Below are 53,949 nucleotides of genomic sequence, written 5' to 3'. Positions count from 1 at the left end.
CGGCGATCCCAGCACCGCGCCGCCCTGCGCGCCCAGTGCTTTCGACAGCGTGGCGGTGACCGCGACGTGCGGCGCGCCTGCGAGACCGGCCGCGTGTACCGCGCCCCGTCCGTTCCCGGCGACGCCGATGCCGTGTGCTTCGTCGACTACCAGGAAAGCGTTGTACTGAGCGCACAATGCTGCCGTGCTGACCAGATCCGTCGCGTCGCCGAGCACCGAGTAGATCGACTCGACCGCCACGATCGCCCGTTCCTGCGACCGGTCGCGCAGCAGCCGGGCGAGGGTGTGCAGATCGCCGTGCGGGCAGATCGCGACGGGGGAGCGGGACAGCCGTGCGCCGTCGATCAGCGACGCGTGGATGTGCGCGTCGGTGATCAGCAACGTGTCCGGCGAACCGAGTGCGGTGATGACGCCGATGTTTGCCGTGTAGCCACTGGAAAACCCGAGCGCGGCCGGTTGTCCAGTGAGGACAGTCAGCTCGCGTTCCAGCTCCGTGTGGCACGGCGTAGTGCCGGTGACGACGCGCGAAGCACCCGCGCCGGCACCGTACTTTTCGACGGCCTGGACGGCGGCCGCGCGCAGGCGCGGATCGGTGCTGAGGCTCAGGTAGTCGTTCGAGGCGAGGTCCAATGTGGACGCTCGCGGATGCCGGCGGTCGTCGGCCCGCCGGACGAGACCGGCGACGTGCCGGTCCCGGTCGGCGGCGGTGAGCCAGTCGTGCATCGACACCATGGCGGTCACGCGTTGGGCGCGGCGGCGGTGCCCGCGCCGCGTTCCCGCAGGGACGGGGCGGAGTGCCCGGCCTGCTGCTGCTCGCCCGCGCCGAGGACCTCGAACCCGGCGTCGGCGATCATCTCCAGGTCGGCCTTCGCGGCCTGGCCTTCACTGGTCAGATAGTCGCCGAGGAACAGCGAGTTCACCACGTGCAGCGCGATCGGCTGCAGCGACCGCAGGTGCATTTCGCGGCCGCCGGCCATCCGGACTTCCTTTGCCGGGCAGGCGAAGCGCGCCAGCGCGAGGATGCGCAGCGCGCGCAGCGGGCTCAGCTCCCAGGTGCCGGCGAGCGGCGTGCCCTCGAACGGCATCAGGAAGTTGACCGGGATCGAATCGCTGTCGATGTCCCGCAGCGCGAAGATCGCGTCGATCAGCTCGTCGTCGGTCTCGCCCATGCCGACGATCAGGCCGGAGCACGCGGAAAGCCCGGCGGACTTGGCCTTTTCGACGGTGTCCACGCGGTCGTCGTACCCGTGCGTCGTGCAGATCTCGGAGTACCGGGACTCGCTGGTGTTGAGATTGTGGTTGTACGCGTCGACGCCTGCCTCGCGCAGCTTCTCGGCCTGCCCGTCCTTGAGCAGCCCGAGGCATGCGCACACCTCCACGTCGGCGTGTGCGGACTTCACCGCCTCGACGGCCTTGGCGACGCGGTCGACGTCGCGGTCGCTCGGCCCGCGCCCGCTGGCGACCAGGCACACCCGCGACGCGCCGCCCTGGACGCCCGCGCCGGCCTGGCGCGCCGTTTCCTCGGCGGACAGCCAGGAGTACTTGAGGATCTGCGCGGACGACCCGAGCCGCTGCGAGCAGTACCCGCAGTCCTCGGGGCACAGGCCCGATTTCAGGTTGACGAGGTAGTTGACCTTGACCCGGTTGCCGAAGTGCGCGCGGCGCAGCCGCCCGGCCGCCGCGACCAGGCCGAGCACGTCCTCGTCCGGCGCTTCCAGCACCGCGCGGGCGTCGGTGCGGTCGAGTACGCCGCCGGCCAGCTGCCGGTCGGCCAGGTCGTCGAAGGTTTTGAACACCTATCAAATCCTAGGCGGCCGATCGGTCGGAAGCAAGCGGCAGGCAGAATGAGAGGGGTGAAGGTGACGCGAGACCAGATCGTCGACCGGGCGTACGAGCTGCTGCGGGAAGCGGGGCTGAGCAGTTTGTCGATGCGGCGGGTGGCCCTCGACCTGGGGGTCCAGCCGGGCGCGCTGTACTACCACGTCGCCAACAAACAGGAGCTGCTCGCGGTCGTCGCCGCGCGGATCCTGAAAGGACTGCCGGGGGTGGCGAAGGATCCGCGCGAGGCGGCCGGGGACTTCCGCTCGGCGCTGCTGCAGGTCCGCGACGGCGCCGAGGTGGTGTCGTTCGTGCAGGCGTACCGGCCGGATCTGCTGGTGCCCACGCACGCCTTGCGCCAGCTGTTCACCGGGAAATTCGACGACCGGCGCGCGGAGTGGGCGGCGCGGACGGTCGTCCACTATGTACTCGGCTTCGTCGCGGAGGAGCAGAACCACGCCGAACTGGTGCGCGCTGGGATCGTCGAGGAAGACCCGGCGCACAGCGGGGATTCGGACGAGGCGTTCGGCTTCGGCATCGACGCGATCCTCAGTGGACTGTCCAGCTGAGACGGCGTGAACCATGGAACGCCATCAGGTCGCCATCTATCTAGCCGCGCTCGCTGCCGGGGCACTCGTCGGCTGGCTTGCTCCGGCAGCCGGTCCCGCACTGGAGCCAGCGATCAACCCCGTACTGGCCGCTCTGCTCTACGTCACCTTCCTGCAGGTCCCAGCCGCCGAGCTGGGGCGATCCCTCCGCGACGCCCGGTTTATCAGTGCCGCACTGGTGGTGAACTTCGTCGTGGTGCCGTTGGTCGTCGCGGCGATGTTCGCGTTTTTCCCGGCCGGGCAGGCATTGCGGCTGGGCATGCTGCTCGTGCTGCTGGCCCCGTGCGTGGACTACGTGATCGTCTTCAGCGGCCTGGCCGGCGGCAGCAGTCAGCGCCTGCTCGCGGCGACGCCGTTGCTGTTGCTCGCGCAGATGATCCTGCTGCCTGGCTTCTTGTTTCTCTTTCTCGGTCCGGATCTGGCCGACGTCGTCCGGATCGGGCCGTTCCTGGAAGCGTTTCTCGTGCTGATCGCGGTGCCGCTGGCGCTGGCGTGGCTCACCCAAGCCTGGGCGGCCCGGCACGCGACCGGCCGCCGGTTCGCCGACGGGGCCGGGACGGCGATGGTGCCGCTGATGGCCGCGACGCTCGCGACTGTGGTCGCGTCGCAAACCCTGAAGCTCCACAGTGGACTCGGACCGGTCGCGTCGGTCGCGCCGTTTTATGTGGTTTTCCTCGTGGTGATGGCGTTCGCCGGGCTCGGCGTCGCGCGACTGTTCCGAGTGGACACTCCGGCCGCGCGCGCGATCGTTTTCACCGGAGCGACCCGGAACTCGCTGGTGGTGCTTCCGCTGGCGCTCGCGCTGCCGGACGAGTTCGCGGTCGCGCCGGTCGTGGTGGTGACGCAGACGTTGGTCGAGGTGGTGGGCATGGTCTGCTACGTCCGGCTCGTGCCCCGGCTGGTGCGGGGGTAGTCAGCGTCCGGTCGAGCCGTCGATCAGCTCCCGGAGGATGTCGGCGTGGCCCGCGTGCCGTCCGGTTTCCTCGATCATGTGCGTCAGCGCCCAGCGGACGCTCGTCCCCTCGCGGCCCGGCACGGGCGCGGCGAGGTCCGGGCAGCCGTCGAGGATTTCGTTGGCCTGCTTGACTGCTTCCCGGTAGCGGGCGACGACGTCGGCGACGCTGTCCTCGGTGCGGAAGGTCGACGGCCAGCTGGTGACCTTCTCGCCGAGGAACAACGACCGCTCCACGAAAGCCAGATGATTGAGCAGTCCGACCAGATTCGTGCCGGACGGCACGGCGGCGGCGTGTGCCTCGGGGTCCGGCGCGCCGTCGACCTTGGCGGCGACCGAGGTGCGGAGATAGTCGAGAAATCCGCGCAGGACTTCGGTTTCGCTGCTTCCGGTGCGGGGCGGCGGGGTGTCGCGGCGGCGGGCCACAGTGGTCTCCTCGGGGGTTCAGGCGGTGCGGCGGATCAGCAGGACGTGGTCGACGACCTCGGCGGTCTGGCCGTCCGGCCCGGTCGCGACGCGGGTGGGGGAGGCGGCGCGCTCGACGGTCCACCCGGCCGGGTCGAGAGCGAGGTCCGCGGCGATCTCCGCCGGGCCGGGGAAGTGCGCGTCCGGGTCCTGGTTCCACGACCACGGCGCGCTCGAACCGTGGTCCACGACCAGCAGCCGGCCGCCCGGGCGCAGCGCGTGCGCGGCGGCGCGCAGGACGCCGGCCCGGTCCAGTTCGAAGGGGGACTGCAGGTAGTGCGCGGTCACGAGATCGAATTCGCCGGCCGGGAAGCTGACCCGGAGGTCGTGCCGCACCGCGGTGATCCGCACCCCGGCGAGACGCTGGACGGCGACGGCCGAGATGTCGGTGGCGGTCACGTGCCAGCCGCGTCCGGCGAGCCAGCGCGCGTCGCCGCCGTTGCCGCAGCCCAGGTCGAGCGCGTCGCCGGGCGGCAGGTCGGAGACGATCTCCACGAGCCGGGCGTTCGGCCGCGGGGCCGTCGCGGGCCGGGCGGCGTGCACTTCGTCCCAGAACTGGGTCGCGTCGGTGATCATCGGGGGCTCCTCGGGTCGTGGTGCGTCCAGGGTCGCCGGAGCCGGGCCCGGAGCGCACGCGATCTTGCCGGAACGGCAAGTCCCACCTGCTGGGAAGCGCCGGGCAAGATCGGTTCGCCGGTACCGTCGGGTCCGAACGGCCGAAAAGCGAGGAGCGGCAATGAAAATCGGCAGCATCGACATCGTCGGCGTCCTCGACGGCACCGCCCGGCTGCCGCTGGCCGGCACCGTGGTCCACGCGCGCGGCGCGCGCTGGGAGTGCCATCACCAGCCGGTCGGCGCGGACGGCCGGATCGGCATGGCTGTCGGATCTTTCCTGCTCCGGCCGGGCGGCCGGACGGTGCTGGTCGACGCCGGGACCGGGCCGGGCTTCGAGCATGACGGCTTCGCCACCGGCGGGCTGCTCGACAATCTGCGCCGCGCCGGGGTCGAGCCCGAGGAGGTCACCGATGTGGTCTTCACCCATCTGCACGTGGACCACGTCGGCTGGTCGACCGTGCGCGGCGAAGCGGTCTTCCCGAAAGCGACGTTCCGCATGCACGCCGCCGATTGGGCGTACTTCACCACCGGCGAGACCGCGGATCCGGCGGTGCGCGAGATATTCGAGCCGATCACCGGCCGGATCGAGACGTTCGACGCGGAGACCGAACTCGTGCCTGGCCTGATCGCCCGTCCCGCGCCCGGCCACACCCCCGGTTCCACGGTGTTCGTGGTCAGCGACGCGGGCGAACGCGCCCTGCTGCTCGGCGACGTCCTGCACACGGTCGGCGAGCTGACCGACCCCGAGTGGGAGGGCATGTTCGATGTGGACCGGTCCGCCGCGACCGCGGTCCGGCAGCGGTTCGCGGCCGAACTCGAAGCCTCCGGCGACGTTTTCGCGCCCGCGCACTTCCCGGACCTCGCCTTCGGGCGGCTGATCTCCGCCGGCGGGATCCGGCGGTTCGCCTGGGCCTGACCGCGTCACCCGGAGCCGCGCCGCGGCGGGGTTTCGCGCGACCAGGTGCACGGCTGCCGGGTCCCGCCCAGCAGGACCAGCACGTCCGGGCTCACTCCCGCGCGCACCCGGGACGCGAGTTCGGGCGCGGTCTGCCCGAGTGCCGAGTAGACCGCGCGGACCAGGCATCTCGCCGCGCGCGGGGAACGCCTGGTGCGCACCGAGACCTCCAGCAGAAGGGCCTCCGGATCGCACGTGCGGCCCCGGCTCGGCGCGACGATGCCCAGCCGGGTTTGCTCGGCAAGGGGGAGGCATCGCAGCAGGCTGTCGACCACGCCGTCGATCGCGAGCCGGTTCCGTTCCGTGCGGGGTGGGGGAGGCCCGGGCAGAATTTCCTTCCGCACCAGCATGGACCATCAACTCCTGCGCGCAGAGTAGCCGATCCGCCGCGCGGCGTGGCCGCGCGGTTCCGTGCGGTGGAAAACCATTCCGTTCCGTCCACTGTGGACGGAACGGGCGGCTCAGCCCGGTGACCCGGACAGAACGGCGAGCCGGTCGAGCGCCGTGCGGACGCGCTCCGGCCCGTCGTGCCCGTCCGGGAACGACAGGTGCAGTGTGGCGTGGCTGGTGCCAGCGTCGGCGGGCTCGACCTGGAGCCAGCCGCGGCCGTGCCATTCGAGCCGCAGCCGGTCGCGGTGCGCGGCCGGTTCCGCGGCGCCGGGATCGGGCAGCCAATCGTTGCGGTGCGCGACATCGCCCGCGACGGCGTACACGTGCTCCGCCGTCGCGGGCATCCTTCGTCCGGCTTCGAACTCGGTCATGGCCCTGGCTACCCGCTGCGGGGAGGGCCAAACCCCGGCGAGTCCACAGTGGACTCAGCGGCGGAGGACGGCTTCGAGGTCAGCGGGCGTGCCGAGGGTCCGGATCTCCGGCGGTGCGAGACAGCCGACCCGGTGGTCGTCGTCGCGGACCGCCGCCGCGAATTCGGCGACCCGGGACGCGGGCGGCGCGACGGACGGCCCGCCGAGGTAGCGGATGACGATCAGGTCCTCGCCGGAGTGGGTTTCGACGGCGGCGGCCCAGCCGTGGATCTCGTCCCACAGCAGGGCGACGTCGCGGCCGGGGTAGGCGGGGAGGTGGCCGTCGAGGGCGACGTAGGCGGACACCGGGGTGTCGTGGTCGACGGTGCAGGACTCGAGACCGATGCCCAGTGCGCCGGTGACGTCGGCGAGGTAGCTCCACAGCCGGGCGAGGGCGGGATGCGACGGGCCGGTCTGGGCGGTGTGCAGCGGAAGGGACACGGGGACAATACCTTTCTCGCGCGGCCTTTCTCGCGCGAAGGACGGCGCGGAACAGGTCCGCGCGAAGCGCCGCGCCCGGTGACGCGGCGGGGATGCTCCGGCCAGCGGCCGGACGGCTCGCACCGGATTCCCGGCGACCGCGGCCGGAAAACCCGCGAATCGGCTCGGGTCGTCCGGGAGCACCTCCGCCCGCTCGACAGGGGCGTGCCTTTCTTTTAGCATGTCATCGAAACGATGACAACTGTCAAGTCGTCGAGAGGATGACGCATGACAGAGGCGGATTCCGCCCTGCTGATCGAGGGCGTCCGCGAGGCGGTGCTGGCCGCCCGGACCGGAGACGCGCCCGCGGACCGGTCGCTGGCCGCGCTGTCGGCGTTGCGGGCGCTGCGCGACCAGCTCGGAGCTTGGGAGCCGGAGCTGATCACGGCCGCGCGCACGGCGGGCGCGAGCTGGGCGGTGCTCGCCCCGGCGCTGGGCGTGGCGAGCAGACAGGCGGCGGAGCGCCGGTACCTGCGGCTGCAGCCGTCGGCGACCGGGGAGACCACCGGCGAGGCCCGCGTCGACGCCGAACGGGACCGCCGCGCCGGAGACCGCGCGGTCGCGGACTGGGCCCGGCGCAACGCTTCGGTGCTGCGCCGGCTGGCGGCCGAGGCCAGCTCCGCGGCCGGCCTCGACGAGGCAGGACGCGAAAGCGCCGACCGGCTCGGCGTGGCGCTGGGAGAAGACGACGTCACGAGGCTGCTGCCGCCGATGGCGGAGGTGCGCGCGCATCTCGAACTGCGGCATTCGGTGCTGGCGGACCGGCTCGGCGAGGTCGGCGAGCAGACGGACCGGCTGCGGCAGGACGCGGCTGGACAGCGCCGTGCGCGGCCTCGGTGAGGTGCGGCTCGGCTGGGGAGTGTCGCGATGGGCGAGGCGAGGCGGCTGGTGCCGGGGAGCGGGGCGTGCCGGTTGGGTGCGGTGGGACTCGGCTGAGGAGGGCCGCAGCCGGTGACCCGGGCGGGATCGTGCGGGGCGGTGGCCGACCAGAGAGCCCCGGGCCCCTCGGGCGTCCCCGCGCTGCCGGTTCCCCCGCCGGTCCGAGATCATTCCGGCGGCGGCATTCGCACGAGGCCGCCGCAGTGAGGCATGCTATTCGCGGTTGAGCAGCCAGCCGCGTCCTTTTCCTGCCCGGTCGCCGACCGCCGGGCTTCCTGAGGAGGGAAAGAGCGATGAACGAGCTGACCGACCCGGTGCTGGATCCGCCGGGTTCGCTGTCGATCGACCGGGCCGACCGCTCGCCCGCGGCGGTGCTGGCCCTGCGCGGGGACCTGGACCTCGGGACCGCCCCGAAATTGACGGCCGCGGTCGCCGAAACGGTGTCCGGGAAACCCCCGGTGCTGGTGCTGGACCTGACCGAGGTGGATTTCCTCGCCTCCGCCGGGCTGACCGTGCTGCTGGCCGCGTGCCGCGAGGCACCGGACGGGACCGAGGTGCGGATCGTGGCGTCCGGCCGCGCGACCTTGCGGCCCATCCAGCTGACCGGGCTGGAGCAGAGCCTGCCGCTGTACCGCACGCTCGACGAGGCGCTGGCGGCCGGATGACCTGAGCGGTCAGCGCGTTCCGGTCCCCGCGGTGCGGTGGAGCACGACGAGTGCGACGTCGTCCTGCGGGGGCCGGGACCCCACCATGGCGGCCATGATCCGGGCGCACGCCCGTTCCGGGTCCTCGGGCCGGACCAGTTCGGCGAGCTGGTCCATCCCGGTGTCGACGAGCCGGTCCCGCCGTTCGACGAGGCCGTCGGTGTAGAAGGCGGCGACCGCGCCCGGCGGAAGTTCCACGGTGGTGGTGCGCCGCCGCGCGGTGGCGCCGACGGTGAGGCCGACCGGCGGATCGGGCGGCGCGGGAACGAGTTCGGCCGGTTTGCCCGGCGAGGCCACGACCGGCGGGAGATGCCCGGCGAGCGACAGCGCCATGCTTTCGTGGCCGGGTCTCAGCACGCCGTACGCGACCGTCGCCATCACGCCGTGCTCGAAGTGGTTCGCTTTGCGGTCCAGCTTCGCGAGGACGTCGGCGGGATCGTCGCAGTCGAGGGCGTACGCCCGCAGTGCGCTGCGAAGCCGTCCCATGATGACCGCTGCTTCGAGACCGTGCCCGGACACGTCGCCCATCACGATGCCGGTCTGCCCGCCGGGGAGGCGGAAGACGTCGTACCAGTCGCCGCCGAGCCCGGCCTCCGCGCCCGGCACGTACCGGGCGGCGAGACGGAGGCCTTCGATGACGGGCAGGACGCCGGGCAGCAGGCTGCGCTGCAGGGCGATGGTCGCGGCCTGGTTCTGGCGCATGGTTTCCGCCTGCAGCACGGCGGCCAGCCGGTCGGCGAGCAGCCGCAGGGTTTCGACGTCGGTGGTGGTGAACCGGTGCTTCCGCACGGCCCCGACGTGCAGCACGCCGACCAGTTCGGTGCCGGCCAGCATCGGGACGCCGAGCATGGTGTGCAGGCCGCGTTCGGCCAGCAGTTCGTTGAGCGCGGTGGCCTTGTCCGCGCGATCGATGACCACCGGCTCCCGGCGCGCCGCGACGGTCCCGGCGAACCCCGCGCCGACCGGCATCTGGACCCCTTGGTAGACCTCCTCTTCGAGTCCCGCGGCGGCGATCGCGACGAGGCGCTGCCCCCGGGATTCGTGCCGCAGCACGGTGGCCGTGTCGACGTCGAGGACGGTGCACGCCCTGGCGAGGATCTTCGCGAGATCCTCGCCGAGGTCGGCGTTGCTCGCGCCGGTGCCGAGGACTTCGGCGAGGCGGGTGCGCGATTCGGGCTCCGGCGCGTGAGGCGGCATGCAGCGACAGTAACCGAACCGGCGCCGCCGTCCAGAGATGCGAGGCACCAGGTGTGAAGTCGGCTCTGTCCGGGTACGCCCGATGGGGGCAACGGCGAAGTCGGGAACGGGAAAGGGACTTCACCATCGTGATGGCAAGCGGCTGCGGCGAGGGGACCGCGTCTCGCGGCACGGATCATTCCCCTCGGCCCGGCCGGACCGGAAGGGGCCGTCGGTGACCGGCCCGGACCCCGAGGCGGGAGACCTGCCCTGGACACTGGACCTGCACGGCACGGGCGTCTCGGCGCTGCCTCGCGTGCGCGCGTGGGCGGGCCGGTCGCTGGGGCACTTGTCGCCCGATCACCTCGCGGACGTCCTGATGGTGATCGAGGAACTCGCCTCGAACGCGTACGAGCACACGCCGGGCCCGGACTGCGCGCGGCTGACCGTGCTCGCCAGCCCGTGCGTGGTGGTGATCGAAGTGGACGACCCGGTGCCTGGCCGGCCGAAGGTCCGCCCGCCGGACTTCGAACGGGCGCGCGGCCGGGGGATGCTGCTGGTCGACCGGCTCGCCGACGACTGGGGCGTGCACGAGCATTCCGCCGGGAAGACGGTCTGGGCCCGGCTCGGGTGCGGGGTGCCCGCGCGGGAGGCCTGCGATTCGCCCCGCTGACCGCCGGGTGCCGTCCTTGCCCCGGCTCAGCTGTGGAACCGCGTGGTCTCGGCGAGCGGGGCCCGTCCGACCGAGAACCGGTTGACCGGCGCCGCGCGATCGGCGTAGCCGAACGAGATCCCGAACAGCAGCTTCCCCCGGTCGAGGCCGAGCGTTTCCCGGACGGTGTCCGCGTAGAAGCTCAACAATCCTTGCGGGCAGCTGGAAACTCCGTGCGCTTCCATGGCCAGCAGCAGGGTCTGGCCGTACATCCCGACGTCCGCCGCGAGCCGGGCTTCGGCGGTGTCCGGGGCGAACAGCAGCGCGACGTGCGGGGCGCCGTAGAAGCGGAGGCTTTCGGCGTCGTAGGCGGCGCGTGCTTCGCGGTCGTCGAAGCCGATCCGCAGCGCGCCGTACAACGCGCCGCCCGCCGCTGCCCGGCGTTCTTGGTGCACAGCTTCGTAAATGGCTTCGCTGTAGGGGAAATCGACTGACCGGCGGCCTTCCTCGTGCGCGGCGACCAGTGCGTCGGCGAGCTGGTCCCGCTTGGCTCCGCTGACGACCTCGACCTGCCACGGCTGCGCGTTGGAGTTGGACGGCGCCGCGGCGGCGAGGCCGAAGATCTCGCGGAGCGTGCGGTCCGGCACCGGGCCGGGCCGGAACGACCGGGTCGCGCGCCGCCCGCGGATCAGGGTCGCGGCGGCATCGGCGAGGTCAGGCATCGGAAGCACTCCTTAGGTAAACGAAATCGTGTACCTAGGCACGGTAGCAGGACCCGGCGGCTTAAGTAAACGTTTCTGTACACTTGGCCGCATGGTCGAGGAGAAGGCCCGGCGGGCCGGTCGCGGCGGGCGCGAGCGGGTGCTGGCCGCCGCCGCGGACCTGTTCGCCCGGCACGGCATCACCGGCACGACGATGGAGCAGGTCGCGGCCGCCGCCCCGGTGTCGAAGCGGACGCTGTACCTGCATTTCCCGGTCAAGGACGAGCTGGTCGTCGCCTACCTGCGGAGCCTCGTCCGCTCCGGCGACACCCTGCACGACGTGCTGACCCGCGCGGATCTTCCGGCGCGGCAACGGATTCTGGCGATGTTCGACCTGCCGGAGTCCGAGCCGGTGCGCGGCTGCCTGTTCGTGGACGCGGCGGCGGAGTACCCCGATCCGGACAGCGCGGTGCACTCCTACGCGCGGGAGCAAAAACTGCTGATGCTCCGGCTGGTCACCGATCTGGTCGCCGAGCTGGGCGTCGCCGATCCGTCAGCGCTCGCGGAACAGCTGGTGACGCTGGCCGACGGAGCCGCGAGCCGGGCGATGGTCCTCGGCGACCCCGGCTACGGGCGGCATGCTCGGGCGGCGGCGGAGGTGTTGCTGGAGAGGGCGGTCGTGAGTGGCAATCCCGGTTAGAACCGGGATTGCCACTCACGACGACACAGTGGCCGGGACGAGGTCGAGCCCGGCCAGCATCCTTGCCGCGTCGACGAAATCGCGGACCGGCTGGGCGTCGAGGTCGTTGCGCCAGGCGATCGCGACGGTGGACGGCGGCAGGCCGTCGACCGGGACGAAGGACAGGCCGGGCCGGTCGTAGAACCGTTGCGTCGAGGCCTGGGTGAAGGCGATGCCGCGCCGGGACAGGATCGCCTCGAAGCATTCGTCGACGCTGCTCACCTCCGCGCCGAGGCGCACCGGATGCGGGCCGCGGCAGTCGGCGGCGAGCCAGAAATCGCGCCAGTACCCGGGCGCGCGCCTGCCGACGAACCGCTCGTCGACGACGTCCGCCACGGTCAGCTTTTCCCGGCAGGCCAACGGTGATTCGCTGGACGTCACGAGCATCCGCGGCTCCGCGAACAACGGCTCGACCGACAGCCAGCTCTGCATGAGCACCGGCAGCCGGACGAACGCGACGTCCACGCTGCCGTTGCTCAGCCCGACGTACGGGTCGGTGAAGTCGTGCGAGCGCATCTCGACCTGCACGCGCGGGTAGCGGCTCTGGAACGCGGCCAGGATTTTCGGCGTGAGTTCGGCGGCGGCGTTGGCCTGGAAGCCGACGATCAGCGAGCCCCGGACCCCGTTGGCGGCTTCGCGGGTGGCGGCGGCGAGCCGGTCGGCGCTGACGAGCAGCCGGCGCGCCTCGTCCAGCAGCACCTCGCCGGCCGGGGTCAGCTCGACGTGCCTGCTCGTGCGCTCCAGCAGCCGAGCGCCGAGGGAGTGCTCGAGCTTGCGGATCTGCACGCTGAGCGAGGGCTGCGTGATGTGCAGCCGGGCCGCCGCGCGTCCGAAGTGGAGCTCCTCGGCGACCGCGACGAAATAGCGAAGCACGCGCAGTTCCGGGGGTTCGGCCACGTCCGCATGGTAGGCGGCGGGCGGGCCGGAAACCAATTGTTCCGGCCTATCGAAAGCGCCTCCGGCAAGTATTGGACCTGCGGCGATGGCACGCGCTGTGATCGGAAGGGCAACCCGTTCACGCTCAGAGAGGAGCCCGACGATGACCGCGGCCACCCGCTCCCCGTCGGCACAAGCCTGGGCCGAAGCGTTCGCTTCGGCCAGCAACGCCGACCCCGAAATCCAGGCCCACGGCAAGTACTTCAGCTGCTCGTACCTCATCGACGCCGTCGAGCACGCGTTCGTCGTGAAGGTCGAATCCGGCCGGGTCACCGGCGTCGCGGTGGACCCCGGGCCGCTGGACGAGCCGTACCAGTTCGCCATCCGGGCGAGCGCGGACACGTGGCGGAAGTTCGGCGAACCGGTGCCCGCCCCGATGTACCACGGCATCTGGGCCGCGAGCTTCCAGCGCGACATGCGGCTGGAGGGCGACGTGCTCGTCCTCATGCAGAACCTCCGCTGCGTGACCCGCCAGATCGAGCTGCTGCGCACCGTCGGCGCCCCCGTCTGAGAAAGGACCTCCCCGATGAGCACGATTTCGCCCGTGACCGGGCACTACGTCACGCTTGAGGTGGACGGCCTCGAATACAAGGTCTTCTACCTGGAGAACGGCACCGGCCAGCCGCTGGTGTGCCAGCACACGGCGGGCTGCCACAACCACCAGTGGCGCGGGCTGCTGGAGGACGACGAGATCACCGCGGACTACCGCGTGATCGCCTACGACCTGCCCCGGCACGGCAAATCCGACCCGCCGGAGAACACCGAATGGTGGAAGGAGGAATACCGGCTCACCGCCGACCACTACGCGAATTTCGTGATCGCCCTCTGCGACGCGCTCGACCTGCGCGACCCGATCTTCATGGGCTCGTCGTTCGGCGGAAACATCGCGCTCCAGCTGGCGCTGCGCCGCCCGGACCGGTTCGCGGGCGTGCTCGCGGTCGAGGGCGCGGACTACTCGCCGGGCTTCTACCTCGACTGGTGGCAGCATCCGCACGCGAACGCGGCGCAGGTGTGCGCGAGCGGGGTGTGGGACCTGATGGCCCCGCAGTCGCCGGACGCCGACCGGTGGAAGACGTGGTTCTACTACTCGCAGGGCTCGGAGTCGTTCAAGGGAGACCTGCACTTCTACTCGGTCGACCACGACCTGCGCGACCGGCTCGGCGACATCGACGGCGACCAGTGCCCGGTGGTCATGCTGACCGGCGAGTACGACTACCTGACGACGCCCGCGGACAGCGCGCGCACCGCGGCGGCGATCAAGAACGGGACGTTCATCGAGATGCCGGCCATCGGGCACTTCCCGATGAGCGAAAACCACGCGGTGTTCCGGAAGTACCTGCTGGAGGGGCTGGCCGCGCTGCGGGCGGCGAAGGCCTGACGCGGCCGGGAAGAGCGGGCAAGGGCGGAGCCTGGGGTTGCGACCGCCCTTGCCCGAACCGGCCGGGAGGGTCTGGCCCGGCCGGTTCGTCCCCCTTTGGCGTCGCGTCACCTCCAGGCGGACTCGACGCACCGAGGAGGACGCTGCCCGGACGGTATGAAAGGGACCTGGAACGCCGCTGGAATCCGCAGGTCAGGCCGGTTTCGAGAGCGGGATTTCGCGGACGAGGCACGCGGCCGCCAGCGCGAGCGCGGCGACGGCGAGCGTTCCGGCGGCGACCGCGTGCAGCCCGTCGGCCACCGCGGCCGGAGCCGGTCCGCCGCGGGCCAGCGCGCCGACGTACAGCGAGCCGAACAGGGCCGCGCCCATGCCGCTGCCGAGCGTCCGGGTCAGCGAGCCCATGCCGAGCGCCGCGCCGAGGTCCCGGGGCTCGACGCTGAGCCGGATGATCAGGATCGTGTTCTGGATCAGGCAGCCGAGCCCGGCCCCGAGCGGAAGCCCGACCAGCGACGCGAGCAGCGGATCGGTGTCCGGCCCGAGGAAGCAGACCCCGGCCATGCCGGCGACGACGCACGCGCTGCCGGCGATCGGCAGGATCCGGTAACGGCCGGTGCGGCGGATATAGGCCGAGCTGAGGTGCATCACCGCGACCATCCCGGCGGTCATCGGGATCAGCAGCAACCCGCTCAGCGACGGCGGAACGCCCCGCGCGTTCTGGAAGTACAGCGGGAGGAAAGTGACCGTCGCGACCATGGTGACGTTGAAGGCGAAGCCGAGCACCTGGGCGAGCGCGAAGTTGCGGGTGCGGAACATCCGGAACGGGACAAGCGGTTCGGGACAACGGCGTTCCACGAAGACGAACGCGGTCAGCGCGGCGGCCGCCACCGCGCACAGCCCGAGGATCACCGGCGAGCCCCACGGGTAACGGGTGCCCGCCCAGCTGGTGACGAGGGTGAGGCTGACGACCGCGGCGACCAGCAAAACTGTTCCGGCGTAATCGATCCGCGCCTTCCCGGTCCTCGGCGGGACCCGGACCCCGACGATCGTCCCGGCGAGACACAGCAGCCCGAACGGGACGTTGACGTAGAAGATCCAGCGCCAGCCGAGCGCGTCGGTGAGGAACCCGCCGGCCAGCGGGCCGCCGACGAGCGAGAGGCCCAGCAGCAGCCCGGTCCAGCTGGAGATCCGGGTGGATTCCTTGGGCGGCACCAGAACCTGGACCATCGCCATCGCCCCGACGAGCAGCCCGCCTGCCCCGATCCCTTGCAGCGCGCGGAAACCGATCAGCGCGCCCATCGTCGGGGCGAGGCCGCACAGCGTCGAACCGGCCAGGAAGACCGCCACCGACAGCAGGAACATCGCCTTGCGGTCGAACTGGTCGCTGAGCTTGCCCCAGACCTGGGTGGACGCCGCGATCGCCAGCGCGTAGGCGGTGACGATCCAGGTCATCGCGCCCGGCCCGCCGAGATCCGCGGCGATGCTGGGCAGCGCGGTGGCGACGATGTAGCTGTCCAGCATGCCCAGCGCCATGCCGGACAGCGCGCCGGCGATGCCGATCTTGACGCGCCGGGTGAACGGGCTGGCCTCTTCCTGCGCTGCGGTTTTCGGCGTGACGGTTTCCGGCATGACTGGACGTCCTTCCCCCGGGATGTGCTCCCAAGGTAGCCATAAAGTGCCCACTAGGCAAGATTGCCTGGTGGGCACTGTCCGTGAAGGACTCCTTCCGGGAATCTGATTCCCATGCCAGTGATTTGCCCGATTGGTGCCCGCGTGGCCAGATCCGGAGGTCCGTGAGGGGAACCCTGAGGGAATCAGAGTCCGTCAGGGTTCCCCTCACGGACGACTCAACCCGCACCAGCTGGCCGCCAAGAGCGGCACCGGCCCTGGCCAGCCTCTGCGACGGCAAGACGAGCCTCGACGGCACCCGCAGCGCCCGCCTTAAGTCCCCGGCATGGGAATCTGATTCCCTTAAGGAGTCCTTCACGGGCCTCAGGCGAGCTTCAGCAGCAGTTCGCTCAGTTCGGCCGGCATCGTGACCATGCAGTCGTGCCCGGTCGGCAGCTCCCACACCTGCGAGGGCGTCCCGTTGGGCTGGAGCGCGGGAACCGGGCGGCGGGTGATGCCCTTCGGGGTCGTGCCGACGCAATGGATGTGCGTCCGAGGGATCGCGCGCGCCGCCGGATTGTCGAGCCGCACCGGCTGTTGCAGGCAGCGCACCGGCTGGTCGGAGAGCATGCCGCGCAGCCACTCGACATCGGCCGGATCGGTGACGCCGAACAGTCCGAACGGCGCGGGCTGCTCCGGCATCGGCGGCACGCGCCAGCCGTCGCCCTGCTGTGCGGCGAGGTCGATGAGGGTCTGGGTGATCGGCTGGACGTCGAGCGCGGTTTCGCCGTCCTCGGGCACCATCGCGTCGAGATACACCAGTTCTGCGACCCGGTCCGGCACCTCGTTGGCGGCTGCGGAGATGACCAGCCCGGCATAGCTGTGCCCGACCAGGACCACGTCCTCCTCGCCGCGCAGCAGGTCGACGATGTCCTGGACATGGGTGTCGAGCCCGATGTCCGGGCTGAGCAGGTGCTTCTTGTCGCCGTAGCCGGTCAGCGAGGGCGCGAGCACCCGGTGCCCGGCCGATTCGAGCAGCGGGACCACCCGGTCCCAGGCCCGGCCGCTGTGCCAAGCGCCGTGGACCAGCAGAAATGTCGTCATCGCAAGGATTCCTCGGACAGAGATAGCGGTTACCGGAAGTAACCCGGTACTGTTCGAGAACCATCGTGATCGTCCGCGCGGCGACGGGCAATAAGGCACTAATTAGTGTCCCGGTTCTCCGGAGGTAACCATGGCCGACCAGGTGTGCCGGACCCGCGTGGTCCTGGAGATCGTGGGGGACAAGTGGGCGCTGCTGATCGTCCGCATGCTGCGTCACGGCCCGCGGCGGTTCACCGAACTCAAACGGGAGATCGAGGGGATCAGCCAGCGGATGCTCACCGTCACGCTGCGGGATCTGGAACGCGACGGGATTCTCACGCGGACTGTCCACAATGTCATGCCGCCGCACGTTTCCTACGAGCTGACGCCGATGGGCCGGACGCTGCGCGAAGCGACCGCGCCGCTCCTGGAATGGAGCGTCGAACATCTGGAGCGGATCGAGCAGTCCCGCGCGGATTACGACGCGCGCTGAACGGAATGGGCGAGTTCGCTGAACCTGCGCAGCAGCGGATCGCTTGACCGGCGCGTCGGCCACAGCAGGCGCAGCGCCACCCGGGGCGCGTTGCGCAGCGGGAGGTGCGCGACCCGGGCGTGGGTGTGCGCCTCCGCGGCCGACGTGGTGGTCGAGCCGACGGCCCGGCCGGACGCGATGATGGTGAGCCATTCGTCGTAGCTGCCGCACTGGATGACTTGCGCGGGACGGTTTTCCGGCGGCCAGTCGTGCGGGCTGGTCGCGCCGCTGACGGTGTTCACGACCACCGGATGCGCGGCCAGTTCCGCCCAGTCCAGCTCGGCGCGCGCCGCTAGTTCCGAACTCGCGGCGACGGCGGCCAGCCGGTCTTCCTCGAAGAGCACCGTCCCGCTGATTCCGGACGCGTCGATGTCCCCGCGCACCAACGCCGCATCGACGTCGCCGGAATGCAAGGCGGCCACGATGTCGTCGCGGCGCAGGAGCGTGGCGGTCGCGCCGGTCGCGGTTTCGAAGGCGGACAACAGATCGCTCGCCCACGGATCCGGCAGCGCCCACTGGAAACCGATCCGCAGCCCGGCATTCCCGCCCGCCGCGGCCAACGCGGTGTCGAGATCGCGCAGCACGACGCGCAGCCGCCCGAGCAGTTCGCCGCCCGCCTCCGTCGGTTCGACGCCGTGCGGCGTGCGCTCCAGCAGGCGGGTCCCGACCGTCTCTTCGAGCTGCTGGATCGTGCGCGTGAGCGCCGGCTGGGTGATCAGCAGCTCGCGGCTCGCGGCCGTGAACGTGCCGCACGTCGCGACCGTCACGAACGCGCGCAGATGCCGCAGTTCGACCTCCATGCCCGGCAGCCTACCCAGCTATGCCCGCCGCGCATGGCGTCGCCGTGACGAGCATTTCCCCGCCAGGGTCCGGATTTCTACCGTGGAAGCATGGAGACAACGGCTTTTCCCGGCTGGATCGTGCGCGACGCCGCGACGTTCGAGCAACTCGACCTCGCGCTGCTCGACGACCTCGACACGACGGTCCGCGTGCGCTACTCCAGCATCAACTACAAGGACGCGCTCGCGCTGCACGGCCGCCCCGGCGTCGTCCGGCGGCATCCGCTCGTCGCCGGGATCGACCTGACCGGCGAGGTGCTCGCGTCCCGGCACCCGCGGTGGCAGCCGGGGGACGTCGTCACGCTGAACGGCGCCGGGCTCGGCGAAGACCTGCACGGCGGCCTGGCCGGCCTCGCCGCCGTCAACGGAGACGACCTCGTCCGCGTCCCCGCGCAACTCGGCCCGCTCCGCGCGGCGGCGATCGGCACCGCCGGGCTCACCGCGGCGCTGAGCCTGCTCGCGCTGGAACGCCAGGGTCTCGCCCCGGAAACCGGCCCGGTCCTGGTCACCGGCGCGGGCGGCGGTGTCGGCTCGATCGCGGTGGCCCTGCTGGCGGCGGCTCGCTACGAGGTGCTCGCCGCCACCGGCCGCCCGGCCGAACTGTCCGAACACCTCACCGCGCTGGGCGCCGCGCGCGTCCTGGACCGCACTGAGCTGACGTCCTCCGGCAAACCGCTCGGCAAACAACGCTGGGCAGGCGTGGTCGACGCGGTCGGCGGTCCCGTCCTCGCTGGCGCGCTGGCGGGGCTGCAGCACTCCGGCGTCGCGACGACCTGCGGACTCGCTGGCGGTGCCGAGTTCCCGGGCAACGTCCTGCCGTTCATCCTGCGCGGCGTCTCCCTGCTCGGGATCGACTCGGTCCGCACACCGCCACTCCGCCGCGAAGCCGCCTGGCAGCGCCTGACTCAGTTGCTCGATCCCGCGCTTCTGGACTCCCTGACGCGCGTCGTCCCGCTGGCGGAGGCCAAGGACGCCGCCGCTTCGCTCCTCGCCGGCACCGGTACCGGCCGCATCGTGGTCGACGTCGCGTCGGCCTGAAAGGAAATAACATGCCCGCCTTCGACGAACTGATGCCCCTGCGCGACGTTCCTCGCCCCGCCGCCGACGAAGTTACGATCACCGGCTCGGACCCGCTTTTCGCGTCGCCGTTCCGGATCGGCGAAACCCTCGCGGATGCCCTCGCCGCCCGCGCTGTCGCCGCGAACGACCTGTGGGAACTGCGCACCGGGCGGCGGCAGAAGATCGCCGTCGACGTCCGCGCCGCCGCGGCCACCGCCCTCGGCGGCGAAGACATGACGCTCATCCGCTCCGCGGACGGCGAATACCGCCCCGCGCCGCTGTCGCCTGCCGTCGAGCACATGGTCGCTCTCACCCAGCCATGGCCGACCGCTGACGGACGCTGGTTCCTGCCGCACTTCAACCTGCCGCACCTGGAACGCCGGGTCTTGGACGTCCTCGACTGCTCGCCGACCCCATCCTCAGTCGCGGCCGCCGTCGCGAAATGGAAGGCCGAAGACCTGGAAGACGCCATCGCCGCCGCCGGCGCATGCGGGGGAGTCGTGCGGACGCCGGAAGAATGGCTCGCGCACCCGCACGGCGCCTACCTGGCCTCGCGCCCGGTCGTCGAGATCACCAAAATCGCCGACAGCGCCCCGTCCCCGCTGCCGGACGGCGCCACTTCGCCGCTCTCGGACGTCCGGGTCCTGGACCTGACCCGCATCCTGGCCGGCCCCACCGCCGCGCTGAGCCTCGCCGAACACGGCGCGAACGTGCTGATGGTGACCGCGCCGCAGCTGCCGCAAGTCGCGCCGTTCGTCCGGGATACCAGTCATGGCAAGCGAAGCACCTACCTCGACTACTCCACAGTGGACGATGCCGCCCGGCTGCGTTCACTGGCCAGCACGGCCGATGTGTTCGTCGAGGGCTACCGCCCCGGCCGGATGTCGGCGCACGGCTTCGGCCCGGAAGACCTTGCCGCACTTCGCCCCGGAATCGTCTACGTGAGCGTGAACTGCTTCGGCTCCGGCGGCCCGTTCGGCATGCGCGCCGGGTGGGACCAGGTGGCGCAGGCCGTCACCGGTGCTTGTGTGATTCAGGGTGGGAACCGTCCACAGCTGACGCCGGTGTACCTGTGCGATTTTCTCACCGGCTTCCTTGGCGGCTACGGCGCGATGCTGGCCCTGGCCCGGCGCGCTCGGGAAGGCGGTTCGTACCACGTGCAGGTCTCGCTGTGCCAGTCGTCGATGCTGTTGCAGCGGCAGGGTTTGTTAACGGATCACACCGATGCGCCCGGGCGTCTCACGCCGGAGGAATTCTCGCGTTACGCGGTGACGGACGACGGGACGATCTATGGGGACTTGAAGAGCCTCGGCCCGGTGATCCGGATGAGCGAGACGCCGCCGGGGTGGTCGGGGACTACGCCTCGGCTGGGGAGTTCGCGGCCGGAGTGGTGATGGGCGGCCCGGCCCGTTTTGCGTACGCTGACAGGGGATGGGATCACTGGGCGGATGGAGCTGGGGGACCGATGGCCGACGCTGAGTACGAAAGTGAAATGGACCAGGGCAGAACCGCCTTGGCCGCGAGGGATTTCCGCGCTGCCTACCGGCATTTCGGGCGTGCGCACAACCTTGGCCACGACGTGTTGGCCGAGCACCTCGCCGCCCATCGCGGGCTGCTCGCCACCGCGTGGAAGCAGCGTCGGCTCGACCGGGCGGTCGCGCAGCTCTTCCTGATGGGCGGGGCGGCCTTGTTCGACCGGGATCAGCGGAAACCCGTGCGCTGAGCGCGGTCCCTGCCTGCGCCGGACTTTGTCCGAGGACGTACTATTGTCGGTGCGCAGGGATGCGGGGACAGGCTGCGGCGGGCTGGACGGCCTGCCGGGGCGCGGGCGCGTAGTTAAGGTCGAGGGATGTCGACAGCAGTGGGCGGGTCAGCGAAAGGCGGCTCGAGGGCGGGACGCCGGGTCAGTCTGGAGGCGCCCGCGGATCTGGCTGCTGCGCCCGGGTATGGGGCTCGGCGGTTGTATCAGGCGTACCTGGCGGCGTGGAATCGGCATGTCGATTCGGTGCTGACCGGGCCGCAGTTCGCGGTGCTGTCGGCGGTGCGGGCTTATCCGGGGTTCGATCAGACTGCGCTGGCGAAGGCGGTCGCGCTGGATACCTCGACGATGGCTGATGTGTGCCGCCGGCTGGAGAACCGGGGGCTGATCGTGCGAGGGCCTGCGCCGCATGATGCTCGGGCGAAGGTGCTGACGTTGACTGAGGACGGGTTGGCCGCGTTTCGTGAGGTGACTCGGCGGACTCGGAAGTTGGACCAGGCCTTGCTGGAGGGCTGTCCGGAGGAGCGGCGGGCTGAGGTGGCGGGGATGTTGAACGAGCTGGGGGCGTTGTGGGAGGCGGTTGCTGAGCGTCGGGAGATTTGACGCTCACTTTTGGGGTTTTCTGGGTTGCGTGGGGCACCCCGAAGCCGGAGTGTGCTGACGGGCGGAGGGTGTTTGTCAAGGCGGGAAAGATGCCTTGACAAACACCCTCCGCCCGCAGGGAGGCTTCGTATCGGGGTGCGGGGGAGGGGCTGGGTGCCTCGCTCGGTGGGTGCATTCGCGACGGTCGCGGTTTTCGGTGGCGGGGTGGGGCTAGCGCCCCAATGTCGCATTGGGTGCGTCTGACGCACCCAATGCGGCGTTGGTTGCGTGGGATGCACCGAACGCCACATTGGGGCGCTTCGGGCGGCCCAGGCCCGTGAAGGGCTCCTTGAGGGAATCTGAGTCCGTGAAGGGGCCCCTCACGGACTGCCCGGGCTTGCCGAGGGACGTGAGGGGAACCCTGGGGGACTCTGATTCCCTCAGGGTTCCCCTCACGGACCTCCGGACACGGTCATGCGGGCATAGAACGGGCAAATCGCCGGTTCTGGCGTCCTTTGTGGATGGTCCAGCCGGCGTGCGGCCACGCGGCTCAAGTCCCCGGCATTGGACTCTGGGTCCGTGAAGGTTCCCCTGACAGCGTGCGGTTATGCGGCTTGGCTGGTCGGGGTGGTGGTTCAGCTGGGTGGCACGGCAGGGCGGTTGATCGGTTCGGCGATTCGACAGCCGTTGTGGTGGTTTGACCGGCCATGTCGCTGGTCTGGCCACGGCCGCCCGTTGAGTCGCCACTGTGGTCAACGGTGTCCATCAAGTCGCTGGCCTGGCTGAGGTGGTTCGTCGAGTTGCCGCTCTGGCCAACGTTGTCCATCGAGTTGCCGGCCTCATCCGGCCACTCGTCGATCCACCCGCCTCGTTCGGTGACCGTGTCGGCGCCCAGCGCACCCAAAACCTCCCGCCGCCACGAAATTCTCCGCCGACTATTGCGTGTTCGGATAATCCGTGTTCGGATTAACTTCGTCCGGGCGAAGGTCGGAGAGGCGTGGAGCGGCAGGAGGTCGGCGAAGTGGCGGCGAGTCAGTCTTTTGAGGTAGTGGTCGCCGGGGGCGGGTTGGGCGGGCTGTGTGCTGCGCTGTCGTTGCGGCAGCGCGGGTTGCGGGTCACCGTGGTCGAGGCGGCGCCGCAGCTGGGGGAGATCGGGGCGGGGATTCAGACTGCGCCGAACGCCAGCCGGATCCTGCTCGGGCTGGGATTGCGAGCTGAACTGCAGAGGGTTCGGTGCGAGCCGCAGGATCAGGTTCGGCGGCGGTGGGCTGACGGCAGCATTATCGCGCAGTTGCCGCTCGGGCAGCGGGTGGTCGAGCAGTATGGGGCACCGTACTGGCATTATCACCGGGCGGATTTGCATTCGGTGCTTTTGCGGGCGTGTGTTGATCCGGATGGGGCCGGGCCGGTGGTGAAGGTGGCTACTGCGGCCAAGGTGGTCGATCTTGATCGGGGGAATCCGGAGCGGCCTGCCGTCGTCACTGAGGACGGGCGGCGGTTCGAGGGGGACGTTGTCGTTGGGGCGGACGGGATCCGGTCGGCTGTCCGGGATCTTGCCGGGTTTGACGATACGCTCGCGTTTTCCGGGGAGATGGCTTACCGGGCGTTGATTCCGGGGGATTCGATCGCGGCGGATCCGGCGACCCGGTTCCTGGTCGATCGGTATCATTCTACGATTTGGTACGGGCCGGACAAGCATCTCGTGCATTACCTGATCCGCGGCGGCGAGTATCTGAACGTGGTGGCGATTGTGCCGTGCACGGAGGAAGTCGAGAAGAACTGGAGTGCGCCGGCCAGTGCGGAGCAGCTCGCGGCGGAGTATGCCGATTGGGACGACCGCGTGCCGATGATGTTGTCCAAGGCCAAGGACGACGTGTCGGTCTGGGCGATGTACCGGCGCAGGCGCGATCCGGTGTGGGTCGACGGGCGGGTGGCGTTGCTCGGGGACGCTTGTCACGCGATGCTTCCGTATCAGGCGCAAGGGGCGTCGCAGGCGATGGAGGACGGGGCGGTGCTCGCGGAGGAGCTGGGGCAGGCGACTCGTGAGGGGATCGACAGCGCGTTGACCCGGTATGTGCACCGGCGCGCGAAGCATGCGGGGATGGTTCAGGATGCGTCCCTGCAGAACATGAGTTTTTATCACCTTCCGGACGGTCCGGCGCAGCGCGAACGTGACGAAAAGCTGCGAAGCTTCGACGGGGAGTCCGACGTGTCCTACGACTGGCTCTGGAACGGCACTCCGCTGGACGACCCGGACAACGAATCGATTCACTACCAGTTCGCCCGATAGCACTGAACGGCACACGCAGACTTCGCAAAGGAGCAAAGCTATGCGTACCGGAGACCAGGTGGTCCAAGACTTGCCGTGGCGCTGGCGCGTCCAGGGCAAGATCTTCCTCATCGGCGGGCTCGGCTACATGTTCGACGCCTGGGACGTGGCGCTCAACGGATTCCTCACCCCGCTGGTGGGCACGGAATTCGGGCTGTCGGCCACGCAGCGGGGGTTCGTCGCCACGGCCAATCTGATCGGCATGGCGGTGGGGGCGGTCGCCTGGGGGACGGTCGCCGACCGGATCGGGCGCAAGCGGGCGTTCAGTATTACGTTGCTGTTGTTCGCGTTCTTCTCGGTGTTCGCGGCGTTGTCGCCGAATATCGAGGTGTTTTTGCTGCTGCGGTTCCTTGCCGGAGTCGGGCTTGGCGGGTGTATTCCCGTTGATTACGCCATTGTCAGCGAGTTTTCGCCGCGCAAGCAGCGTGGTCGCGTACTGTCCGCAATGGACGGTTGGTGGCCGGTCGGCACCACGCTCGCCGGTGCGTCGGCGACCTTGCTGGTTCCGGTTTCCGGGAACTGGCGGTGGATGCTGGTGTTGATGATTTTGCCCGCGGTGCTGTTGTTCTGGGCGCGGCGCGGGGTTCCGGAATCTCCGTTGTATTTGGTGCGCAAGGGGCGTGAGGCGGAGGCTCGGCTGGTCATCGACGATCTTGTCGAGCGTACTGGCGCGCCGAAGGAAACGTATCGGATTCCGCCTGCGGTCCAGGAAGACAAGCGCGGCGGCGGGTTGTTCGCGGCGGTCGACCAGTTGCGCCGGGTGTGGGCGTACAACCCGAAGGTCACCGCCGTTGCCTGGGCGCTGTTCATTACCGTGATGCTGGTTTACTACGCCGCGTTGAGCTGGATGCCGTCGATTCTCAAGGCGCAGGGCTTCGGGGAGATCGCCGCGTTCGCGTCGACCACCTTGATGAACGCGCTCGGTATCGTCGGGGTCGTGGTGGCGGTGCTGCTGGTGGACCGGATCGGCCGCAAGCGGGTGATCGCGGCGGCCGGGCCGCTGGCCGCGGTCACGCTGGTGATTTTCTCGCTGGTGCTCGGCTCGGCCGGGGCCGCGGTGGTCGCGATCGGTGCGTTCGGGTTGTTCTCGCTGATTGTCATTCCGGTGATGTACGCCTTTGTTTCCGAGCTGTACCCGACGGAGTTGCGGGCGTCGGGCTTCGGCTGGGCGTCGTCGTCCAGCCGGGCGGTGACCGGGTTCGCGCCGTTGCTGTTCGGCAGCGTGCTGTGGCCGGTGCTCGGGCTGCCGCTGACGTTCACGTTGCTCGGCCTGCTCGTCGTCGGGGCCGTGGTGTTCATGGTTTTCTGCGCGCCGGAAACCCGGGGCCGGGAGCTGGACCGGATCGACGACGGCGCCGCGCCCGCGCCGCAACCGTCCGAAATGGACGCAGTCTGAGTGAAGAAGGAGTCTCATGAAGCCCGCCGCGTTCGCCTATCACCGGGCGCACGACGTCGCCGACGCCGTCGGCCTGCTCTCCGACCTCGCCGGGCAAGGGCGGGAGCCGAAAGCGATCGCGGGCGGGCAGAGCCTGATGCCGATGATGAGCTTCCGCCTGGCCCGCCCGAGCGACCTGGTCGACCTCGGGCGGCTGCGGGAGCTGCCGGGGATGACGGAGATCGGGCACGCCGGCCCGGCGCTGCGGATCGGCGCGATGACGACGCACCGCCGGGTCGAGCTGGCCGCGCGCGAGCTCGGCCCGGGCTTCGCCGTGCTGGCGGAGGCGATGCGGTACGTCGGGCACCTGCCGATCCGGTCGCGCGGCACGGTCGGGGGCAGTCTTGTGCACGGTGACGCCACCGCGGAGTGGTGCATGCTCGCGCTGCTGCTGGACGCGGTGATCGTCGCCGAAGGGCCGAACGGCCGCCGCGAAATCCCGGCGGGCGAGATGTTCTACGGCTTCTACGCCACGGCGGTGGAGACGGACGAGATCGTCACCGAGGTCCGGTTCACCCGGGCCGCGCCGAAGGCCGCGCTGACCGAGTTTTCCCGGCGTGCCGGGGATTTCGCGACAGTCGCGGCTGCGGTGACGCTCGAACCGCGCGCGGACGGCTCGCTGGACGGAGGCCGGGTGGTGCTCGGCGGGGTCGCGCCCGCTCCGCTGCGGGTGCCGGAGGCGGAGGCGGTGCTGGCCGGCGGGACGCCGGGGCCGGAGCTGTTCGCCGCGTGCGGCCGGGCGGCGGCGGAGGCGATCGATCCGCGCGGCGACGCGCAGGGCAGCGCGGACTACCGGCGGGCGCTGACGCGGACGTTGGTGGCGCGAAGCCTGGGCCAGGCTTGGGAAAGGGGAGGCCGGTGATGGCGGGGTTGGCTGCGGTGTCCTGGTTGGACGGTGGCGGCGGGCGGCTGATGGCGAATTCGGCTGAGGTGTTCTGGTTGGACAGTCGCGGTGTGCCGGAGAACGGGCCGCTGGAGGCAAGTTCGCACGAGGTGTCGCGGTTGGACGGTCGCGATGCGTCCCGAGTGGACGGTCGCGGCGCGGGGGAAAGGGGCGGCCGCTGATGGCCAGTACATCCGAGGAGCCCCGGTTCGACGGCCGGGGCGGGAAGTGGGTCGGCGCGTCCGTGCGCCGCCGCGAGGATCCGCGGCTGGTCACCGGGCGGGGACGGTTCGTCGACGACATCCACCTGCACGGCATGCTGCACGCCGGGTTCGTCCGCGCGACCGTCGCGCACGGCAGGATCACCGAACTCGACCTCAGCGCTGTCCGCGAGGTGGACGGCGTCGTGGCCGCGTACTCGGCGGAAGACCTTCAGCTCGGCGACATGGTCGCGCTGCTGGACCGTCCGCCCGAGGAGTTCACGCCGACCACGATGCCGATCCTCGCGCGCGGCAAGGTCCGGTTCGTCGGCGAGCCGGTCGCGCTGGTGATCGCGAAGGATCCGTACGCGGTCGAGGACGGCATCGAGGCCGCGCAGGTGAGTTACGAAGTCCTTGACGCGGTCGTGTCGGAGGAAACCGCGCTCGCCGAGGACGCGCCGCTGGTGCACGAGGACGCGCCGAGCAACGTGCTGCTCGACGTGACGTCGTTCGACACCCCGGGCGTGGACGAGGCGTTCGCGGACGGGTGCGTGATCGAACTCGTCACCCACAGCGGGCGGCAGAACGCGTTGCCGCTGGAGACGCGCGGCGCGGTGGCCTCCTGGGACGACCGCGACGACCAGCTTCTCGTGCAGACGTGCAGCCAGGTGCCGCACCAGGTCCGTACCGTGCTGGCGCGCTCGTTGCGGATCCCGGAGCGTTCGGTGCGCGTGGTGGTGCCGGACATGGGCGGCGGGTTCGGGCAGAAGTGCGTGGTCGGGCGCGAGGAGATCGCGGTCGCGGCGGCGGCGAAGCGGTTGCGGCGTCCGGTGAAGTGGATCGAGGACCGCAGTGAAGCGCTCACATCCGGGTTCCTCGCGCGTGAGCAGCGTTATCGCACGCGTGCCGCCTTCACCGAGGACGGCACACTGACCGCGCTGGAGTCGGACATCGTTTGCGACATGGGCGCGTACTCGTGTTATCCGTTCACAGTCGGCATCGAACCGCTGATGGCGGCCGCCGAGATGCCGTCGGTGTACCGGGTGCCGGCCTACCGCGTCCGGGCGAGGGCGATCACCAGCAACAAAGCGCCGACCGCGCCTTACCGCGGGGTGAGCCGTCCGCAGTACGTGATGGTGATGGAACGGATCATGGACCTGGCCGCGCGCCGGCTCGGGCTCGACCCGGTGGAGATCCGCCGCCGCAACGTGATCACCGAGTTCCCGTACACCGGCGTCAACAAGGTCACCTACGATCCGGGCAGCTATCTCGAATCGCTGGAGCTCGGTGAGAAAATTTTACGCGACGAGGGCTGGTACGCCCGGCGCGAGAAAAATCCGCACATCGGCATCGGCTACAGCTGTTTCTCCGAGCGCACCGGCTACGGCTCCGAGGCGTTCGCGAAGCGGAAGATGGCCGTCGTCCCCGGGTTCGACGTGAGCGAGATCCGGATGGACCTCACCGGGTCGGTCGTGGTCACCAGCGGCACGATCAACCACGGGCAGTCGCACGAAACGACGTTCGCGCAGATCGTCGCGGACCGGCTCGGCGTCGACCTCGCCAAGGTCAAGCTGCGCCAGGGCGACACCGAGCGGATCTCCTACGGCTGGGGCACGTTCGCGTCGCGGTCGGTGACCATCGGCGGGTCGGCGGTCGCGACCGCGGCGACCCGGCTCGGCGAGCAGCTTTGTGTGATCGCCGCACACCTGCTGGACACCCGCGTTGAGAACGTTGAACTCGACGGCGACGGCGGCGTGCTCCAGCTGGACGACCCAGAACGGCGGCTGTCGTTCGAGGAGATCGCCGATGTCGCGTACCTGCGCAGCCACCTGCTGCCGAAGGAAGCCGAACCGACGCTCACCGCCACCGCGGCGTTCGACGTCCCCGGCGACGGCACGTTCTCGAACGCCACGCACGCGGTCGTGGTGGAAGCCGATCCAGGTACCGGGCAGGTGAAAATCCTTCGCTACGCCTGCGTCGAGGACTGTGGCGTGGTGATCAATCCCAAGGTGGTCGACGGACAGGCGCGCGGCGGCATCGCACAGGGCATCGCCGGCGCGCTGTTCGAGGAGGTCACCTACGCCGAGAACGGCGAACCGTCGGCGGCGAGCTTCATCGACTACCTCGTCCCGACCGCCGCGGAGATCCCCGACATCACCGTCGACCACCTCGAAACCCCTTGCGCCTTCACCGAAAGCGGCGCGAAAGGCGCGGGGGAAGGCGGCACGATCGGCGCGCCCGCGGCGGTGCTGAACGCGGTCAACGACCTCCTCTGGCACACCGGGGTCCAGCTGGAGCAGACCCCGATCCACCCCGAGGCCGTCCTCGCCGCGCTGACCGCGGCCGACCGGGAGAAAGCGGGTACCGGCGCATGACCGACAAACAGCTGATCGTCCTGACCGTCAACGGCGAGGAGCACGAACTGCTCGTCGAACCCCGGTGGACCCTGCTCGACGTGCTCCGGCACGACGTCGGGCTCACCGGCACGCACGCCGGCTGCGAGCACGGCGTGTGCGGGGCGTGCACGATTCTCGTCGACGGCGAACCGGTGCGCGCCTGCCTGATGTACGCCGTGCAGGCGGAGGGCTGCGCGATCCGGACCGTCGAGGACCTCGGCACCCCGGAGGAGCCGAACGACCTGCAGCAGGCGTTTTCCGAGCACCACGGCCTGCAGTGCGGCTTCTGCACGCCCGGATTCCTGATGCTCGCCGAAGGATTCCTGGCCCAGGAACCGGCGCCGACGCGGGAGGAGATCCGGGAAACCGTGTCGTCGAACCTGTGCCGCTGCACCGGATATCAGACCATTGTGGACGCGATCGAGGCGACCGCCGCCCAGCGGTGCGCCGGCGCAGGCAGGAAAGAGGACGCCGTCCGATGATTCTCGAGAACACCCTTGACCTCCCCGGCGACCCGGACACGGTGTTCGCGCTGCTCAACGACGTCGAGCGGGTCGCGGGCTGCCTGCCCGGCGCGGTGCTGGAGGGCCGGGACGGCGAGTCCTACCTCGGCAAGGTCAAGTTCAAGGTCGGCCCAGTGAGCGCCGCGTACGCGGGCAAGGTCCGGTTCACCGAGATCGCCGAGGGCGAGCGGCGGCTGCGGCTGTCGGCCCGGGGCGCGGACAGCCACGGCAACGGCGACGCCGAAGCGGACGTCACGCTGACCCTGGCGCCCGGTCCCAAGGGGTCGCAGCTGAACCTGCACACCGATCTCGTGGTGCGGGGCAAGATCGCGCAGTTCGGCAAGGGCGCGATCAGCACCGTGTCGAACCGGATCCTGCAGCAGTTCGCGCGGAATCTCGGTGCGCTGCTGGAAAACGGCGGCGCTCCGATCACGAGTGCACCGGCCACGACCACGGCCGCTCCGGCGACAGCCGATTCGCTGGACGGCCTGGCGATGCTGCTCCCGCCGGGGACGAAGCGGTATCTCCCGCTCGTCGCGGCGGGCGCGCTCGGGCTGTTCCAGGGCTGGCTGCTCGGCCGGGTCCGGTCGCAGCACAAACTGATCAAGGAGCTGCTGCGTGAACGCGCCGGATAACGGATTGCACGGCACCGAGACCGACCGGACCTACGCCCGCGCGGGTTTCGGCGCGGCGGTGCCGAGGGGAACCGCGCCGGTGCTGGTCGTGGTCGACCTGACCCGCGGCTTCACCGAACCGGATTTCCCTTCCGGCGCGGACCTTTCCGCCGAAGTCCGAGCCGCGGACACGCTGGTCCGGGCCGCGCACGAGAGTGGTGTCCCGGTCGTCTACACCGCGATCAGCTACACCGCCGCCGAGGCGGACGGCGACGCGATTGCGTGGCTGCGCAAGGCTCCCGGCATGCGCAGCCTGCGCGACGGAAGCGCCGAGGTCGCCCTCGACCCGCGACTGGAGCGGCGCGACGAGGACCACCTGATCGTCAAGAAGGGCGCGTCCGCTTTTCACGGAACGAGCCTCGCCGCGCTGCTCACTGGCCTGGGCGCGGACACTGTGCTCGTGTGCGGCGCGACGACCTCCGGCTGCGTGCGGGCCACGGCGGTCGACGCGGTCCAGTCCGGTTTCAACACGCTCGTCGTGCGGGACGCCTGCGGGGATCGCGCGCAGGGGCCGCACGATGCGGCTCTCTTTGACCTGCAAGCCAAATACGCCGATGTGGTCGGCCTGGGCGAGGGCGTCGAGCTGCTCGCCAAAGCCCGTTAGGAGTTCCCGTATGTCCTCAGTTTCCGACCGGGTGCTGACCCAGCCCGCGCTCGCCGAATTGGCCGATGTCCCGGCGGCCAGCGTCTGGGTGCGGTCCGGTTCCGTCCGGCTGCACGTGCTCGACTACGGCCCGGCCGACGGCGTCCCGCTCGTGGTGCTGCCCGGGATCACCAGCCCGGCGATCACCATGGACTTCGTCGCCCGCGAGCTGACCGACCTGGTCCGCCCGCTGGTGCTGGACATCCGCGGCCGCGGCCTGTCCGACGACGCTCCCGACACCGGGCCGCTGCACGGCTACGACCTCGATGCCTACGCCTCGGACGTCGAAGCGGTCGTCGATCAGCTCCAGCTGGCCAAACCGGTGTTGCTCGGCCACTCGATGGGCGCCCGGGTCGCCGCCAAAGCCGCGCACGTCGGCCGGGGCACGATCCTGGTCGACCCGCCGATGAGCAACGCGGACCGGCCGTATCCGACCACATTGGACACTTTCGCCGCCCAGCTGGACCAGGCGCAGCGGGGCACCGACGCGGATGAGGTCGCGGCGTCCTGGCCCCGGTGGCCGCGCCGGGAGCAGGAGCTGCGCGCCGGATGGCTGGCGTCGTGCTCGCGGACCGCGATCGCCGCGACGCACGCCGGGTTCGAGTCCGAGGAATTCCTTCCGCTGTGGGAGAAGCTGGCCGGACCCGCCGCGCTGCTGTTCGGTTCGGACAGTCCGGTCGTGACGTCGGCGGACGTCGCGGCGCTGGCGGCGGCGAACCCGGTGCCTCCGCTGATCGGTGTCGAGAACGCCGGGCACATGATCTTCTGGGACGAACCCGAGGCCGCGCTTCAGGCGCTGCGCTCGGTGCTGAAAGACCTGCTCGCCGCTCGCACGTAATCCGCCGTCCGTGAGGGGAACCTTCACGGACTCTGATTCCCTCAGGGTTCCCTTCACGGACTTCCCACCACATTTCGCGTACTCGGATAATCCGTATTCGGACAATAAAGGAGGTCGCCATGGACCAGAACCTGTTCAACGACATCTGCTTGCGCCAGCTGACTTTTTCGGGCGTGCACGAGGGGGAGACGGTCGTCGTGCTGACGCGCGGGGCCGAGCGCGCGGAGTACGCCGACGCCTTCCTCTGGGCCGCCCAGCAGCTCGGCGCGGCGACCTATCACCTGCGGCTGCCGCCGCCGGCGAGCGCGTCCGGCGCGTGGGTGGTCGGGGATTCCGGGCTTGACCAGCTGCCGCTCGCGGTGGAGGCGCTGAAGGCCGCCGACATGGTCGTGGACTGCACGTTCCTGCTGTTCAGCGAGGAGCAGTTCGCGATCCAGGCCGCGGGCACCCGGATCCTGACCGCCGTCGAACCGCCCGAGCTGCTGGCGCGGCTGATGCCGACGAAGGAACTGCGCGAACGCGTCGAGATCGGCGCGGAGTTGCTGGCCAAGGCCAAGACCATGCGGATCACCAGTCCACACGGGACGGACGTCACCTACCAGCTCGGTGTGTACCCGACGCTCAGCGAATACGGCTACACCGACCAGCCCGGCCGCTGGGACCACTGGCCCGCGGCGTTCGTGTTCACCGGCGGTTCCGACGACGGCGTGGACGGCAAGATCGTGCTCGCGCCCGGCGACGTGCTGCTGCCGTTCAACACCTACGTGCAGACGCCGGTCGAGCTGACCATCGAAAAGGGCTTCATCCAGGACATCCGCGGCGGCGACGGCTCGTCTGGTCTCGACGCGGACCTGCTGCGCAGCTACATCGAATCGTTCCACGACCCGCGCGGCTACGGCATGTCGCATGTCGGCTGGGGCCTCGACGAGCGGGCGCACTGGCACGGCCTGACGCAGTTCCCCGGCGGCATGGGGATGGAACTGCGGAGCTTCTACGGCAACGTGATGTTCTCCATCGGCCCGAACAACGAACTCGGCGGCCCGAACGACACGGCCTGCCACTTCGACATCCCGATGCGCGGCAACAGCCTGTACCTCGACGACGAGCTGATCGTCGACGCGGGCGAGCTGACCGTGAAGGAAATGCGCCCGGCGGCGAAGCGATGAAAAATCATCACATCGGGATGATCGTCCCGAGTTCGAATCTCACGATGGAGACCGAGCTGCCGCGGATGCTGCGCGCCCGCGAGGAGCTTTACCCGGAGGACCGGTTCGTCTTCCACTCCGCCCGCGCGCGGATGCAGCACGTGACGCCGGAACAGCTGCGCGCGATGAACGCACAGGCGGAACGCGCGGCGACCGAACTGGCCGACGCCCGGCCTGGCGTGGTGGCGACGGCGTGCCTGGTCGCGATCATGGCGCAGGGGCCGGGATATCACTGCACCGCCGAGGAATCGATCACGTCGGCGTTGCGCGCGGAAGGTTCGGACGCGCCGGTGGTCTCGTCGGCGGGCGCGCTGTTGTCGGGCATCGCCGCGCTGGAGGCGAAGCGGGTCGCGATTGTGACTCCTTATCTCAAGCCGCTGACGCAGGCTGTGATCGATTATCTCGAAGACGCGGGCGTCGAGGTGGTCGATTCGCTGTCGCTGGAGGTGCTCGACAACTTGGCGGTGGCACGGCTGGATCCGGCGGATCTGCTTGCGCACTATCGGAAACTGGACCTGTCGCGGGCGGACGCGCTGGTGCTGTCGGCGTGCGTGCAGATGCCGTCGCTGCCGTCGATCCAGCCGGTCCAGGACGCGGTGGGGATCCCGGTGCTCTCGGCGGCCACGGCTACGACGTTCCGGATTCTCAGCGAGCTGGGGTTGCGGGCGGAGGTGCCTGGCGCGGGGCATTTGCTGAGCGGGAAGGTTTCCGGTTAGCCGCCCGCTGGGGCAGACTCCGGTCTGCCCCAGCGGGTTTTCAGGCGTGGCACTGGTAAAGCGTCTGTGCGCCGCCCATCGGCCCGGGCTCCGCGGCGGCGGTTTTTCCGCCGTAGGCGGCCGGATCGACCACGGTGCAGTGCTGCTTGATCCACTCCTGCCGCTTTTCTTCGGCGCCGCCGCCCATCCCGCGCGTGCCGGTGGTGCCGAGGACGAATTTGAGCTTGCCTTCGGCGGTCCACTGCTGGAGCTGGCCGACCGACGGCGAATCGTCGCTGCCGAGGAAACCGCCCATGCCGATGACGGTTTCGTCGGAGCCGATGACGAAGCTCGACGCGGTCATGGCCGGTCCGGCGACGGCGAGGGTGATCGCGGTTCCTCCGCTGTGCTGCTTCGCGTAGGCGAGAATGCGCTGCTGTTCGGCGGAGAGCTTGCCGTTCATGAGGTCGGCCATGCCGCGGCCGGGTTTGTGCGTGCCGCCGGGGAATCGCATCCCGCCGAATTCGCTGGGTCCGGCCGAAGGCATGCCGCCCATGCTCTCGCCGGTGGCCGCGGTCGCGGTGGACCACACCGTCGGCACGAGCAGCAGGGTGACGATCGTGAGCACCAGCGACGCCCGGGTGAAGACCGCCTGGCGCACGAGTTTCCCTGCCACGAGTGCGACGACCGCGACCACGCCGACCGCCAGCACCGCCCACCGGGTCCAGCCGTGCCACGACGGATCACGGTTCGCCAGGACGAATGCCCAGCCTGCGGTGAGTGCGACGCCTGCCGGGAGCAGCAGCCAGGCGGAGCCGTGCCGGTACTCGCGCCAGAAGCCGACGAGCCCGGCCGCGCAGATCGCCGCGATGGCCGGGGCCAGCATGGTCGTGTAGTAGGGATGCCAGATTCCCTGTGCGTAGCTGAACACCACGCCGGTCACCAGCAGCCAGCTGCCCCAGGCGAACCAGCCTGCCCGCCGCGCCAGGTCGCCCGGGTGCTTCCGCCGGATGCCGCGCACTGCGACGGCTACCAGGACCAGCAGGGCGAGCGGCAGCAGCCAGGAGATTTGCCCGCCGACCTGGCTGCTGAACATCCGGCCGAGCCCGGTTTCGCCGCCGAACATTCCGCCGCCGCCGGGTGGCAGCTCGAAGCCGCCCGGTCCGCCGGAGGGCGGTGCCGTGCCGGCGGGCAGGTCAAGGCCGCCGGGCAGGGCACCGCCTGGTCGATGGCCGGGGCCGAAGTTGCCTTCGCCGCCGAAGATCCGGCCGAATCCGTTGTAGCCGAAGATCAGGTTGAGCGCGGTGCCGTCGGTGCTGCCGCCCATGTACGGTTTCGAGCCCGGCCACAGGTCGTGCAGCGCCGTCCACCAGAACGACGACCCGAGCAGCACGACGGCCGCGCCGAGCAGGTCCAGCAGCCGCCGCTTGACCGGTGCGGACGTGCCGACGAAGTAAGCGAGCGCGAAGCCGGGGAGCACGATCCACGCCTGCATCATCTTCGTGACGAACCCGCAGCCGACGAAGAACGCGCACCACAGCAGCCACCGCGTGCGACTCGTGTCCGACTGGACCGAGCGCGTGAACGCGTATGCCGCGGCGATGAGCAGCAGCACGAGCAGCGTGTCCGGGTTGTTGTCCCGGTTGATGGCCACGGTGATCGGCGTCAAGGCAAGGAACAGCGCGGCCAGCAGCGCGGCGTTTTCCCCGGCCCACAGGCGCACTGTGCGATGCAGCAGGAAAACCGCCGCGACGCCTTCGAGCACCTGCGGCAGCAGCAGCGACCAGCCGTGGAAGCCGAAGATCAGCACCGAAACCGCTTGCGGCCACAGGGACATCGGCGGTTTGTCCACTGTGAACACGCCGTACGGGTCGAACGAACCGAAAAGGAAGTTCGAGAAGCTGCCGGTCATGGACTTCACCGCGGCGGAGTAGTAGCTGTTGCCCAGTTGCCCGCCGCCGATCCGCCACGCGTAGAGCGCGCCGGCGGCCGCGCAGATCGCGGCGAGCGCCCACGGCTGCCAGCGCGCGCGGGCCGCCGGGGCGGCGGTTTCTGCCGGTGCCGCGGAGGGGGCGGCCACTGTCATTCTTCGTCCTTTCCGTTGTCCTGGCGGAAGACCCAGGTGCGCAACAGCACGAACCGGCCCGCGGTGCCGAGCACCGAGGCGGCGAGCAGCACGGTCAGCTCCAGCGTCCGGCTCGGTTCGGCGGCGAGCGCGTGCAGCAGGAGCAGCGCGGCCGAGGTGAAGGCGTAATAGAGGCCGAATACGACGAATCCTTGCAGATGTGCTTTGCGTCGCGGGGTGCCCGCGCCGGAGAAGGTGAAGCGGCGGTTGGCTTCGGTGTTGAACAGCGTGGTGAGCACGAGTGCGGCCAGGTTGGCCGCGAGCACCGGCCACCACAGCCGGAAAAGCCCGTACAGCGCGAGATTCGCGACGGTGGAGAGCACGCCGATCACCGCGAACGACAGGATCTCCCAGAACCGGCCGCCGCCGGGCGGGCTCAGCACGGCGTCCGGATGCGCGGCCCGCGGTGCGGGACGGCGGGGCAGGTCCGGCACCTTCGCCGTGCCCACCGCCTTCGCCCGGGCGACCCGGATCAGCCCGCGGAGGTCGTCGAGCGCGGTCTTGACGACGTCGACGCGGCTGTCGGCGTCTTCGACCCAGTCGACCGGCACCTCGTGCACGCGCAGCCCGTTGTGCTCGGCCAGCAGCAGGAGTTCGGTGTCGAAGAACCACGCGTCGTCGCGGACGTGGTCGAGCAGCGGCCGGAGCACGTCGGTGCGCGCGGCCTTGAACCCGCATTGCGCGTCGGAGAACCGCGCGCCGTGGCTCAGCCGGATCATCTTGTTGTAGCACCGCGAAACGAACTCGCGCTTCGGCCCGCGCACGGTGCGCGCCCCGGGGGCCAGCCGGGACCCGATGGCCAGGTCCGAATGCCCGTTGACCAGGGGAGCGACCAGCGGAAGCAGGGCGTCGAGCCCGGTGGAGAGGTCGACGTCCATGTAGACCACGACGTCGGCGGTGCTCGCGCGCCAGGTCTCGCGCAGCGCCAGGCCGCGGCCTTTCCGGTCGAGGCGGCGTACTCGCAGCGCCTTGTCTTCGCGGGCGAGCGCCTCGGCGACCTCCGGCGTGCGGTCCGTGCTCGCGTTGTCCGCGATCACGATGGTCCACTCGAACGGGAACTCGCGGCGCAGGAACTCGCGCAGCACCTGAACGCAGCCGGGCAGGGCGCGTTCCTCGTTGTAGACCGGGATGACGATGTCCACGGTCGCGGTCGCCGCCCCCGGTCCGGGGGACGTGGTCAAGCCTCTGGTCGCGCCGACCGACATGCTTCCTCCGTTCGGGGATGGTTTCCGGCCGTGCACGACGCTGTGTGACCGCCTCGCGTCTCACCGTCGCGCGCCGGTCGTGAGAAAGACCTGGAAATTTCCTGAGAGGATCGTGAGAAGCCGATCTTTCCCCAGTCGTGGGACGGGGCCAGGAAGTTCGGCGGGAGCCGGGTTCGCGGTCCGTGAAGGACTCCTTGAGGGAATCAAAGTCCAATGCCAGGGACTTATTAATAGGGCGGCGCTATGTGTGCCGTTGAGGCTCGTCTGCCCAGTTCGAAGGGCTGGTGGCGGGCCGGCAGACGGCGGGAGTGGGGCTGGGGCGTCTGTGAGGGCCACCCTCACAGACTCTGATTCCCTCAAGGTTCCCCTCACGGACCTGCGGAAACGGTGATGTGGACATCAATCGGGCATTCCGGCTGGGGTTGCGTCCTTTGTGGATGGCCAGCCGGATGAGGTCGCACAGCTTGGGTTCCTGGCTGTCCCCCGTCGTGGGACGAACAGCGTTTGCACAGATTCGCCGCGTAGCCTCGGCTCGATCAACAGCGCGGAGGAAGGACCGGGCGGATGCGGCTGCTGGTGGTGGACGACGACCCCGACGTGCGGGAAAGCCTCCAGCGCGGCCTCGCTTTCGAGGGCTACGACGTCGCGGTGGCCGGCAGCGGCGCGGCGGCGGTGGCCGCGATCGCCGGGGCGGCCAGACCCGATCTGGTGATCTTGGACGTGATGATGCCCGGCGTGGACGGCCTGGAGACGTGCCGGCGGATCCGGGCGTCGGGGGAGCGGCTGCCGGTGCTCATGCTGACCGCGCGGGACGCGCTGGGCGACCGGGTCACCGGTCTCGACTCCGGAGCCGACGACTACCTCGTGAAGCCGTTCGCGCTGGAGGAACTGCTGGCCAGGGTGCGTGCGCTGCTGAAACAGAACCGCCGCAGGCCGGGTTCGGCGGTGCACCGGTTCGCGGATCTGGAACTCGACCTGGAAACGCGCGAGGTGACCCGCGCCGGGCGGAGCCTCGACCTCACGCCGACCGAGTTCGACCTGCTCGCGGCGTTCCTGCGGGCGCCGGAGAAAGTGCTGACCAAGAACCGGCTGCGGCAGGCGGTGTGGGGGCGGGAACCGAGCCGCACCAACAATCTCGACGTCTACGTCGGGTACTTGCGGCGCAAGACCGAGGCGGGCGGGGCGAGCCGCCTGCTGCACACCGTGCGCGGCGTCGGGTTCGTGCTGCGGGCGCCGTGAGGCGGCGCCGGGAGCCCCGGATGCTGCTGCGCAGCCGGGTCGCGCTGATCACCGCGGCGATCGTCGCGGTGGCGATCGCGGTGATCAGCACGGTCACGTATCTGTCCACTGAGCACAGTCTCCGCGCGCAGCTGGACGAAACCCTGCTCGGCGGCTGGCCGCCGCCGGGCGCCCGCCCGCCGGACCAGCCGAAGCCGGGTCCGGCGGACCTGTGCCGCCCCGGACCGCCCGGTCGTCCGCTGCAGCGGTTCGTGGAAGGCATCCAGCTGCTGAAAGCGGACGGGACGGTCTGCTCGCCGCCCGGCGTGGACTCGGTCGTCCTCGAACCGGCGGACCGCACCGCGCGCGTGGTGACCCTGCGGGACGGCTACACACAGTCCGGCAAACCGGTCCGGGTCCTGCTCGGGCCGCTCGGCGACGGGAACGTGCTGGCGATTTCGCGCAGCCTCGCCGAGGTCGACAGCACGCTGGCCGGGCTCCGCACCATCCTGATCGCGGTGTCCGTGCTCGGCGCGCTGCTCGCCGCCGCGGCCGGGCTGCTGCTGACCCGGCGGACGCTGCGGCCGATGGCGCGGCTGACCGGTGCCGCCGAGGAGATCGCCCGCACGCACGACCTCGACCTCCCGGTCACCGTGTCCGGCCGCGACGAGGTGGGCCGCCTCGGCCGCGCGTTCGCCGCGATGACGGGCGCGCTGGCCGATTCGCGACGGCGGCAGCGCGCGCTGGTCACCGACGCGGCGCACGAACTGCGGACGCCGCTGACCAGCCTGCGCACCAACATCGATCTGCTGGCCCGCAGCGAACGCACCGGCCGCGCGCTGGCCGACCGCGGCCGCCTGCTCGACCGGCTGCAGGTGCAGGCGGGCGAACTCGGCGACCTCGTCACCGAGCTGGTCGTGCTCGCCCGCGACGAGCACGAGTTCGACCACGCCGAGGTCGCCATGGGCACGGTCGTCCGCCACGCGGTCCGCCGGGCGGCGAGCCGGGCGCGGAACCACACGTTCGCCGTGGACAGCGCCGAATGGACGGTCTCCGGCGACGAAGGCGCGCTGGAACGGATGGTGCTGAATCTGCTGGACAACGCGCTCAAGTTCTCGCCCGCCGGTTCGGTCGTGACGGTGCGTTCGGCACCGGGGCTGGTGTCGGTGGCCGATGAGGGACCGGGGATCGCCCCGGCGGACCGGGCTCCGGCATTCGACCGGTTCTGGCGGTCGCCGGAGGCCCGGTCGCTGCCCGGATCGGGGCTGGGATTGGCGATCGTGGCGGACGTTGCTGCCGCGCACGGCGGGTATGCGTGTTTTGAGGATCCGCCGTCGGGGCGGGGTGCACTGGCGGTGGTTCGGCTTCCGACGGAGGGGTCGTGGGCGGATGGGGTTATTCCGGGGGTTTCGGCGAAATGCCGGAACGAGCGTTGAGGAACTCGACTTGCTTCGTCAGCGCGTCGTCGGGGCCGCGGAGGACGGTCAGGACGTGCAGGGATTCAAGCGCCTCATAGTGCCTCGAAGGCAGGTTTCTGCTGCTGCCTTCGAGGCGCAGTCCGGTGAGCCGTACCGCGATCCGCTGAATCTTGTCCGGGCTGGGACTGTCTCCCATCCATTGGCTCAACAGCCGGTCCAGAGAAGATTTCGCTTCTTCTGTCCGGTTCATCGAAAGGAGGACGCTGACTATGTTGAACGTGTTCACCATAGTGTGCGCGTGGTCGCTCCCGATTATTCTTATCCGGTCCTCCCGAAGGTTCTGAAGGTAGCGGAGAGTGCTCTCGGACGGCAGTATTGTCCGGCGGAGAACACCTCCGCGCAGGTCTCGTATCTGCAAAACGCGAGGGCTGTTCTCGCCGTATGCCCGGGTGTATCGGTCTTGGATGTCGTCGAGCATCCCCAGCGCGTCACGCGGATTCTCTTCGGCGACGAAGAACGCCAAGTAATGGCGGGCGAGCAGGGTTGACATATCTTCCTCCCCGAAGACTTCCTGGTGCAGGGGAAGTGTCTTCCGGAGGAGTTCGATAGCGGTGGCGGGATCTCCGCAGACGCCGATGGCGTAGGCGTGCAACCGGCTGGCGTTGATCGTGTCCGCATGCCGCTCGCCGACGATCCGAAGCAAATCCGCGAGCAGTTCGGGAAAGATCTCGAGCGCTTCCGCGGTGTGCGGCGAGTCGGTGATGCTTTCCGCGAGTTTGAGCCGGGCGCTGAGAGTCTCGGGGTCCAGCGGGCCGAGCCGGTCGATTTTGTCTTGGACGATCTTCTCAAGCTTCTTGTTGGTTTTCATCTGATCGCCGTAGGCGGTGTAGAACTCCGCCGCTATGTCGGCTCCCTGGATTCCGCTTTCGGCTGCTTTGCGGAAAGCTTCCGCAGCAATGCTGTGCTGAAACGTTCGTGCTGCCGCTTCGCCGATGCGGAAAGCCTGCTGGGGATCAGCTCTCGTGAGGAGAATGCGCCACGTGGCCACCGGCGCGAGATCGAAGTCCGGCAAGTCCACCAGATAGTCGAACGCGATGTAGTGACCGGGCTGTTCAGCGGGAAGGAGCAGGCTGCTCGCGCCGTGGCTGGTCCGGGTCGCCCAGGCGAGAGCTTCCTCGGGCGACTCGGGGCGCAGCAGTTCGCCGCCGCGATCGTTCAAGCGGCTTCGGCTGAGTTCGACCAGGACGTCGAGCGGCACGGGTTCGTCGACACCCGCTCGTCGGCAATCGACCGCTGCCGTCACCAGGGCGGCTCCGCGTGGGTGGGCGCCCGGTGCCCAGCCCGTGTGCCAGTTGCGCACGAGTTCGGGTCCTGCGGCGAGCATCTCTGCCAGGCCGAATTTCCCGACGTACGGCAACGCCGAACGGATGCGCGGGTCGTTGTCGTAGGCACGGGCACGCGCGAGTTCTTCGGCCGTCCAACGGCGGGAGAGTTCCACGACGTCGGCGAGCCGGAGGATGTCGCGGGCGTCTCGCCATGCGTCGAGGTCGTGATCGGGTACCGAGCCTTCCTCACGAGCGCTGTAGCGGTCGAATTCCGGGCTGCGCATCGTCGCCGCGATGACCGCGTCCTCCCGTCGGCGGCTCAAGATTTTGTCGAGAAGATTCGGCGTCAGCCCGCCGGCGCCCATGAACCGCTCGAGATCGTCCAGCCACAACACGCAGCGGGGCGTGTCGGCGACGGCTTCGACCACGTCGGCCAGGGCCTCTCGGTTCGCGGGGGCGAGCAGCGTGTGGTCCGGGCAGGTGGCCCGGACGGCCTCGTAGACCATGCGGGTCTTTCCCGCGGTCGATTCGCCGACGACGAGCACGAAACCTCCCCGCCGGATCTTGGCGCTGAGTTCGTCGTGCAGGTCGCGCCGGATGTAGGGCGGGGTGCGGTCGAGCACACGCGCGCCGGCCAGGTCGTGGACGAGTGTCTCCGCGGGGTGGACCCTGAGCGCGATCGGGTCGTCGAGTTCCCGGATCTTGCGCGGTCGCCGGTCGGAACCGGTCGCGATCAACGTGCTCGGCCGGGCGGCACGACGGGCCGCCTGTCGTTCGAGGACCGCCTTTCCGCGGCTGCTCGTCGCCGTGAACACGGCGACCGCGACCGTCGAGCCGATCGAGGCCGCTGCGGCGCCGGGAATCCACAAGACGCCGATGCCCCCGGCAACCAGGCCGGACGCGGCCGAAGAAGCCAGCAGCCACCAGCCGCGCGCCGTGCGGAAGCAGGTGCGGCGGAGCCTCACGCCCGGCCGTCCGGTTGCGAACCGCCGCTCTCACAGGTTCGGCAGGATGGGGCCACCGGTCCTCCTCCGCACGCGCTCTGGCCGCCGAAGCTCTGGGGCCCTTCGTCCTGAGCTGCTCATTCTGCAGCCAACGGTGAGCGGAATCGATGAAGGAGCCAAAGATGAATATTCGGCTGCTCCGGCCGTCGTGACTGACTAACGGCGGCTGGTCACCAATTCACGGACTCGCGGCGCGACCTCCCGCGCGAACAACCGCACGGCGTCAGCGGAATCCACCGACAGAAGAAACGCGCTCACCCCGTGCGTGAGCGTCAGCCCGGCAAGCTGTACCGCCCATTCGCCGGTGCCGCCGGACGGAATCCCCGGCAGGTTGTACAGCCGCCGGATTTCGCCGGGGGAGCGGCCTGCCTTCCGGGCGGCCTCGTCGATGAGCGCGTTCGCGGCGGGCAGCCGGTCCGGTGGGATGCGGGTCATGCTCGGGAGCCAGCCGTCCGCGGTCCGGCCGATCAGGCGCAGCATTCGCGGGCCGAGGGCGCCTAGCCAGATTTCCATGCGGTGCGCGGGAAACGGGCCTGGCGGGGTGCCGGTGAGCCGGTGGTGGGCGCCGTGGACCGGTGGGCCGGGTGTCCACAGTGCACGGACGACGTCGATCGCTTCGGTGAGTGCGGCGAAGGCCTCGCCCGGGGTGTAGCGCGGGCCGCCTTGTGCGGCGATGTCGTCCCAGTACGCGCCGGCGCCGAGGGCGAGTTCCGTGCGGCCGCCGCTGAGCAGGTCGAGGCTCGCGACTGAGCGGGCGAGCACTGCGGGCGGGCGCAGCGGCAGGTTGGCGACGTTGGGGAACACGCGCACCCGCTCGGTGCGTGCCGCGACGACGCTCAGGACGGTCCACGCGTCGAGCAGATCCGGGCGGTACGGGTGGTCCGGCACGCTGAGCAGGTCGAGCCCGGCGGTGTCGGCGGCTTCGGCGAGCCTGGTCACCGTGTCGGGGCTGGCGGTTTCGGGCAGGAGGATGACGCCGAACTGGAGGTCGTGGCCGTAGTCGGGCATGGGTCACCGGCCCGTGCCGGAGAATCGTATCATGACGACATGATTACATGACGTAATGATATGCGTCCAGCAGGTAGGATCGCGGCATGGACGAACTGCGCCCGCCGACCCTGCTCGCGCTGCCCTCGTATCTGGCGGGGCACGTCGCGCGGATCGGGCACCGGGAGCTGGTGAGCGCGCTTGAGGAGCACGGTCTGCGGCTGCCGCATTTCGCCGTGCTGGCCGGGCTTTCCGACTTCGGACCGCTCGCGCAGCACGCGCTCGCGGATCGGCTCGGGCTCAATCGCAGCCATCTTGTGGGCTACCTCGACGAACTGGTGCGCCAGGATCTCGTGGGGCGCGAACGGGATCCGGACGACCGGCGCCGGCAGCGGGTCGCGCTCACCGAGACCGGGAAGGCGTTGGCGCGGAAGCTGAAGGACGAGGCCAAGCGGTCGCAGGACGTGTTTCTTGCCGAACTGTCCGAAAAGGAACGTGAGACGTTGGTTTCGTTGCTGCGGCGGGTGGTTGTCGCGGATGACCGGGCGCGGGGCGGCTGGCCGGACTAGTTCGGCCAGTGATTCGGCGGAGAGTCGGTGATTGCCGTGCGGCACAACGGGTAACCGGGGGTTTCCCGACACCCGAGGAGGCGGCATGGCCACCCGTACCCGAACTGACCTCATCACCGTGATCACCGACGACCACCGCGACGTGGAGCGGGTGTTCGCCGAACTCGAGCGCGAACCGGGCGCTGGCAACCGGAAAGACGTGGTCGACCACGTGATCGCCGAGCTGGTCCGGCATTCGGTCGCGGAGGAACAGCTCATGTACCCCGCCGCGCGCCGCTATCTCGAGGACGGCGACCAGATCGCCGATCACGAGATCGAGGAGCACGGCGAAGCCGAGAAGATCATGAAGCAGCTGGAGCGCAAAAAGCCTGGTGAGCCGGAGTTCGAGGAGCTGCTCGGCAAGCTCATCGCGGACGTCCGGCACCACATCAAGGACGAGGAGAACGACCTGCTGCCGCGGCTGCGCGAGGCGTGTTCGGCCGAGGAGCTGGACCAGCTGGGCGAGCGGGTGCTGGCGGCGAAGAAGATCGCGCCGACCAGGCCGCATCCGGCCGCGCCCAGCAAGCCGCCGGCGAATCTGATCCTCGCGCCGGGGGCGGCGTTCGTCGACAGGATCCGCGACGCGCTGACCGGGCGGAAGAGCTGAACGAGATCCCGGCGAAAGTGCGGCACGGTCGCGGATCCGCCATCGGGCGGAGGCTGATCCGCGACGCGGTATGTCCGGCGGAGCGGGTCCGGCCGAGAAGGCAAGGGCGGCCGGTCAGTGCCGGTCCAGCTGCCGAAGCAGGCGGCGGACCGGCAGCGCCATCGCGCCCAGCCCGAGCGTCGCCGTCACCCCGTCCTGCGACGACACCAGTCGGTTCTCGACCTGGCAGACCAGCGATCGGCAGCGCTCCAGTTCCGGCTCCCGCCCGGGGACAGCGGTCTCGCGCACCGCTGCCGCGAGTTCTAGCAGCAGGTCGGCGAGCGCGTCGCGGGCCTGCGGCCACGGGTAGACGAACGGCTCCCGCCCTTCCGAAGTGATGCGGACTGCCTCGACGAGCTGCTCGACCGGTGGCCACAGCGCACCCAGTGTCTTAAGCGGACGGTCGTGCTGAACCCCGGCGTGGCGGCTTCGCTTGCGCAGGTTGAGAAACCGGCCTTCACGGGTGAGCCCGGACGCGTCCTCGGCGGCGCGGGCGAGACTGCGGACGTCGCTGATCTGGCCGAGCCACCGGTCGAGGTCGTCCGGCAGTTCGTCGGCACGCACCAGTTCGGCGGTGTCTTCCAGCAGTCCGGCGAGGGCGTCGGCGAGCCGGTCGGCCGCGGCGGCGACGCGTTCTCCGTACAGCGGCGGGAAAATCAGCACGTTTACCGCCAAGCCGATCGCGGCGCCGAGGACGGTTTCCAGCAGCCGGTCGCCGAGGAGTTCCGAACTCCGGGCGGTGCCGTAGGTGACCAGCAGCATCCCGGTCACGCCTACCCACACGCCGGAACCGCCGAACCGGCGCCACGAACCCAGCAGCAACCCGACGAAGACGACCAGAGCCAGTGTCGTCGTCTGTTCCGGCACCAGCTGCGCCACTCCGGCGGCGAGCAGCACTCCGGCGGTTACCGAACCGACCTGTTGCGCCCAGCCGAGCAGGCTCCGGTAGACGGTGGCTTCGACGAGGAAGATCGCCGCGTACGGGGCCAGAAACGGTTGCGACAGGCCAAGTACGCTGGTGGCCAGCAGCCAGGCCGCCACCGCCGCGACGGTCGCCTTCGCCGCCTGCAGCGCGGTCCGCCGCTCGCTGCCGGGCACGCGGAACGCGCGAGCCGCCCAGCCGAGCGGGGTGCGGTCGAGTCTGGGCGTCACGCGCGGACTGGCGCGCCCAGGCGGACGAGCGTGGTCATCGCACCTCCTGAGGGTGGGTCGCGTTCTGGATACCCCGTGCTCGCCTTAAGCCCGCTCTTCCCGGCTCCCGCCGAGCGCGACGACCAAGGCGACGAGCGCGGTCAGGCCGTGCAGCCAGTTGTCCGCCCAGTTGAGGTTCACCGGGTCCTGCGGAACGGTGCTGAACGCCGTCGCGAGTATCCCGTACGCGGTCAGCCCGGTGAATGCCACGAAGAGCACCCAGCAGTAGCCGACCGCGCCGGAAAGCTTGCGCGCGGCGAGCAGGCCGAGCAGTCCGATCGCGGTGTGCACGATGTTCAGCACCGTGCTGGAGCTGAACAGCCAGATGACGCGCGAGGTGTCGTGTCCGGCGTGCGCGGTCTGCGGCAGGAAGAACCCCGCGACGCCGAGGACCAGGTAAATCAGCCCGAGCACAGCGACCGCCGGACGGGCCCAGGAACGAACAGCGACCGTCGGCATGGGGGACTCCTTTCGCGCGCTACTCCTCGCGCAGCGATTTCGCGACGGAACCGCCGGCTTCGTCCGCCTGCTCGCCGGGTTCCGGATCCGCCCGGTGCTGCGGGAGATCCTCGTCCGGCGCCACCGCGCGAGCCGCTTCCGCGCGGGCGAGTGTTTCATCGTCCGGCGGGTTCGATGCGGGCTGGACGTCCGGTCGCTCCTCGGCCAGCCGGTTCCGGAGCGGCTCGCCTTCGCGTGCTTCGGCAGGCGTCATGGCCCGTTGGGTCGCGGGGCTCCAGCGTTCGGCGGGTTCGACGCCGCCTTCCAACGGGTCGACCCGCAGTTCGTCCTCGTCGAGGGCTTCGGACGGGTCGAGCGTCTCGGGTTCAGCCGGATCGCGGTCGGCCATGCATGCTCCCTTCTCCGTGCTTTGTTCGCCGGGTACCCGTCGGGAACGGGGCAAAACGGCGTCAGACGGCCGAGAGCTCGCGGATCGCGGCCTGGGCTTTCTGGATTTCCTGCCCGACCAGGAGCGCGGTGAAGCGGGCGACCGAAATGCTGTGTGCCGCCGAGGCGACGGCGTCGCAGGCTTCCTGCGCGTCGGCGGAAAGATGCCGCACGCGTCCGGCGAGCAAGGCTTCCTCGAGCTGCCCGCACAGGTCGGGGAGCAGTTCGGAGAGGTCGTCGGCGAGGAGGCTCAGCGAGCCGAATGTCCGGTACAGGTCCGCGGGGGATTCGTAGCCGCCGGCACCGGCTTCGCGACGGAGCTGACGCAGCGCGTGCTGCGCCTGCTCGGCCGGTGCGGGCGACGTCGCTGGATGGTCCATGTCCCGCTGATACCCGGTGGTGGTGCGGCTAACCCGGTTGCGTCCGGCCGACGCGGGTAACCGGACGGGATGAACGAGATCGTCGAACTGATCCGCAGACGGGCTTGCCTCGCCGAATCCCGTGACGCCGAACGCGTCGCGCACGCGGTGCTTCAGACGCTGTCCGAACGGATATCGCCGGAAGCGGCGGCCAGCCTGGCCGTGCAGCTGCCGCCGGAGCTGGCCGAAGCCGTGCGCCCGGGCGGCGCCGCCGACGGGTTCGAGCTGACGGAGTTCGTGGGGCGGATCGCGGACCGGGAGCACCTGACCGATCCGGAAGCGGTGCACCGGACCGGCGTGGTGCTGGACGTCCTCGGCCGGGAGACGGTGCACGTGGCGGACGAGGTGTGGGACGCGCTGCCGAAACCGTTGCGGCACCTCGTGGAGGCGGATCGGGTCCGGGTCGCCTGAGGTTTTCCGGACGTCGGGCATCCTGCGGTCGTGGGCGAACGCAGGGTGCCCGGCCTTCGGTGCGGGACCCAAAGCCAGGGGCTTAAGGCAGCGTTATGGGTGCAGCTGAGGCGCCGAAGCGGCTGACGGACTGGGCTGGCCTGCGCGGGCGGCGGGAACTGGGCGTGTGGTCCGTGAAGGACTCCTTGCGGGAATCAGATTCCCTCAAGGAGTCCTTCACGGACTTGAAGAAACGGGCATGATGGCGTTAGTCGGGCATATCGCTGACGTGGGTGTCCTTTATGGATGGTCGGCAGAGGTCTTGGGTGCGGGGCTGGTCAGGCGTCGCGCATCCGCGGCCGGTGCGGCTGGGCGTGGCCGCCCGGTTCGCTGGGGATGTCGCGATCGACGTGGTCGGCGTGGTGCAGCGCCTGGGCCAGCAGCCCGCGCACGTGCTCGTCCGCGGCGGAGTAGTACACGAACGTCCCCTCGCGGCGGCCCTTCACCAGCCCCGCGAGCCGGAGCTTGGCCAGATGCTGGCTGACCGCGGTCGGCGCGGCCCCGGCCAGCTCGGCGAGGCACGCGACGGACGATTCCCCCTGCAGGAGCGCCCACAGCACCTTGATCCGCGTCGGGTCGGAGAGCAGGCGGAAGCTCTCCGCGGCGAGGTGGACCTGCTCGTCGGCGGGCATGTCGAAGTCCGGCAGGGAGGAGTGCATGGCCTCGATGGTACCGTCCTCGATTACCTGCGCATCTGCGCAGGTATGCTGACAGTCGAGCGGCCTCGTCCGGTCGCTCGCGAGGCATTTCGAGCTTCCCGGGAGTTCTTGATGGCAGAGCCGCGCCGCGACCGACGGCAGCCGGAGACCGGTCATGGTCACGGGGGAGGACAGGCTTCCGGCCACGGGCATGGTCACGGACACGCGCACGGCCACGGCCACGGACATGGGCACGGCGCGGGCTGGCGGCACCGGATCAAGCACCTGCTCACCCCGCACAGCCACGACAGCGCCGACCGTCTCGACACCGCCCTGGAAACCAGCCAGCGCGGCATCCGGGCGCTGATCTGGTCGTTCGCCGCCCTCTTCGGCACCGCCGTGATCCAGCTGGCCTTGATGGCCGTCACCGGATCGGTGGCCCTCCTCGGCGACACCATCCACAACTTCGCCGACGCGCTCACCGCCCTGCCGCTAGGCATCGCCTTCGCACTGGGCCGACGCGCCGCGACCCGCCGCTACACCTACGGCCTCGGCCGCGCCGAAGACCTGGCCGGAGTCGTGGTGGTGCTGATCATCGCCGGATCAGCCGCACTGGCCGCGTACGAGGCGATCGACCGGCTCCTGCACCCGCACCCAGTACAGCAACTGTGGGTGCTGGCCGCGGCGGGCGTGGTCGGCTTCGCCGGAAACGAACTCGTCGCCCGGTACCGCATCACGGTCGGCCGGGAAATCGGCTCAGCCGCCTTGGTCGCCGACGGCCTGCACGCCCGCACCGACGGCTTCACCTCGCTGGCGGTAGTGCTGGGCGCGATCGGCGTCGCCCTGGGTTTCCCGGCGGCCGACCCGGTGATCGGGCTGCTGATCACGGTCGCGATCCTGTTCGTATTGCGCGACGCGGCGAAGGAAGTCTTCCGGCGGCTGATGGACGCCGTCGACCCGGCGACCGTAGAACTGGCCGAGCGAACAGCCGCGGCGGTGCCCGGGGTGGAGGGCGTGCGGGAGGTGCGGATGCGCTGGATCGGGCACAGCCTGCGCGCCGAGCTTGCCGTGCAGGTGGACAACGCGCTTACCGTCGAGCAAGGGCACGAGTTGGCGCATAGCTTGGAGCACCAGCTGATCGAGACGGTGCCGCGGTTGACGGCGGCGGCGGTGCACGTCGAACCGGCGGTGGGGGCGGAGGCCGTTCATCTGGGTTGATTCGCGGAGATCGGTGCGTGAAGGGTCAGCTCGAACGGCGTGAACCCGAGTCCGCGATAGAAGCTGACCGCGGATTCGTTGGCCGAATAAGCCGTGACGCTGACCTGGTTCGCGCCGGATTCCCTGGCCCAGGCGAAGAATTCTTCCGCCAAGGCCGTTCCGACGCCGCTCCTGCGGTGCGCGGCGTCGACGCGCATGCTCTCCAGCACGCCGACCACCACTCCCGGGCGGAGCGGGTCGGCTCGGCGGATCCGGCCGGTCAGGTGTCCGATCGCGGTGGTCGAGTCCGGGGTAGGGAACGCCAGCAGGCACAGGGAGTCGTTACCGAGCACCAGATCCGCGTAGTAGCCGGGCCCTTCGCGGCGTGGCCAGGTGATGTCCAGGCACGGACCGCGCTGGCCGCCGTCTTCGGCGAACAGGGACGTTGCCGAGGCGACGAGCTGCGGTACATCTTCAGAAGTGGCGCGGACGACGATCATCCCTAAAACGGTAGCCGCCGCGATTTATCCTGAAAATATCGAATTTCCCGCCCTACGCCGACCAGACCCGTTCCCCGCCGACCCAGGTCTCCCGCACCGGGACCTTGTCCAGCGCGTCCGGATCCACCTCGAACGGATCCTCCGCCAGCACCGCGAAATCGGCGAGGAATCCCGGTGCCAGCTGCCCCTTCGTCGCCTCCTCGCCAGAGGCATAAGCCGACCCCGTGGTGTAAACCCCGAGCGCCGCTTCCACGCTGATCCGCTGCGAAGGCCCGAACAGCTCCCCGTCCGGTGCCCGGCGCGAAACGCAGCTGCGCAGCGCGAACAGCGGCGCATACGGCCCGCACGGATGGTCGGAAGAACCGGCCACGGCTACTCCGGCGTCGAGCATCGACCGGTGGGCGAACATGCGCTCTACCCGCTCCAGGCCGTAGTACTGGGTCAGCTTGTCCCCATGCGCGGCGGCGTAGTTCGCGAACGGGACGGCGACCATGCCGTGGTCGCGCATTCGCTTCAGGATTTCGTCATCGATGATGGAACAGTGTTCGATGCGGTGGCGCGGGTCGGAGCGTGGGTTGGCAGTTTGGGCTTGGTCGACAGCGTCCAGGACGCGGCGGATCGCGCGGTCGCCGTTGGCGTGTACGCAGACTCGCCAGCCGGCGTCGTGCACATGTCGCACGGTGTCGGCGAGTTCGGCGGCGCTGACTCGCTCCAGGCCATAGCTGTCGGTGCCTTCGATGGGTTGTTCGACCAGGCACGTGCCGCCGTTGACGGCACCGTCGGCGAAGGTTTTGACGCCGCCTAAGCGCAGCCGGGTTTCTGGGGTGAGCGCGGCTGGAGGGAGAGCACGGAAGTAGTCGAAATGGTCGTAGGCGGCCAGGGCGTTGACGCGCAGGGTGAGCTGGTTTTGGTCGGCCAGGTGCCGCAGGACCTGCCATTCGGTGGGGCCGACCAGTGCGTCGCCGACCGAGGTGATGCCCGCGGCGTGCAGGTCGGCCGCGTGGCGGGTGAAGGCGGCGGCGAGGACGGCGGTGGACGGGTCGCGCACGATGGTCGGGCGGGGTGTGAAGGCCGGGAACGCCAGGTCGTAGAGGGCCTGGTCGTGGATGACGCCGTCGAGCCGGCCGGCGGCGTCGCGGCCGAGGTGGCCGCCGGGCGGTGGTTCGCTGGTGTCGGTGAGGCCGGCCAGGGCGAGGCCGGGGGAGTTGACGACGCCGGCGTGCAGGGTTACGTGCACGACGAGGACCGGGTGGTCCGGGCAGGCTTCGTCCAGTTCGGCGCGGGTGAGTTCGCGGCCGCCGTTGCTGCGGAAGGAGTCGTAGCCGCAGCCGATGATCCATTCGCCGGGCGGCGTGTCGGCGGCTCGCGCGCGCAGGGCAGCGGTCAGGTCGTCGGTCGAGCGGATCCGGGCCGGCGAGAGATCTACCTGCAGGGACTGGGCGGCGACGACGGTCGGGTGCTGGTGCGCGTCGTTGAAGCCGGGGACGACCGTGGCGTCGCCGAAATCGTGCACCTCGGCCGAGGGGAACTCGCCGCGCAGGTCGGCGACGGCGCCGTGCGCGACGATCCGTTCGCCGCGGATCGCCAGTGCGGGCGGTTCGGCGCCGGCCATGGTCACGATGCGCCGGGCGGTGACGATCTGCACGGATTCCGGTGCGGACACGAGGTTCCCTCCAGGGTCGACGCGGGCTGCCGGGCATCGCTATGTCCACAAAGGACGGTCTGGCTACGGTGCCGCGCTGCCGATTCTAGGGGCGGCGCGGGCACCGGCGCATCGCCGAAGCGGGTTGCGGCAATCGGGTGATCTTGGTCGCAGAGGCGGGAAGTCCGGAATGAGAACCGGCTCCCCGGCGGTGTATACGCTGGAAGCACAGGGCACCCGCGGCAGGAGGGCTCGCATGTCCGGCACCTTCGCGGCGCGGGCCGCGCTCACCGCGGCGGCCGAGCCGTGGGAGATCCAGGTCGGCCGCGACCTCGCCGACCGGCTCGACACCAAACCGCCTTCCCGCTGGGCACGACCGGGCGCGGCGGCCGAGGATCTGGCGGACCTGGTCGGGCCGGGCGAGGTGGTCCTGGCCCCGTCGGCGACCCGGCCGTCGGGCGACGGCGTGGTGTGGACGCCGGAGCAGGCGCTGAGCGCGGGAGCGCGCGGCGTGGCGCTGTGGGTCGACGACCTGCCTTATCCGCGCATCGTCGGCGCGATCCCGTACCCCGAGCTGATCGCGGTCGAGCACGCGATGGCGGGCAAGCACGCCTGTCTTGTGCTAACCGGTGTTCGCGCGACGCTGGTTTTCCGCTACCGCTCGTGGGCGTGGCCCGCAGTGGCGGATCTGCTGACGCACGCGCGGGCCCGTGCGCATCGGCCGGGGGCGCCGGAGCCGGCGCACGCGGGCCCGCCGACGCTCGGCTGGGACCGGCTGCCGGCGTCGCCGCTGGTGGCGCTCGGGCATACCCGGCATACGCGCTATCTCGGCGCGGAACCGGAACTGCCGCGGCGCTGGGTGTGGCAGCAGTCGCGGCCCGCCGCGTTTGTCGTTCTGACGCGGCAGGAACTGGTGGTCGCGCGGCACGTGCAGGGGCGGCGGCCGCTGACGCACGGGGTGCAGCTGCTCGCGGTGGCGCGGGACCGGATCACCGGTCTCGCCGGACAGGGCGATCGGCTGCGGATCGCGACCTCGGCGAGCAAGCACGAAGTAGACCTCGGGGCCGAGCTGGCGGAGGAGGCGCGGCTGCGGTTCGGGCCGATGCTGCGCGCGGACGGGCGGCGGCGAGTGGTGCGGAAAGCGCCGAAGGCCGCGCCGCAGGTGTGACGGAGCTTGTCACAAATCGGGATGCCGTCCGGTCTTAGCCGTCGACCTGGCCGTTTTTCCCGAGGAGAACCCATGAGCTTGGCCGATTCCACCCGCCTCGACGAGCTGGTGCCGTCGCGCTACGCGCTGAAGGTCGGCGACATCGAGGTGCTGGTGATCAGCGACGGGGTGCTGCCGATCACCGCCGAAACGCTGGCCACCAACGCCGACCGCGCCGATCTGTCCGCGTGGCTGCGCGAAATGTTCCTCCCGCCGGAGATGATCGACTGGCCGCTGAACGTCGCCGTGGTGCGCAGCGGCGGCCGGACGATTCTGATCGATTCCGGGCTGGGCACCGAATTCCCGGGCTTTCCGCGCGCCGGGCAGCTCGCCATGCGGCTCGACGCGGCCGGGATCGACCCGGCCTCGGTGACCGACGTGGTGCTCACCCACCTGCACATGGACCACATCGGCGGGCTGCTGGTGGACGGGCTGCGGGGCAGGCTGCGCCAGGACCTGCGGGTGCATCTCGCGTCGGCCGAGGCCGAGTTCTGGCAGGCGCCCGACTTCTCCCGCACGGTCATGCCGGAGCCGATCCCGGAGGTGCTGCGCACGACCGCCGCGAGGTTCCTCGACGTGTACCGCGGCCAGTTGCGGCCGTTCGAGACCGAGCACGAGGTGGCACCGGGGGTGCGGATCTGCCGCACCGGCGGGCACACCCCCGGCCACAGCATCGTGCGGCTGGAGTCGGGCGGCGACCGGCTGACCTTCGCCGGGGACGCGGTGTTCCAGCCGGGGTTCGACAATCCGGACTGGTACAACGGGTTCGAGCACGATCCGGAGGAGTCGGCGCGGGTGCGGGTCCGGCTGCTGAAGGAGCTGGCGGCCAGCGGCGAGCAGCTGGTGGCCACGCACCTGCCGTTCCCGTCGGTGTGCCACGTGGCGGAGGCGGGCAACGCGTTCCGGTTCGTGCCGGCGGTGTGGGACTACTGATCACGCGTCCGGGTGCGGGTTTGTTCCGCACCCGGACGCCTACGCCAAGGCGCGATCTTGTGGTAAGCAAACGGGCTATGCGCGGAAAGATGATGCGCGGCCTGGCGGTCGCCGCGATGAGCCTGCTGACCTGTCTCGTCGCCGCACCGCCGGCGCCGGCCGCATCGGAGCCCAAGGCACCGCCCGAATTCGTCGCCCTGCGCGACGTCGATCCGACCATCGTGCAGGAAATCCGGTACATCACGCCGCACAACTTCACCGGCGCGCCGGTCGACGGCTACCGGCAGCCGATGTGCATCCTGACCCGGGACGCCGCCCTCGCCCTGCGCAAGGCGCAGCGGTCGTTCCTCCGTCAGGGCTACACGTTGAAGGTCTACGACTGCTACCGCCCGCAGCGCGCGGTCGACAATTTCGTGCGCTGGGCGGAGGATCTGTCCGACCTTCGGATGAAAGCCGAGTTCTACCCGCGCGTGGAGAAAGACCGGCTCTTCGCTGACGGTTATATCGCGGCGAAATCCGGGCACAGCCGGGGAAGCACGGTAGATCTGACGCTCGTCCGCCTGCCAGCGTTCCCGACGCGGCGGTACCACCCGGGCGAGCCGCTGAAGTCTTGCTACGGCCCGAAATCCGAACGGTTCCCGGACAACTCGATCGACATGGGCACCGGTTTCGACTGCTTCGACACTCTTGCGCACACGCTCGATCCGCGGATTGTCGGGAAGCAGCGGGAGAACCGGATGCTCCTGCTGCACGGACTGGAGCGGGCCGGGTTCAAGAACCTGCCGGAGGAATGGTGGCATTACACATTCAAACCGGAGACGTTTCCGGACACGTATTTCGACTTTCCGGTGTGGCGGCGGTCGTTGACCTGCCCGGTGGGGGACCTTCACGGACGCATGATTCCCATGCCGGGCGTTTAAGCCGGGCGGTCCCGGTCTGCCGACGGTCCACAAAGGACGCCAGTCCCGGCGAAATGCCCGGTTTATCCCCAGATTGCCATGTCTGTTCGTCCGTGAGGGCCACCCTGAGGGAATCAGATTCCCTCAGGGTGGCCCTCACGGACCGCAAACCCTGGCGCTAGGCATGGAGAAGCCGGGCCACGACACGCCCGGCGACCGACTGTGCCGTCACGCAGACGGCGGCCAGATTCCCCTTGTTCGCCTCGTCGGCGACTTCGGCCAGTACGACCTCGTCCCGCCTTCCGGAGTCCCTTCCACCGTGGGGAGCGACGGC

Annotated in this window: 57 protein-coding genes (1 of these 57 cut by a window edge); 33 read left to right on the top strand and 24 right to left on the bottom strand. The window is 70.2% G+C overall.

The annotated features are described in order from the left end of the window. Positions 1-732, bottom strand: partial view of an 8-amino-7-oxononanoate synthase gene (locus ACFSVL_RS38690; RefSeq protein ID WP_378311824.1) — the 5' portion only. 405 nt of this gene lie to the left of the window's left edge; the window shows 732 of its 1,137 coding nt (coding positions 1-732); it begins with the start codon at positions 730-732; the stop codon falls past the left edge of the window. Between the two features lie 5 nt (positions 733-737). Continuing rightward, entirely contained in the window at positions 738-1,796 is a 1,059-nt protein-coding gene (gene bioB / locus ACFSVL_RS38685) for a biotin synthase BioB (RefSeq protein WP_378311817.1), read from the bottom strand. Positions 1,797-1,844: 48 nt separating this feature from the next. Here bioB and ACFSVL_RS38680 point away from each other — a divergent pair, with 48 nt between their 5' ends. Further along, on the top strand, positions 1,845-2,387 hold the full coding sequence (locus ACFSVL_RS38680; protein WP_378311815.1) for a TetR family transcriptional regulator: 543 nt from the start codon (positions 1,845-1,847) through the stop codon (positions 2,385-2,387). A 13-nt stretch (positions 2,388-2,400) separates the two neighbouring features. Continuing rightward, complete coding sequence (locus tag ACFSVL_RS38675; protein ID WP_378311813.1) at positions 2,401-3,339, top strand: bile acid:sodium symporter; 939 nt, start codon at positions 2,401-2,403, stop codon at positions 3,337-3,339. On the opposite strand, the gene ACFSVL_RS38670 is transcribed toward ACFSVL_RS38675, so the two are convergent. Both ACFSVL_RS38670 and ACFSVL_RS38665 read right to left on the bottom strand, forming a co-directional pair. Beyond that, positions 3,340-3,804: a DinB family protein gene (locus ACFSVL_RS38670; protein ID WP_378311811.1), complete on the bottom strand. Its 465-nt coding sequence runs from the start codon at positions 3,802-3,804 to the stop codon at positions 3,340-3,342. An 18-nt stretch (positions 3,805-3,822) separates the two neighbouring features. Then, on the bottom strand, positions 3,823-4,419 hold the full coding sequence (locus ACFSVL_RS38665; RefSeq protein WP_378311809.1) for a class I SAM-dependent methyltransferase: 597 nt from the start codon (positions 4,417-4,419) through the stop codon (positions 3,823-3,825). A 160-nt stretch (positions 4,420-4,579) separates the two neighbouring features. Between ACFSVL_RS38665 and ACFSVL_RS38660 the strand changes: the two genes are divergently transcribed. Continuing rightward, entirely contained in the window at positions 4,580-5,374 is a 795-nt protein-coding gene (locus ACFSVL_RS38660) for an MBL fold metallo-hydrolase (protein WP_378311807.1), read from the top strand. Between the two features lie 5 nt (positions 5,375-5,379). On the opposite strand, the gene ACFSVL_RS38655 is transcribed toward ACFSVL_RS38660, so the two are convergent. The 3 genes from ACFSVL_RS38655 to ACFSVL_RS38645 all read right to left on the bottom strand — a co-directional run bounded on the left by ACFSVL_RS38655 (position 5,380) and on the right by ACFSVL_RS38645 (position 6,654). Next, positions 5,380-5,763, bottom strand: coding sequence for a DUF2267 domain-containing protein (locus ACFSVL_RS38655; protein ID WP_378311805.1), 384 nt, complete (start codon positions 5,761-5,763; stop codon positions 5,380-5,382). Positions 5,764-5,874: 111 nt separating this feature from the next. Next, a complete protein-coding gene (locus tag ACFSVL_RS38650; protein ID WP_378311803.1) occupies positions 5,875-6,174 on the bottom strand; it encodes a hypothetical protein in 300 nt (99 codons plus the stop codon). 54 nt (positions 6,175-6,228) lie between these two features. Then, positions 6,229-6,654, bottom strand: coding sequence for a DUF6292 family protein (locus ACFSVL_RS38645; RefSeq protein WP_378311801.1), 426 nt, complete (start codon positions 6,652-6,654; stop codon positions 6,229-6,231). Positions 6,655-6,921: 267 nt separating this feature from the next. On the opposite strand from ACFSVL_RS38645, the gene ACFSVL_RS38640 reads away from it, so the two are divergent. Next, complete coding sequence (locus ACFSVL_RS38640) at positions 6,922-7,533, top strand: HSP18 transcriptional regulator (protein WP_378311799.1); 612 nt, start codon at positions 6,922-6,924, stop codon at positions 7,531-7,533. Between the two features lie 332 nt (positions 7,534-7,865). Further along, entirely contained in the window at positions 7,866-8,237 is a 372-nt protein-coding gene (locus ACFSVL_RS38635) for an STAS domain-containing protein (RefSeq protein ID WP_378311797.1), read from the top strand. 9 nt (positions 8,238-8,246) lie between these two features. Here the strand turns inward: ACFSVL_RS38635 and ACFSVL_RS38630 are convergent, their stop codons facing one another. Further along, on the bottom strand, positions 8,247-9,473 hold the full coding sequence (locus ACFSVL_RS38630; protein WP_378311795.1) for a PP2C family protein-serine/threonine phosphatase: 1,227 nt from the start codon (positions 9,471-9,473) through the stop codon (positions 8,247-8,249). 214 nt (positions 9,474-9,687) lie between these two features. Here ACFSVL_RS38630 and ACFSVL_RS38625 point away from each other — a divergent pair, with 214 nt between their 5' ends. Then, a complete protein-coding gene (locus ACFSVL_RS38625; protein WP_378311793.1) occupies positions 9,688-10,125 on the top strand; it encodes an ATP-binding protein in 438 nt (145 codons plus the stop codon). Between the two features lie 26 nt (positions 10,126-10,151). Here ACFSVL_RS38625 and ACFSVL_RS38620 read toward each other — a convergent pair whose 3' ends face one another. After that, on the bottom strand, positions 10,152-10,826 hold the full coding sequence (locus ACFSVL_RS38620) for a nitroreductase family protein (protein WP_378311791.1): 675 nt from the start codon (positions 10,824-10,826) through the stop codon (positions 10,152-10,154). Between the two features lie 91 nt (positions 10,827-10,917). Between ACFSVL_RS38620 and ACFSVL_RS38615 the strand changes: the two genes are divergently transcribed. Beyond that, positions 10,918-11,505, top strand: coding sequence for a TetR family transcriptional regulator (locus ACFSVL_RS38615; protein ID WP_378311790.1), 588 nt, complete (start codon positions 10,918-10,920; stop codon positions 11,503-11,505). A gap of 15 nt (positions 11,506-11,520) precedes the next feature. On the opposite strand, the gene ACFSVL_RS38610 is transcribed toward ACFSVL_RS38615, so the two are convergent. Then, on the bottom strand, positions 11,521-12,441 hold the full coding sequence (locus ACFSVL_RS38610) for a LysR family transcriptional regulator (RefSeq protein ID WP_378311788.1): 921 nt from the start codon (positions 12,439-12,441) through the stop codon (positions 11,521-11,523). Between the two features lie 142 nt (positions 12,442-12,583). Here ACFSVL_RS38610 and ACFSVL_RS38605 point away from each other — a divergent pair, with 142 nt between their 5' ends. Both ACFSVL_RS38605 and ACFSVL_RS38600 read left to right on the top strand, forming a co-directional pair. After that, positions 12,584-12,991 carry a hypothetical protein gene (locus tag ACFSVL_RS38605; RefSeq protein ID WP_378311786.1) on the top strand — a complete coding sequence of 136 codons (408 nt, stop codon included), beginning with the start codon at positions 12,584-12,586 and terminating at the stop codon, positions 12,989-12,991. A gap of 15 nt (positions 12,992-13,006) precedes the next feature. Then, complete coding sequence (locus ACFSVL_RS38600) at positions 13,007-13,858, top strand: alpha/beta fold hydrolase (protein ID WP_378311784.1); 852 nt, start codon at positions 13,007-13,009, stop codon at positions 13,856-13,858. 192 nt (positions 13,859-14,050) lie between these two features. Here the strand turns inward: ACFSVL_RS38600 and ACFSVL_RS38595 are convergent, their stop codons facing one another. Together ACFSVL_RS38595 and ACFSVL_RS38590 are read right to left on the bottom strand one after the other, a co-directional pair. Next, the gene (locus tag ACFSVL_RS38595) at positions 14,051-15,484 is read right to left on the bottom strand and encodes an MFS transporter (protein ID WP_378311782.1); all 1,434 of its coding nucleotides are present in this window, start codon (positions 15,482-15,484) and stop codon (positions 14,051-14,053) included. Positions 15,485-15,847: 363 nt separating this feature from the next. Then, on the bottom strand, positions 15,848-16,567 hold the full coding sequence (locus tag ACFSVL_RS38590) for an alpha/beta hydrolase (RefSeq protein ID WP_378311781.1): 720 nt from the start codon (positions 16,565-16,567) through the stop codon (positions 15,848-15,850). 130 nt (positions 16,568-16,697) lie between these two features. Between ACFSVL_RS38590 and ACFSVL_RS38585 the strand changes: the two genes are divergently transcribed. Then, positions 16,698-17,039, top strand: coding sequence for a winged helix-turn-helix transcriptional regulator (locus tag ACFSVL_RS38585; RefSeq protein WP_378311779.1), 342 nt, complete (start codon positions 16,698-16,700; stop codon positions 17,037-17,039). Here ACFSVL_RS38585 and ACFSVL_RS38580 read toward each other — a convergent pair. Beyond that, entirely contained in the window at positions 17,024-17,878 is an 855-nt protein-coding gene (locus tag ACFSVL_RS38580) for a LysR family transcriptional regulator (RefSeq protein WP_378311777.1), read from the bottom strand. The genes ACFSVL_RS38585 and ACFSVL_RS38580 overlap by 16 nt on opposite strands. A gap of 90 nt (positions 17,879-17,968) precedes the next feature. Here ACFSVL_RS38580 and ACFSVL_RS38575 point away from each other — a divergent pair, with 90 nt between their 5' ends. From ACFSVL_RS38575 to ACFSVL_RS38510, 14 genes are all read left to right on the top strand, one after another. Continuing rightward, positions 17,969-18,955 (top strand): acrylyl-CoA reductase family protein, encoded by a 987-nt coding sequence (locus tag ACFSVL_RS38575; protein ID WP_378311775.1) that lies wholly within the window; start codon positions 17,969-17,971, stop codon positions 18,953-18,955. Between the two features lie 11 nt (positions 18,956-18,966). Beyond that, on the top strand, positions 18,967-20,370 hold the full coding sequence (locus tag ACFSVL_RS38570) for a CoA transferase (protein WP_378311773.1): 1,404 nt from the start codon (positions 18,967-18,969) through the stop codon (positions 20,368-20,370). Continuing rightward, positions 20,370-20,699, top strand: a complete 330-nt coding sequence (locus tag ACFSVL_RS38565; RefSeq protein ID WP_378311771.1) for a DUF3703 domain-containing protein — start codon at positions 20,370-20,372, stop codon at positions 20,697-20,699. The genes ACFSVL_RS38570 and ACFSVL_RS38565 overlap by 1 nt, the downstream gene beginning before the upstream one ends. Before the next feature lie 138 nt (positions 20,700-20,837). After that, entirely contained in the window at positions 20,838-21,338 is a 501-nt protein-coding gene (locus tag ACFSVL_RS38560; RefSeq protein WP_378311822.1) for a MarR family winged helix-turn-helix transcriptional regulator, read from the top strand. A 1,000-nt stretch (positions 21,339-22,338) separates the two neighbouring features. Beyond that, positions 22,339-23,607 (top strand): FAD-dependent monooxygenase, encoded by a 1,269-nt coding sequence (locus tag ACFSVL_RS38555; protein WP_378311820.1) that lies wholly within the window; start codon positions 22,339-22,341, stop codon positions 23,605-23,607. Next, positions 23,489-25,042 (top strand): MFS transporter, encoded by a 1,554-nt coding sequence (locus ACFSVL_RS38550; RefSeq protein WP_378311769.1) that lies wholly within the window; start codon positions 23,489-23,491, stop codon positions 25,040-25,042. The genes ACFSVL_RS38555 and ACFSVL_RS38550 overlap by 119 nt, the downstream gene beginning before the upstream one ends. 16 nt (positions 25,043-25,058) lie before the next feature. Beyond that, on the top strand, positions 25,059-25,943 hold the full coding sequence (locus ACFSVL_RS38545) for an FAD binding domain-containing protein (RefSeq protein ID WP_378311767.1): 885 nt from the start codon (positions 25,059-25,061) through the stop codon (positions 25,941-25,943). Positions 25,944-26,145: 202 nt separating this feature from the next. Then, positions 26,146-28,539, top strand: coding sequence for a xanthine dehydrogenase family protein molybdopterin-binding subunit (locus tag ACFSVL_RS38540; protein WP_378311763.1), 2,394 nt, complete (start codon positions 26,146-26,148; stop codon positions 28,537-28,539). Then, complete coding sequence (locus tag ACFSVL_RS38535; RefSeq protein ID WP_378311761.1) at positions 28,536-29,042, top strand: (2Fe-2S)-binding protein; 507 nt, start codon at positions 28,536-28,538, stop codon at positions 29,040-29,042. Before ACFSVL_RS38540 ends, ACFSVL_RS38535 begins: the two co-directional genes overlap by 4 nt. Beyond that, positions 29,039-29,698 carry an SRPBCC family protein gene (locus tag ACFSVL_RS38530; protein WP_378311759.1) on the top strand — a complete coding sequence of 220 codons (660 nt, stop codon included), beginning with the start codon at positions 29,039-29,041 and terminating at the stop codon, positions 29,696-29,698. Before ACFSVL_RS38535 ends, ACFSVL_RS38530 begins: the two co-directional genes overlap by 4 nt. Then, positions 29,682-30,341, top strand: coding sequence for an isochorismatase family protein (locus ACFSVL_RS38525; RefSeq protein ID WP_378311758.1), 660 nt, complete (start codon positions 29,682-29,684; stop codon positions 30,339-30,341). Before ACFSVL_RS38530 ends, ACFSVL_RS38525 begins: the two co-directional genes overlap by 17 nt. A 10-nt stretch (positions 30,342-30,351) precedes the next feature. Next, positions 30,352-31,218, top strand: coding sequence for an alpha/beta fold hydrolase (locus tag ACFSVL_RS38520; protein ID WP_378311756.1), 867 nt, complete (start codon positions 30,352-30,354; stop codon positions 31,216-31,218). Positions 31,219-31,337: 119 nt separating this feature from the next. Next, complete coding sequence (locus tag ACFSVL_RS38515) at positions 31,338-32,384, top strand: leucyl aminopeptidase (protein WP_378311754.1); 1,047 nt, start codon at positions 31,338-31,340, stop codon at positions 32,382-32,384. Further along, positions 32,381-33,139 (top strand): maleate cis-trans isomerase family protein, encoded by a 759-nt coding sequence (locus ACFSVL_RS38510; RefSeq protein WP_378311752.1) that lies wholly within the window; start codon positions 32,381-32,383, stop codon positions 33,137-33,139. Before ACFSVL_RS38515 ends, ACFSVL_RS38510 begins: the two co-directional genes overlap by 4 nt. Before the next feature lie 40 nt (positions 33,140-33,179). On the opposite strand, the gene ACFSVL_RS38505 is transcribed toward ACFSVL_RS38510, so the two are convergent. Together ACFSVL_RS38505 and ACFSVL_RS38500 are read right to left on the bottom strand one after the other, a co-directional pair. Beyond that, the gene (locus ACFSVL_RS38505) at positions 33,180-35,204 is read right to left on the bottom strand and encodes an ArnT family glycosyltransferase (RefSeq protein ID WP_378311750.1); all 2,025 of its coding nucleotides are present in this window, start codon (positions 35,202-35,204) and stop codon (positions 33,180-33,182) included. Continuing rightward, positions 35,201-36,448 (bottom strand): glycosyltransferase, encoded by a 1,248-nt coding sequence (locus ACFSVL_RS38500; RefSeq protein WP_378311748.1) that lies wholly within the window; start codon positions 36,446-36,448, stop codon positions 35,201-35,203. The genes ACFSVL_RS38505 and ACFSVL_RS38500 overlap by 4 nt, the downstream gene beginning before the upstream one ends. 564 nt (positions 36,449-37,012) lie before the next feature. On the opposite strand from ACFSVL_RS38500, the gene ACFSVL_RS38495 reads away from it, so the two are divergent. Both ACFSVL_RS38495 and ACFSVL_RS38490 read left to right on the top strand, forming a co-directional pair. Further along, positions 37,013-37,687, top strand: coding sequence for a response regulator transcription factor (locus ACFSVL_RS38495; RefSeq protein WP_378311746.1), 675 nt, complete (start codon positions 37,013-37,015; stop codon positions 37,685-37,687). Positions 37,688-37,707: 20 nt separating this feature from the next. After that, complete coding sequence (locus ACFSVL_RS38490) at positions 37,708-39,102, top strand: sensor histidine kinase (protein WP_378311744.1); 1,395 nt, start codon at positions 37,708-37,710, stop codon at positions 39,100-39,102. Here ACFSVL_RS38490 and ACFSVL_RS38485 read toward each other — a convergent pair. Together ACFSVL_RS38485 and ACFSVL_RS38480 are read right to left on the bottom strand one after the other, a co-directional pair. Next, entirely contained in the window at positions 39,062-41,032 is a 1,971-nt protein-coding gene (locus tag ACFSVL_RS38485) for a hypothetical protein (protein WP_378311742.1), read from the bottom strand. The two genes, ACFSVL_RS38490 and ACFSVL_RS38485, sit on opposite strands and share 41 nt — an antisense overlap. 537 nt (positions 41,033-41,569) lie before the next feature. Then, the gene (locus ACFSVL_RS38480; RefSeq protein WP_378311740.1) at positions 41,570-42,421 is read right to left on the bottom strand and encodes an LLM class flavin-dependent oxidoreductase; all 852 of its coding nucleotides are present in this window, start codon (positions 42,419-42,421) and stop codon (positions 41,570-41,572) included. 86 nt (positions 42,422-42,507) lie between these two features. Here ACFSVL_RS38480 and ACFSVL_RS38475 point away from each other — a divergent pair, with 86 nt between their 5' ends. Together ACFSVL_RS38475 and ACFSVL_RS38470 are read left to right on the top strand one after the other, a co-directional pair. Beyond that, complete coding sequence (locus ACFSVL_RS38475; protein WP_378311738.1) at positions 42,508-42,969, top strand: MarR family winged helix-turn-helix transcriptional regulator; 462 nt, start codon at positions 42,508-42,510, stop codon at positions 42,967-42,969. A gap of 85 nt (positions 42,970-43,054) precedes the next feature. Beyond that, positions 43,055-43,615 (top strand): hemerythrin domain-containing protein, encoded by a 561-nt coding sequence (locus ACFSVL_RS38470; RefSeq protein WP_378311736.1) that lies wholly within the window; start codon positions 43,055-43,057, stop codon positions 43,613-43,615. A gap of 114 nt (positions 43,616-43,729) precedes the next feature. On the opposite strand, the gene ACFSVL_RS38465 is transcribed toward ACFSVL_RS38470, so the two are convergent. From ACFSVL_RS38465 to ACFSVL_RS38450, 4 genes are all read right to left on the bottom strand, one after another. Continuing rightward, positions 43,730-44,806 carry an FUSC family protein gene (locus ACFSVL_RS38465; protein WP_378311734.1) on the bottom strand — a complete coding sequence of 359 codons (1,077 nt, stop codon included), beginning with the start codon at positions 44,804-44,806 and terminating at the stop codon, positions 43,730-43,732. A gap of 84 nt (positions 44,807-44,890) precedes the next feature. Next, entirely contained in the window at positions 44,891-45,304 is a 414-nt protein-coding gene (locus ACFSVL_RS38460) for a DUF4383 domain-containing protein (protein WP_378311732.1), read from the bottom strand. Between the two features lie 19 nt (positions 45,305-45,323). Next, a complete protein-coding gene (locus ACFSVL_RS38455; RefSeq protein ID WP_378311730.1) occupies positions 45,324-45,692 on the bottom strand; it encodes a hypothetical protein in 369 nt (122 codons plus the stop codon). A 61-nt stretch (positions 45,693-45,753) separates the two neighbouring features. After that, complete coding sequence (locus ACFSVL_RS38450; protein WP_378311728.1) at positions 45,754-46,110, bottom strand: hypothetical protein; 357 nt, start codon at positions 46,108-46,110, stop codon at positions 45,754-45,756. Between the two features lie 69 nt (positions 46,111-46,179). Between ACFSVL_RS38450 and ACFSVL_RS38445 the strand changes: the two genes are divergently transcribed. Next, positions 46,180-46,560 (top strand): DUF2267 domain-containing protein, encoded by a 381-nt coding sequence (locus ACFSVL_RS38445; RefSeq protein WP_378311726.1) that lies wholly within the window; start codon positions 46,180-46,182, stop codon positions 46,558-46,560. Between the two features lie 317 nt (positions 46,561-46,877). On the opposite strand, the gene ACFSVL_RS38440 is transcribed toward ACFSVL_RS38445, so the two are convergent. Then, positions 46,878-47,258 (bottom strand): ArsR/SmtB family transcription factor, encoded by a 381-nt coding sequence (locus ACFSVL_RS38440; protein WP_378311724.1) that lies wholly within the window; start codon positions 47,256-47,258, stop codon positions 46,878-46,880. Between the two features lie 111 nt (positions 47,259-47,369). On the opposite strand from ACFSVL_RS38440, the gene ACFSVL_RS38435 reads away from it, so the two are divergent. Beyond that, entirely contained in the window at positions 47,370-48,455 is a 1,086-nt protein-coding gene (locus tag ACFSVL_RS38435; protein ID WP_378311723.1) for a cation diffusion facilitator family transporter, read from the top strand. On the opposite strand, the gene ACFSVL_RS38430 is transcribed toward ACFSVL_RS38435, so the two are convergent. Both ACFSVL_RS38430 and ACFSVL_RS38425 read right to left on the bottom strand, forming a co-directional pair. Further along, a complete protein-coding gene (locus ACFSVL_RS38430; protein WP_378311722.1) occupies positions 48,443-48,934 on the bottom strand; it encodes a GNAT family N-acetyltransferase in 492 nt (163 codons plus the stop codon). The two genes, ACFSVL_RS38435 and ACFSVL_RS38430, sit on opposite strands and share 13 nt — an antisense overlap. 52 nt (positions 48,935-48,986) lie before the next feature. Then, positions 48,987-50,597, bottom strand: coding sequence for an amidohydrolase (locus ACFSVL_RS38425; protein ID WP_378311721.1), 1,611 nt, complete (start codon positions 50,595-50,597; stop codon positions 48,987-48,989). Between the two features lie 235 nt (positions 50,598-50,832). Here ACFSVL_RS38425 and ACFSVL_RS38420 point away from each other — a divergent pair, with 235 nt between their 5' ends. The 3 genes from ACFSVL_RS38420 (at position 50,833) to ACFSVL_RS38410 (ending at position 53,636) form a co-directional block, all read left to right on the top strand. After that, positions 50,833-51,744, top strand: a complete 912-nt coding sequence (locus tag ACFSVL_RS38420; RefSeq protein ID WP_378311720.1) for a hypothetical protein — start codon at positions 50,833-50,835, stop codon at positions 51,742-51,744. A 72-nt stretch (positions 51,745-51,816) separates the two neighbouring features. Continuing rightward, positions 51,817-52,716, top strand: a complete 900-nt coding sequence (locus tag ACFSVL_RS38415; RefSeq protein WP_378311719.1) for an MBL fold metallo-hydrolase — start codon at positions 51,817-51,819, stop codon at positions 52,714-52,716. Between the two features lie 77 nt (positions 52,717-52,793). Continuing rightward, a complete protein-coding gene (locus ACFSVL_RS38410) occupies positions 52,794-53,636 on the top strand; it encodes a M15 family metallopeptidase (protein WP_378311717.1) in 843 nt (280 codons plus the stop codon). The last annotated feature ends 313 nt before the right edge of the window (positions 53,637-53,949 follow it).

It is taken from the genome of Amycolatopsis silviterrae, from assembly GCF_042684085.1.
Taxonomy (GTDB): domain Bacteria; phylum Actinomycetota; class Actinomycetes; order Mycobacteriales; family Pseudonocardiaceae; genus Amycolatopsis; species Amycolatopsis silviterrae.
The sequence above is the reverse complement of the archived record's forward strand: the minus strand, read 5'-3'. Positions and strand labels throughout refer to the sequence as shown.

Excerpts from the sequence above, each read along its gene's own strand:
- ACFSVL_RS38650 (WP_378311803.1), bottom strand. The coding sequence starts at position 6,174 with ATGACCGAGTTCGAAGCCGGACGAAGGATGCCCGCGACGGCGGAGCAC.
- ACFSVL_RS38455 (WP_378311730.1), bottom strand. The coding sequence starts at position 45,692 with ATGGCCGACCGCGATCCGGCTGAACCCGAGACGCTCGACCCGTCCGAA.
- ACFSVL_RS38565 (WP_378311771.1), top strand. The coding sequence starts at position 20,370 with ATGGGCGGCCCGGCCCGTTTTGCGTACGCTGACAGGGGATGGGATCAC.
- ACFSVL_RS38660 (WP_378311807.1), top strand. The coding sequence starts at position 4,580 with ATGAAAATCGGCAGCATCGACATCGTCGGCGTCCTCGACGGCACCGCC.
- ACFSVL_RS38430 (WP_378311722.1), bottom strand. The coding sequence starts at position 48,934 with ATGATCGTCGTCCGCGCCACTTCTGAAGATGTACCGCAGCTCGTCGCC.
- ACFSVL_RS38580 (WP_378311777.1), bottom strand. The coding sequence starts at position 17,878 with ATGGAGGTCGAACTGCGGCATCTGCGCGCGTTCGTGACGGTCGCGACG.
- ACFSVL_RS38410 (WP_378311717.1), top strand. The coding sequence starts at position 52,794 with ATGCGCGGAAAGATGATGCGCGGCCTGGCGGTCGCCGCGATGAGCCTG.
- ACFSVL_RS38470 (WP_378311736.1), top strand. The coding sequence starts at position 43,055 with ATGGCCACCCGTACCCGAACTGACCTCATCACCGTGATCACCGACGAC.
- ACFSVL_RS38570 (WP_378311773.1), top strand. The coding sequence starts at position 18,967 with ATGCCCGCCTTCGACGAACTGATGCCCCTGCGCGACGTTCCTCGCCCC.
- ACFSVL_RS38475 (WP_378311738.1), top strand. The coding sequence starts at position 42,508 with ATGGACGAACTGCGCCCGCCGACCCTGCTCGCGCTGCCCTCGTATCTG.
- ACFSVL_RS38435 (WP_378311723.1), top strand. The coding sequence starts at position 47,370 with ATGGCAGAGCCGCGCCGCGACCGACGGCAGCCGGAGACCGGTCATGGT.
- ACFSVL_RS38440 (WP_378311724.1), bottom strand. The coding sequence starts at position 47,258 with ATGCACTCCTCCCTGCCGGACTTCGACATGCCCGCCGACGAGCAGGTC.
- ACFSVL_RS38415 (WP_378311719.1), top strand. The coding sequence starts at position 51,817 with ATGAGCTTGGCCGATTCCACCCGCCTCGACGAGCTGGTGCCGTCGCGC.
- ACFSVL_RS38460 (WP_378311732.1), bottom strand. The coding sequence starts at position 45,304 with ATGCCGACGGTCGCTGTTCGTTCCTGGGCCCGTCCGGCGGTCGCTGTG.
- ACFSVL_RS38450 (WP_378311728.1), bottom strand. The coding sequence starts at position 46,110 with ATGGACCATCCAGCGACGTCGCCCGCACCGGCCGAGCAGGCGCAGCAC.
- ACFSVL_RS38590 (WP_378311781.1), bottom strand. The coding sequence starts at position 16,567 with ATGACGACATTTCTGCTGGTCCACGGCGCTTGGCACAGCGGCCGGGCC.
- ACFSVL_RS38420 (WP_378311720.1), top strand. The coding sequence starts at position 50,833 with ATGTCCGGCACCTTCGCGGCGCGGGCCGCGCTCACCGCGGCGGCCGAG.
- ACFSVL_RS38665 (WP_378311809.1), bottom strand. The coding sequence starts at position 4,419 with ATGATCACCGACGCGACCCAGTTCTGGGACGAAGTGCACGCCGCCCGG.
- ACFSVL_RS38500 (WP_378311748.1), bottom strand. The coding sequence starts at position 36,448 with ATGTCGGTCGGCGCGACCAGAGGCTTGACCACGTCCCCCGGACCGGGG.
- ACFSVL_RS38630 (WP_378311795.1), bottom strand. The coding sequence starts at position 9,473 with ATGCCGCCTCACGCGCCGGAGCCCGAATCGCGCACCCGCCTCGCCGAA.
- ACFSVL_RS38490 (WP_378311744.1), top strand. The coding sequence starts at position 37,708 with ATGCTGCTGCGCAGCCGGGTCGCGCTGATCACCGCGGCGATCGTCGCG.
- ACFSVL_RS38620 (WP_378311791.1), bottom strand. The coding sequence starts at position 10,826 with ATGCCTGACCTCGCCGATGCCGCCGCGACCCTGATCCGCGGGCGGCGC.
- ACFSVL_RS38635 (WP_378311797.1), top strand. The coding sequence starts at position 7,866 with ATGAACGAGCTGACCGACCCGGTGCTGGATCCGCCGGGTTCGCTGTCG.
- ACFSVL_RS38520 (WP_378311756.1), top strand. The coding sequence starts at position 30,352 with ATGTCCTCAGTTTCCGACCGGGTGCTGACCCAGCCCGCGCTCGCCGAA.
- ACFSVL_RS38480 (WP_378311740.1), bottom strand. The coding sequence starts at position 42,421 with ATGCCCGACTACGGCCACGACCTCCAGTTCGGCGTCATCCTCCTGCCC.
- ACFSVL_RS38495 (WP_378311746.1), top strand. The coding sequence starts at position 37,013 with ATGCGGCTGCTGGTGGTGGACGACGACCCCGACGTGCGGGAAAGCCTC.
- ACFSVL_RS38600 (WP_378311784.1), top strand. The coding sequence starts at position 13,007 with ATGAGCACGATTTCGCCCGTGACCGGGCACTACGTCACGCTTGAGGTG.
- ACFSVL_RS38545 (WP_378311767.1), top strand. The coding sequence starts at position 25,059 with ATGAAGCCCGCCGCGTTCGCCTATCACCGGGCGCACGACGTCGCCGAC.
- ACFSVL_RS38655 (WP_378311805.1), bottom strand. The coding sequence starts at position 5,763 with ATGCTGGTGCGGAAGGAAATTCTGCCCGGGCCTCCCCCACCCCGCACG.
- ACFSVL_RS38505 (WP_378311750.1), bottom strand. The coding sequence starts at position 35,204 with ATGACAGTGGCCGCCCCCTCCGCGGCACCGGCAGAAACCGCCGCCCCG.
- ACFSVL_RS38585 (WP_378311779.1), top strand. The coding sequence starts at position 16,698 with ATGGCCGACCAGGTGTGCCGGACCCGCGTGGTCCTGGAGATCGTGGGG.
- ACFSVL_RS38605 (WP_378311786.1), top strand. The coding sequence starts at position 12,584 with ATGACCGCGGCCACCCGCTCCCCGTCGGCACAAGCCTGGGCCGAAGCG.
- ACFSVL_RS38595 (WP_378311782.1), bottom strand. The coding sequence starts at position 15,484 with ATGCCGGAAACCGTCACGCCGAAAACCGCAGCGCAGGAAGAGGCCAGC.
- ACFSVL_RS38535 (WP_378311761.1), top strand. The coding sequence starts at position 28,536 with ATGACCGACAAACAGCTGATCGTCCTGACCGTCAACGGCGAGGAGCAC.
- ACFSVL_RS38445 (WP_378311726.1), top strand. The coding sequence starts at position 46,180 with ATGAACGAGATCGTCGAACTGATCCGCAGACGGGCTTGCCTCGCCGAA.
- ACFSVL_RS38575 (WP_378311775.1), top strand. The coding sequence starts at position 17,969 with ATGGAGACAACGGCTTTTCCCGGCTGGATCGTGCGCGACGCCGCGACG.
- ACFSVL_RS38615 (WP_378311790.1), top strand. The coding sequence starts at position 10,918 with ATGGTCGAGGAGAAGGCCCGGCGGGCCGGTCGCGGCGGGCGCGAGCGG.
- ACFSVL_RS38680 (WP_378311815.1), top strand. The coding sequence starts at position 1,845 with ATGAGAGGGGTGAAGGTGACGCGAGACCAGATCGTCGACCGGGCGTAC.
- ACFSVL_RS38515 (WP_378311754.1), top strand. The coding sequence starts at position 31,338 with ATGGACCAGAACCTGTTCAACGACATCTGCTTGCGCCAGCTGACTTTT.
- ACFSVL_RS38675 (WP_378311813.1), top strand. The coding sequence starts at position 2,401 with ATGGAACGCCATCAGGTCGCCATCTATCTAGCCGCGCTCGCTGCCGGG.
- ACFSVL_RS38640 (WP_378311799.1), top strand. The coding sequence starts at position 6,922 with ATGACAGAGGCGGATTCCGCCCTGCTGATCGAGGGCGTCCGCGAGGCG.
- ACFSVL_RS38540 (WP_378311763.1), top strand. The coding sequence starts at position 26,146 with ATGGCCAGTACATCCGAGGAGCCCCGGTTCGACGGCCGGGGCGGGAAG.
- ACFSVL_RS38510 (WP_378311752.1), top strand. The coding sequence starts at position 32,381 with ATGAAAAATCATCACATCGGGATGATCGTCCCGAGTTCGAATCTCACG.
- ACFSVL_RS38530 (WP_378311759.1), top strand. The coding sequence starts at position 29,039 with ATGATTCTCGAGAACACCCTTGACCTCCCCGGCGACCCGGACACGGTG.